56 protein-coding genes (2 of these 56 cut by a window edge) are annotated in these 55,556 nt (G+C 68.7%); 39 read left to right on the top strand and 17 right to left on the bottom strand.

Translation table 11 applies throughout. The features are described 5' to 3' along the window. The 4 genes from ubiA to L6Q67_RS06945 all read right to left on the bottom strand — a co-directional run. Positions 1–706: the 5' portion of a 4-hydroxybenzoate octaprenyltransferase gene (gene ubiA / locus L6Q67_RS06960; protein ID WP_296567311.1), read on the bottom strand. Its footprint begins 176 nt before the window's first position; the window shows 706 of its 882 coding nt (coding positions 1–706); the start codon lies at positions 704–706; its stop codon lies off the left edge, out of view. Beyond that, positions 703–1,257 (bottom strand): chorismate lyase, encoded by a 555-nt coding sequence (locus tag L6Q67_RS06955; protein ID WP_296567306.1) that lies wholly within the window; start codon positions 1,255–1,257, stop codon positions 703–705. The genes ubiA and L6Q67_RS06955 overlap by 4 nt, the downstream gene beginning before the upstream one ends. 150 nt (positions 1,258–1,407) lie before the next feature. Next, complete coding sequence (locus L6Q67_RS06950) at positions 1,408–1,611, bottom strand: hypothetical protein (protein ID WP_296567303.1); 204 nt, start codon at positions 1,609–1,611, stop codon at positions 1,408–1,410. A gap of 48 nt (positions 1,612–1,659) precedes the next feature. Further along, positions 1,660–1,863, bottom strand: coding sequence for a CsbD family protein (locus tag L6Q67_RS06945; RefSeq protein WP_296567301.1), 204 nt, complete (start codon positions 1,861–1,863; stop codon positions 1,660–1,662). Between the two features lie 438 nt (positions 1,864–2,301). Here L6Q67_RS06945 and L6Q67_RS06940 point away from each other — a divergent pair, with 438 nt between their 5' ends. The 4 genes from L6Q67_RS06940 to L6Q67_RS06925 all read left to right on the top strand — a co-directional run bounded on the left by L6Q67_RS06940 (position 2,302) and on the right by L6Q67_RS06925 (position 6,510). Beyond that, positions 2,302–3,225, top strand: a complete 924-nt coding sequence (locus L6Q67_RS06940; RefSeq protein ID WP_296567299.1) for a YihY/virulence factor BrkB family protein — start codon at positions 2,302–2,304, stop codon at positions 3,223–3,225. Further along, positions 3,222–4,631, top strand: coding sequence for a dihydrolipoyl dehydrogenase (locus L6Q67_RS06935; RefSeq protein ID WP_296567297.1), 1,410 nt, complete (start codon positions 3,222–3,224; stop codon positions 4,629–4,631). Before L6Q67_RS06940 ends, L6Q67_RS06935 begins: the two co-directional genes overlap by 4 nt. 208 nt (positions 4,632–4,839) lie before the next feature. After that, a complete protein-coding gene (locus tag L6Q67_RS06930; protein ID WP_296567295.1) occupies positions 4,840–5,007 on the top strand; it encodes a DUF1328 domain-containing protein in 168 nt (55 codons plus the stop codon). A gap of 78 nt (positions 5,008–5,085) precedes the next feature. After that, on the top strand, positions 5,086–6,510 hold the full coding sequence (locus L6Q67_RS06925; protein ID WP_296567292.1) for a CHASE3 domain-containing protein: 1,425 nt from the start codon (positions 5,086–5,088) through the stop codon (positions 6,508–6,510). On the opposite strand, the gene L6Q67_RS06920 is transcribed toward L6Q67_RS06925, so the two are convergent. Further along, positions 6,484–7,119: a response regulator transcription factor gene (locus L6Q67_RS06920; protein WP_296567290.1), complete on the bottom strand. Its 636-nt coding sequence runs from the start codon at positions 7,117–7,119 to the stop codon at positions 6,484–6,486. The genes L6Q67_RS06925 and L6Q67_RS06920 overlap by 27 nt on opposite strands. A gap of 158 nt (positions 7,120–7,277) precedes the next feature. Here L6Q67_RS06920 and L6Q67_RS06915 point away from each other — a divergent pair, with 158 nt between their 5' ends. Beyond that, positions 7,278–8,510, top strand: a complete 1,233-nt coding sequence (locus L6Q67_RS06915; RefSeq protein WP_296567287.1) for a DUF2252 family protein — start codon at positions 7,278–7,280, stop codon at positions 8,508–8,510. 10 nt (positions 8,511–8,520) lie between these two features. Here the strand turns inward: L6Q67_RS06915 and L6Q67_RS06910 are convergent, their stop codons facing one another. Together L6Q67_RS06910 and L6Q67_RS06905 are read right to left on the bottom strand one after the other, a co-directional pair. Beyond that, complete coding sequence (locus tag L6Q67_RS06910) at positions 8,521–9,321, bottom strand: metallophosphoesterase (protein ID WP_296567285.1); 801 nt, start codon at positions 9,319–9,321, stop codon at positions 8,521–8,523. Then, positions 9,318–10,286 (bottom strand): diacylglycerol kinase family protein, encoded by a 969-nt coding sequence (locus L6Q67_RS06905; protein ID WP_296567283.1) that lies wholly within the window; start codon positions 10,284–10,286, stop codon positions 9,318–9,320. The genes L6Q67_RS06910 and L6Q67_RS06905 overlap by 4 nt, the downstream gene beginning before the upstream one ends. A gap of 242 nt (positions 10,287–10,528) precedes the next feature. Between L6Q67_RS06905 and L6Q67_RS06900 the strand changes: the two genes are divergently transcribed. Beyond that, a complete protein-coding gene (locus L6Q67_RS06900; protein ID WP_296567280.1) occupies positions 10,529–10,954 on the top strand; it encodes a response regulator transcription factor in 426 nt (141 codons plus the stop codon). A 65-nt stretch (positions 10,955–11,019) separates the two neighbouring features. Here the strand turns inward: L6Q67_RS06900 and L6Q67_RS06895 are convergent, their stop codons facing one another. From L6Q67_RS06895 to L6Q67_RS06885, 3 genes are all read right to left on the bottom strand, one after another. Then, the gene (locus tag L6Q67_RS06895; protein WP_296567277.1) at positions 11,020–11,331 is read right to left on the bottom strand and encodes a BON domain-containing protein; all 312 of its coding nucleotides are present in this window, start codon (positions 11,329–11,331) and stop codon (positions 11,020–11,022) included. A 182-nt stretch (positions 11,332–11,513) separates the two neighbouring features. Then, positions 11,514–13,601, bottom strand: coding sequence for an ATP-dependent DNA helicase RecG (recG, locus tag L6Q67_RS06890; RefSeq protein ID WP_296567273.1), 2,088 nt, complete (start codon positions 13,599–13,601; stop codon positions 11,514–11,516). Between the two features lie 12 nt (positions 13,602–13,613). After that, positions 13,614–13,994: a RidA family protein gene (locus L6Q67_RS06885; RefSeq protein ID WP_296567271.1), complete on the bottom strand. Its 381-nt coding sequence runs from the start codon at positions 13,992–13,994 to the stop codon at positions 13,614–13,616. A gap of 129 nt (positions 13,995–14,123) precedes the next feature. Here L6Q67_RS06885 and L6Q67_RS06880 point away from each other — a divergent pair, with 129 nt between their 5' ends. The 19 genes from L6Q67_RS06880 to L6Q67_RS06790 all read left to right on the top strand — a co-directional run bounded on the left by L6Q67_RS06880 (position 14,124) and on the right by L6Q67_RS06790 (position 33,813). After that, positions 14,124–15,509 carry an FAD-linked oxidase C-terminal domain-containing protein gene (locus L6Q67_RS06880; RefSeq protein ID WP_296567268.1) on the top strand — a complete coding sequence of 462 codons (1,386 nt, stop codon included), beginning with the start codon at positions 14,124–14,126 and terminating at the stop codon, positions 15,507–15,509. Positions 15,510–15,608: 99 nt separating this feature from the next. Next, a complete protein-coding gene (locus L6Q67_RS06875; protein ID WP_296567265.1) occupies positions 15,609–16,835 on the top strand; it encodes a methyl-accepting chemotaxis protein in 1,227 nt (408 codons plus the stop codon). A gap of 140 nt (positions 16,836–16,975) precedes the next feature. After that, entirely contained in the window at positions 16,976–17,458 is a 483-nt protein-coding gene (locus L6Q67_RS06870; protein ID WP_296567262.1) for a DUF3015 domain-containing protein, read from the top strand. Between the two features lie 88 nt (positions 17,459–17,546). Continuing rightward, entirely contained in the window at positions 17,547–19,457 is a 1,911-nt protein-coding gene (locus tag L6Q67_RS06865; RefSeq protein ID WP_296567260.1) for a DUF4105 domain-containing protein, read from the top strand. Between the two features lie 153 nt (positions 19,458–19,610). Beyond that, positions 19,611–19,862: an acyl carrier protein gene (locus L6Q67_RS06860; RefSeq protein WP_296567257.1), complete on the top strand. Its 252-nt coding sequence runs from the start codon at positions 19,611–19,613 to the stop codon at positions 19,860–19,862. Positions 19,863–19,865: 3 nt separating this feature from the next. Next, positions 19,866–21,119, top strand: a complete 1,254-nt coding sequence (locus L6Q67_RS06855) for a beta-ketoacyl synthase (RefSeq protein WP_296567255.1) — start codon at positions 19,866–19,868, stop codon at positions 21,117–21,119. Positions 21,120–21,173: 54 nt separating this feature from the next. Beyond that, the gene (locus L6Q67_RS06850) at positions 21,174–21,467 is read left to right on the top strand and encodes a phosphopantetheine-binding protein (RefSeq protein ID WP_296567252.1); all 294 of its coding nucleotides are present in this window, start codon (positions 21,174–21,176) and stop codon (positions 21,465–21,467) included. Further along, positions 21,464–22,150: a hypothetical protein gene (locus L6Q67_RS06845; RefSeq protein ID WP_296567251.1), complete on the top strand. Its 687-nt coding sequence runs from the start codon at positions 21,464–21,466 to the stop codon at positions 22,148–22,150. The genes L6Q67_RS06850 and L6Q67_RS06845 overlap by 4 nt, the downstream gene beginning before the upstream one ends. Further along, a complete protein-coding gene (locus L6Q67_RS06840) occupies positions 22,150–23,793 on the top strand; it encodes an AMP-binding protein (RefSeq protein WP_296567244.1) in 1,644 nt (547 codons plus the stop codon). The genes L6Q67_RS06845 and L6Q67_RS06840 overlap by 1 nt, the downstream gene beginning before the upstream one ends. Beyond that, a complete protein-coding gene (locus tag L6Q67_RS06835) occupies positions 23,790–24,737 on the top strand; it encodes an acyl-CoA synthetase (RefSeq protein WP_296567241.1) in 948 nt (315 codons plus the stop codon). The genes L6Q67_RS06840 and L6Q67_RS06835 overlap by 4 nt, the downstream gene beginning before the upstream one ends. Beyond that, positions 24,734–25,306, top strand: a complete 573-nt coding sequence (locus L6Q67_RS06830; RefSeq protein ID WP_296567240.1) for a LolA-related protein — start codon at positions 24,734–24,736, stop codon at positions 25,304–25,306. The genes L6Q67_RS06835 and L6Q67_RS06830 overlap by 4 nt, the downstream gene beginning before the upstream one ends. After that, positions 25,303–27,633, top strand: a complete 2,331-nt coding sequence (locus tag L6Q67_RS06825; protein ID WP_296567237.1) for an MMPL family transporter — start codon at positions 25,303–25,305, stop codon at positions 27,631–27,633. The genes L6Q67_RS06830 and L6Q67_RS06825 overlap by 4 nt, the downstream gene beginning before the upstream one ends. Positions 27,634–27,717: 84 nt before the next feature. Then, on the top strand, positions 27,718–28,500 hold the full coding sequence (locus L6Q67_RS06820; protein WP_296567234.1) for a polysaccharide deacetylase family protein: 783 nt from the start codon (positions 27,718–27,720) through the stop codon (positions 28,498–28,500). Further along, positions 28,497–29,213 (top strand): methyltransferase, encoded by a 717-nt coding sequence (locus L6Q67_RS06815; RefSeq protein WP_296567231.1) that lies wholly within the window; start codon positions 28,497–28,499, stop codon positions 29,211–29,213. The genes L6Q67_RS06820 and L6Q67_RS06815 overlap by 4 nt, the downstream gene beginning before the upstream one ends. Before the next feature lie 79 nt (positions 29,214–29,292). Then, positions 29,293–30,486: a beta-ketoacyl-[acyl-carrier-protein] synthase family protein gene (locus L6Q67_RS06810; protein ID WP_296567229.1), complete on the top strand. Its 1,194-nt coding sequence runs from the start codon at positions 29,293–29,295 to the stop codon at positions 30,484–30,486. Continuing rightward, positions 30,483–31,289 carry a beta-ketoacyl synthase chain length factor gene (locus tag L6Q67_RS06805; RefSeq protein WP_296567226.1) on the top strand — a complete coding sequence of 269 codons (807 nt, stop codon included), beginning with the start codon at positions 30,483–30,485 and terminating at the stop codon, positions 31,287–31,289. The genes L6Q67_RS06810 and L6Q67_RS06805 overlap by 4 nt, the downstream gene beginning before the upstream one ends. Beyond that, the gene (locus tag L6Q67_RS06800) at positions 31,283–31,720 is read left to right on the top strand and encodes a 3-hydroxylacyl-ACP dehydratase (RefSeq protein WP_296567223.1); all 438 of its coding nucleotides are present in this window, start codon (positions 31,283–31,285) and stop codon (positions 31,718–31,720) included. Before L6Q67_RS06805 ends, L6Q67_RS06800 begins: the two co-directional genes overlap by 7 nt. Continuing rightward, positions 31,717–32,436, top strand: coding sequence for a 3-oxoacyl-ACP reductase FabG (fabG, locus tag L6Q67_RS06795; RefSeq protein ID WP_296567220.1), 720 nt, complete (start codon positions 31,717–31,719; stop codon positions 32,434–32,436). Before L6Q67_RS06800 ends, fabG begins: the two co-directional genes overlap by 4 nt. Positions 32,437–32,526: 90 nt before the next feature. Beyond that, positions 32,527–33,813, top strand: coding sequence for a cation:proton antiporter (locus L6Q67_RS06790; RefSeq protein WP_296567217.1), 1,287 nt, complete (start codon positions 32,527–32,529; stop codon positions 33,811–33,813). Between the two features lie 18 nt (positions 33,814–33,831). On the opposite strand, the gene L6Q67_RS06785 is transcribed toward L6Q67_RS06790, so the two are convergent. Genes L6Q67_RS06785 through L6Q67_RS06760 form a run of 6 tightly spaced genes read right to left on the bottom strand, consistent with a single transcriptional unit; the run spans position 33,832 to position 39,383 of the window. Continuing rightward, positions 33,832–34,590, bottom strand: a complete 759-nt coding sequence (locus tag L6Q67_RS06785; protein WP_296567208.1) for a glycosyltransferase family 2 protein — start codon at positions 34,588–34,590, stop codon at positions 33,832–33,834. Beyond that, positions 34,590–35,396 (bottom strand): 1-acyl-sn-glycerol-3-phosphate acyltransferase, encoded by an 807-nt coding sequence (locus L6Q67_RS06780; protein ID WP_296567207.1) that lies wholly within the window; start codon positions 35,394–35,396, stop codon positions 34,590–34,592. The genes L6Q67_RS06785 and L6Q67_RS06780 overlap by 1 nt, the downstream gene beginning before the upstream one ends. Further along, on the bottom strand, positions 35,389–36,228 hold the full coding sequence (locus L6Q67_RS06775; RefSeq protein WP_296567204.1) for a MipA/OmpV family protein: 840 nt from the start codon (positions 36,226–36,228) through the stop codon (positions 35,389–35,391). Before L6Q67_RS06775 ends, L6Q67_RS06780 begins: the two co-directional genes overlap by 8 nt. Positions 36,229–36,235: 7 nt before the next feature. Continuing rightward, the gene (locus tag L6Q67_RS06770) at positions 36,236–37,249 is read right to left on the bottom strand and encodes a hypothetical protein (protein WP_296567202.1); all 1,014 of its coding nucleotides are present in this window, start codon (positions 37,247–37,249) and stop codon (positions 36,236–36,238) included. Positions 37,250–37,254: 5 nt separating this feature from the next. Further along, positions 37,255–38,607 (bottom strand): NAD(P)/FAD-dependent oxidoreductase, encoded by a 1,353-nt coding sequence (locus tag L6Q67_RS06765; RefSeq protein ID WP_296567201.1) that lies wholly within the window; start codon positions 38,605–38,607, stop codon positions 37,255–37,257. Positions 38,608–38,645: 38 nt separating this feature from the next. Next, complete coding sequence (locus tag L6Q67_RS06760) at positions 38,646–39,383, bottom strand: phosphatase PAP2 family protein (RefSeq protein WP_296567199.1); 738 nt, start codon at positions 39,381–39,383, stop codon at positions 38,646–38,648. A gap of 271 nt (positions 39,384–39,654) precedes the next feature. Here L6Q67_RS06760 and L6Q67_RS06755 point away from each other — a divergent pair, with 271 nt between their 5' ends. The 13 genes from L6Q67_RS06755 (at position 39,655) to ccmI (ending at position 52,607) form a co-directional block, all read left to right on the top strand. Beyond that, positions 39,655–43,230: an indolepyruvate ferredoxin oxidoreductase family protein gene (locus L6Q67_RS06755; protein ID WP_296567196.1), complete on the top strand. Its 3,576-nt coding sequence runs from the start codon at positions 39,655–39,657 to the stop codon at positions 43,228–43,230. 177 nt (positions 43,231–43,407) lie between these two features. After that, the gene (locus L6Q67_RS06750; RefSeq protein ID WP_296567193.1) at positions 43,408–43,905 is read left to right on the top strand and encodes a DUF2059 domain-containing protein; all 498 of its coding nucleotides are present in this window, start codon (positions 43,408–43,410) and stop codon (positions 43,903–43,905) included. A gap of 30 nt (positions 43,906–43,935) precedes the next feature. Next, on the top strand, positions 43,936–44,712 hold the full coding sequence (locus tag L6Q67_RS06745; protein ID WP_296567745.1) for a trans-aconitate 2-methyltransferase: 777 nt from the start codon (positions 43,936–43,938) through the stop codon (positions 44,710–44,712). An 84-nt stretch (positions 44,713–44,796) separates the two neighbouring features. Continuing rightward, entirely contained in the window at positions 44,797–45,504 is a 708-nt protein-coding gene (locus tag L6Q67_RS06740) for a hypothetical protein (protein ID WP_296567192.1), read from the top strand. Positions 45,505–45,601: 97 nt separating this feature from the next. Further along, positions 45,602–46,261: a cytochrome c biogenesis heme-transporting ATPase CcmA gene (gene ccmA, locus L6Q67_RS06735; protein ID WP_296567190.1), complete on the top strand. Its 660-nt coding sequence runs from the start codon at positions 45,602–45,604 to the stop codon at positions 46,259–46,261. Next, complete coding sequence (gene ccmB, locus L6Q67_RS06730) at positions 46,258–46,923, top strand: heme exporter protein CcmB (RefSeq protein ID WP_296567187.1); 666 nt, start codon at positions 46,258–46,260, stop codon at positions 46,921–46,923. Before ccmA ends, ccmB begins: the two co-directional genes overlap by 4 nt. 31 nt (positions 46,924–46,954) lie before the next feature. After that, positions 46,955–47,704 (top strand): heme ABC transporter permease CcmC, encoded by a 750-nt coding sequence (ccmC, locus tag L6Q67_RS06725; RefSeq protein WP_296567185.1) that lies wholly within the window; start codon positions 46,955–46,957, stop codon positions 47,702–47,704. Next, a complete protein-coding gene (gene ccmD, locus L6Q67_RS06720; RefSeq protein WP_296567182.1) occupies positions 47,701–47,883 on the top strand; it encodes a heme exporter protein CcmD in 183 nt (60 codons plus the stop codon). The genes ccmC and ccmD overlap by 4 nt, the downstream gene beginning before the upstream one ends. A gap of 3 nt (positions 47,884–47,886) precedes the next feature. Next, entirely contained in the window at positions 47,887–48,327 is a 441-nt protein-coding gene (ccmE, locus tag L6Q67_RS06715; RefSeq protein ID WP_296567178.1) for a cytochrome c maturation protein CcmE, read from the top strand. 15 nt (positions 48,328–48,342) lie between these two features. Then, positions 48,343–50,298 carry a heme lyase CcmF/NrfE family subunit gene (locus L6Q67_RS06710; RefSeq protein ID WP_296567176.1) on the top strand — a complete coding sequence of 652 codons (1,956 nt, stop codon included), beginning with the start codon at positions 48,343–48,345 and terminating at the stop codon, positions 50,296–50,298. Further along, the gene (locus L6Q67_RS06705) at positions 50,292–50,885 is read left to right on the top strand and encodes a DsbE family thiol:disulfide interchange protein (RefSeq protein ID WP_296567743.1); all 594 of its coding nucleotides are present in this window, start codon (positions 50,292–50,294) and stop codon (positions 50,883–50,885) included. The genes L6Q67_RS06710 and L6Q67_RS06705 overlap by 7 nt, the downstream gene beginning before the upstream one ends. A gap of 1 nt (position 50,886) precedes the next feature. Continuing rightward, positions 50,887–51,387, top strand: a complete 501-nt coding sequence (locus L6Q67_RS06700; protein WP_296567172.1) for a cytochrome c-type biogenesis protein — start codon at positions 50,887–50,889, stop codon at positions 51,385–51,387. Beyond that, positions 51,384–52,607 (top strand): c-type cytochrome biogenesis protein CcmI, encoded by a 1,224-nt coding sequence (gene ccmI, locus L6Q67_RS06695; protein WP_296567169.1) that lies wholly within the window; start codon positions 51,384–51,386, stop codon positions 52,605–52,607. Before L6Q67_RS06700 ends, ccmI begins: the two co-directional genes overlap by 4 nt. On the opposite strand, the gene L6Q67_RS06690 is transcribed toward ccmI, so the two are convergent. Continuing rightward, on the bottom strand, positions 52,548–55,094 hold the full coding sequence (locus L6Q67_RS06690) for a diguanylate cyclase (protein WP_296567741.1): 2,547 nt from the start codon (positions 55,092–55,094) through the stop codon (positions 52,548–52,550). The two genes, ccmI and L6Q67_RS06690, sit on opposite strands and share 60 nt — an antisense overlap. Before the next feature lie 323 nt (positions 55,095–55,417). On the opposite strand from L6Q67_RS06690, the gene L6Q67_RS06685 reads away from it, so the two are divergent. Then, positions 55,418–55,556, top strand: the 5' portion of a protein-coding gene (locus L6Q67_RS06685) for a cupin domain-containing protein (RefSeq protein WP_296567166.1). Its footprint extends 179 nt past the window's final position; only the first 139 of its 318 coding nucleotides appear in the window; the start codon lies at positions 55,418–55,420; its stop codon lies beyond the right edge, outside the window.

Below are 55,556 nucleotides of genomic sequence, written 5' to 3'. Positions count from 1 at the left end.
CGGCACCGGTGCTGAGCCCCGCCCAGCCAAGCAGGACCAGGGTCAGGGCGTAGCACAGCATCACCGCGGCCACATCGAAGCGGCCAAAGGTGATGGCCGATGTCTTGATGCCGATCTTCAGGTCGTCGGGGCGGTCCACCATGGCGTACTCGGTGTCGTAGGCCACCGCCCAGAACACGTTGGCCAGCAACATCACCCAGGCCACGGCCGGCACTTCGCCCTGGAGGGCGGCGAAGGCCATGGGGATGCCGAAGCCGAAGGCGATACCCAGGTAGGCCTGGGGAATGGCCAGGAAGCGCTTGGTGAAGGGGTAGCTCCCGGCCAGGAACACGGCCGGCACGCTGAGGGCAATGGTCAGGCCATTGAGGGGCAACACCAGCAGGAAGGACAGCAGGGCCAGCCCGCCCGCCAGCAGCAGCGCCTCCCGGGTGCTCACCCGCTGCGCCGCCAGCGGGCGGTTGCGGGTACGTTCCACGTGGCCGTCGAAGTCCTTGTCGGCGTAGTCATTGATCACGCAACCCGCCGAGCGCATCAGCACCGTGCCTACCACAAAGATGGCCACCACCAACAGGGCCGGCCTTCCGGCCCCCGCCACCCAAAGCGCCCACAGGGTAGGCCACAGCAGCAGCAGGATGCCGATGGGCTTGTCCAGGCGCATCAGCTTTGTGTATTCGTCGAGGCGCTGGGAAAGGCTCAGGGTACTCATGGGGCCAGGTTCCGGATGGCAGGCAAAAAGACTTCGGTGATCAGGAGCGGCGTGCCCGCCCGGTGAAAGGCCGAGCGGCGCGCCCACAAAGGGGGCAGATCGGCATGCCCCGTAGCGCGTACAGCCTGGTGCCAGCGGGAATCCCGGGCATCCAGGCGGGCCGCCTCGAGGGGCGAACGGCGCACCCGGGGGTCATCAAATAGCACATTGGCCAACGGCCGCCCACCGAGCCCGTGGAGCAGATGCCAGTCAGCCGGAATGACCGTTGCCGGCACCAGCGACCGGGCAAAGACCACCGGCACGCCATCGGCAACGAGCAGCACTTCGCGCAACCACAACTCGCCGTGATGCGCCACGCCCAGCGCGGCCCGCTCGTCGGGCATCACCCGCCCCTTGCCCTGGCTCACCACCTGCAAAGAGAAACACCCGCAGCGCGCACGAATGCGGGCGGTGAGCGAGCTGTCATCGGTCAGCCACCCATGCATGAAACGGGGGGCCTGCCAGGCGGAAATACGGAATGGGTCACGGCCCGGAAAGTGGGCAAGAGTCATGGAGGGCTGATTCTGAAGCGGGCGGACAGCATTGTACGGTTCTCGCCGCCGCGGTAGGAAGCAGCCGGGTCACGCGCAAACAGTGCACGCAGGGCCTGCCCATCGGCATCATCCGCCGATGGGCAGGCCCCCGAAGAGGGCACGAATACCCTAGCGGCGGGTGAGCAGCGCCCCAACCACGAGGCCCACCGTGCCGATGATGGCCGCCGAGCGCCACGGATTGCTGCCGATGTAGCGCTCCGCCACATCCTTGGTATGGTGGGCGTCGCGGCGCAGGACTTTAGCCGCATCCTTTGCCGCGCTGCGCAGGTTGTCGACGACCTGGGTGGCGGTGCTGGAAACAGTGGTGTTCATGTCGATCTCCTGAATTGATCCCGAGGGGAAGGGGGGCAGGCCAACGAATCAGGCGTCGTGCTTCTTCTCCCATTCCTTCACGAACTTCTCGGCCTCGTCCTTGGTGATGCCGTAGCGTTCCTGGATCTTGCCCGCCAGCATTTCACGCTTGCCTTCGATCACGTCCAGATCGTCGTCGGTGAGCTTGCCCCACTGCTCCTTGAGCTTGCCCTTGAGTTGCTTCCAATTGCCTTCGATGATGTCGCGGTTCATGGCGTTTCTCCTATGAAGTGGCCTGCGAGAGCAAGGCCGTAGCCTCTTTCTTCACTGGGATGCAGTGGCTTCTGCATGTCTCCACTTTATCCACGACACGCCGCCGGGGCAGTCGGCAGCATCCGAATGGGATGTGAGAATGCGCTTACGCGCTTGTCAGCGACGCACTGACAATACGGCCGGCATGGAGCAGTCCTTACGCCTGTTGCACCCACCCGGCACCCGGAAGCGTCATGAACGTATTTCAGCCGTGGCGATCTCAACGGACGGTCTGACAACTGCCAGTACGGGCGCAGCACGCCCCCGCCGCCGGCGCAAGGCAGGAAAAATCCGGCTGCACATTCGGCAATATCCCGATGGCGGCACATCAACCAGCACACAATCATGTCAAGCATCAGCCTGCGCAGTCGGCACAGGTGCCTGCCCCAGGGGCCCAACATGCATCAGGACAATCAGCGGGTCTCGCTCACACCCCCCAAGGCACCCACCACGGGCGGGCTTTCGGCCTTGCCCGCCTGCCTGTGGCCCGCCGTCCGGGTGTTCTTTGAGAGGGATGCCCCCCGCCATGGCGCGGCGCTCGCGTTCTACACCGTCTTTTCACTGGCCCCCTTGCTCGTGGTGGTGACGGCCGGAATTGCGGTGCTGCTCGGGACCACATCGGCACAGAACGCGATCGCCGAGTACATCCAGCGCGTGCTCGACGTGGAAGAGGCACGGGTGATCATCGCAATGATGCGTCATGCCCTCGAACGCCTGCAGTCGAGCGGCATGGCGGCGTGGATGGCGATGGGCAGCACACTCCTCGGGGCCAGCGTCACCTTCCTGGAGCTCAAGGCCGCACTGGCGTCGATCTGGGGAAAACGCCCGGCGTCCCGCACGGGGCCCAAGGACATGATCGCCGGCCGCCTGGACGGACTGGCGCTGGCCCTCGGCATCGGCTTCCTGCTCGGCGTCACCCTGCTTGCCGAAACCGCGCTGCGCGCCGCTGTTGCATGGATCGGCCAGGACCTCCCCGGACTCGACCTCACGGCCGGGCTCGTCAATCTCTTCGTCGTGAATGCCTTCAGCACCCTCCTGTTCGCGGTCCTGCTGTCCAGGCTCGCGCCTTCCGCCGCCGGGTGGCGCGATGCCATTCCCGCCGCGCTCGTCATCACCCTCCTCTTCGCCATCGGCCGCTACCTGATTGCCGCCTATGTGACCCATGCGGGCGTCACCTCCGCCTATGGCGCGGCCGGCTCCTTCGCCGCAATCCTGGTGTGGTGCTATGCCTCGGCCCAGATCTTCCTTTACGGCGCCTGCGTCATGTACGTGCAGCAGCAGCGCACCGCACCCGAGCTCACCCCCCAGGAGGATTCACCATGAAGCGCATCGACGTGGATGTGGCAATCATCGGCGCAGGCTCGGCCGGCATGAGTGCCTACAAGGCCGCTCGCACCCACACGGACAGGCTGGTCGTGATCGAGGACGGCCCCTACGGCACCACCTGTGCGCGGGTGGGCTGCATGCCGAGCAAACTGCTGATCGCCGCGGCGGCAAGCGCCCACACCATCGACAATAGCGCCAGGTTCGGCATCGAAGTCGATGGCCGGAGGGTCGACGGCACCGCGGTCATGGAGCGGGTCCGTCGCGAACGCGACCGCTTCGTGGGTTTTGTGCTCGATACGGTGGACCGGTGGCCGGAAGGGCACAAACTCCAGGGCCGGGCACGCTTCCTGGCCCCCGGCGTGCTCTGCGTAAATGACGAAATCCACGTCAACGCCGCACGCATCATCATCGCCACGGGCGCCCAGCCAAGCGTTCCCGATGGCTGGCACGACCGGCTGGGCGAACGCCTGATCGTCAACGACGATGTCTTCAACTGGACGACGCTGCCCGACTCCGTGGCGGTGGTCGGGACCGGGGTCGTCGGGCTCGAACTGGCCCAGGCACTGCATCGCCTGGGTGTGCGGGTCCGCCTGTTCGGACGCAGCAGCAAGGCCGGCCCCTTGACCGACCCGGTGACGCAAGCCGCCGTCAAGGCCTGGCTGCAGACAACGCTTCCCTACAGCGCCAATGCAGCCGACATCACCCCCCACCGCGAGGGTGAGGCGGTCGTCGTGCAGTGGCGGGATGAGCACCAGGCCCAACGCAGCGAACGCTTCGATTACCTCCTTGCCGCGGCAGGTCGGCGGCCGGCGCTGGCCGGGCTCGACCTGGACAAGGCCGGTATCCCCCTGGATGAAAAGGGCGTCCCCCCTTTCGATCCCGAGACCTGCCGGATCGGCGACACCGCGGTGTTCATCGCCGGCGATGCGGACAACGATCGACCACTTCTCCATGAGGCCGCAGACGATGGCCGGATCGCCGGCCACAATGCCGGACGTTATCCCGATGTACGCCGGGAGACGCGCAGAACACCACTGAACATCGTGTTTACCGACCCGCAGATGGCGATAGCCGGGGCAAGCCATGCGGAACTGAACCGCAGCGGCGCATCGTTTGCCTGGGGTGAGGCCTCCTTTGCCGACCAGGGCCGCGCCCGGATGATGGGTCGCAACCAGGGCCTCATGCGCGTCTATGGCGCTCGGGAAAACGGCAGATTGCTGGGGGCAGAGCTATTTGGGCCGGACGTGGAACACCTGGCCCATCTCCTGGCCTGGTCCATCCAGCGCGGCGACTCGGCAAACATCGCGCTCGCGTCGCCCTTCTATCACCCCGTGGTCGAAGAGGGCCTGCGCACGGCATTGCAGGGTCTCGCCAGAGCGCTACGCGACGGCCCACAGGCCTGACAGCACGCCCCTCGCCCCCAGGGCCGGCACGCAACACACGGCACGTCGGACAATTCCCACACCGCATTCGGCCCGCACCGACTGGCAGCCACGCCCCGGACACATAAGGTTCGAACATGCAGTCTCAACGCACGAGCCCCGTCACCCGGCTCACGCATCGAGCCCGGCGAACGTTCGCGTCCAGTCGTCCACCATGAAGGAGAACATCATGCTCCACTACGCCGTCGTGTTTTTCATCATCGCCCTGATCGCCGCCGTCTTTGGTTTTGGCGGAATTGCTGCGGGCGCCGTCGAAATCGCCAAGATCCTGTTCTTCGTTTTCCTGCTCCTGGCGGTTGTCAGCTTCGTGCTCAACGCCCTGCGCGGCAAAACGTAAAGGGCACCAGCAGGCGGGGCCCGCAGGGGCAAGGCTCTGGCACACTATCCTTCCGGTGCCTGAACCTCGCCCGTCATCATGCCCATGGATTCCGACAAGTTCTCGATCCGTCAGCAGCTCAACCGGCTCGTGCCGCACCGGCTGTGGTCCTATGTGCTGATCGTGACAGGCTGTGTGCTCGTGTCCACGCTGCTGGTCTTCGGCCGCCTGCACTCCGACTTCGCCAGTGAGGCCATGCGCAGCACGCAGGTGTTCAAGACGCAGATCGACCGCCTCAACTCCCTGCTCGTCCTCGTGCTGGATGCCGAAACCAGCGTGCGCGGCTACCTGCTCACGGATCGGAACCCGGCGTATCTGGAGCCCTACGAGGCCAGCGAACGCAGCATCCCGGCCCTGCTCGGCGCCATCAACGGGGACTTTCCGGAAGGCAGCGCCGACCGGAGCGAATTCGAGCTGCTCACCGGGCTTATCGACGCCAAGCGCCAGGTCCTGGCGAAGGTCGTCCGTGAAGGCCGGCCTACCGCGGTCGTCCCCCCGGGGCAAAGCGGCATGGGCAAGGTCTACATGGACCAGATCCGGGTGTCGATTGCCCGCCTGCGCGAAGGCCTGGAGGCGCGCAACCAGCATCTCGTCGCCGAATCGGCCAGGCGCCTCGCCGACACCCAGCGGACCATCACCATCCTGGCCCTGGGCGCGCTGGGCCTGATCATTGCCCTGTTCGCCGTGCAGCAGCGGCAGGCCATCCTGCGCGCCCGCATCGCCGAACTGCTCGCCAACGAAAACGACGTGCTGGAGTCCACCGTCGTCCAGCGCACCCAGGAGCTGTCAGACCTCGCCAGCTACCTCACCGACGCCCGCGAAGCCGAAAAGGCGCGCCTTGCCCGCGAGATGCACGATGAACTGGGCGCGCTCCTGACCGCGGCAAAGATGGATACCAGCTGGCTGCTGCGCAGCCTGGGCAAGGACATCAGCCCCGACATCCAGGGGCGCTTCCGCCGCCTGATCGACACCATCGGCTCGGGCATCACCCTCAAGCGGCGCATCATCGACGATCTCCGTCCGCCCCTGCTTCAGGGCCTGGGGCTGGTGGAGGCCCTGCGCGCTATGACCAGCGACCTGAGCGGTGAATACACGATCACCCTCAAGCTGCCCGAAACGGACATCAACTGCCCTGAACAGCAGGCCCTGGCCCTGTTCCGGATCGCCCAGGAGGCCGTCACCAACATCCGCAAATATGCCGGGGCCCGGCAGCTCGAACTCGGGCTGGCGGCGCAGGACGGCGAGATCCACCTGTGGATTGCCGACGACGGCTGCGGCTTCGACCCGGCCAGCCCCAAGCTGAACCGGCATGGCCTGGCGGGCATGAAACATCGGGTCCAGATGTTCGGGGGGCAGTTTGCGGTGCGCTCCACCCCCGGCTCGGGCACCCGCATCGATGCCCGCATGCCCCTGGGCGACGCGCCGCCGCCTCCCGAATCAATCCACCATGAGCCCGTGGCGTAGGGCGTAGGCGGCCAGTTCGGCATTGCTCGCCACATCGATCTTTTCGAGCAGGCGCGAGCGATAGGTGCTGACCGTCTTGACGCTCAGATTGAGCACATCGGCAATCCCCGACACCGACTCCCCCCTGGCAAGCCGCAAGAACACCTGCAGCTCACGCTCGGAGAGGGTCTCGTGGGGCAGTGAGGTGCCGGCCCCCGCCAGATCATCGGCCATGAGCTCCGCGGTGCGGGCCGACACATAGCGCCGCCCCTGGGCGACCGTGCGGATGGCCTTGATCAGCTCGTCACGCTCACAGTCCTTGCACAGATAACCATTGGCCCCGTTGCGGATCATCGGCAGCGCATAGCGCTCTTCCGGAAAACCGCTGAGCACCAGCACCTTGAGGGCCTCATAGCGCTGGCGCACGGCGCGCAGCACATCGATACCGCTCTGCCCGGGCAGGGAGAGATCGAGCAGAAGCACATCACAGGGCGTGTCACGCAGCCGCTGCAGGGCTTCCTCGCCACTGGCCGCCTCGAACTCGACCCGCAGGCCGAGCTCATCCGAGAGCATCTCCCGGAACCCCGCCCGCACGATCCTGTGATCATCCACGATGGCCAGACGCAGCATGTGTGTTCTCCCGGATGCGTTCATTCCATTCTATCGGACGCCTTGCCCGGCGCCTGTCTTCGTTGTCTGACATGGCTGCAGGAATCGTCCTACACGGCAATCAGCTTCGAACGACGGCCGCCGCAGGGCCGGCAGGCCGATGATGGTCGCATCCCTTCATGATCCTTCCCACAGGCCCCTCCACCATACCAACGCTCAGCCCCCCAACCCGACCGCGTGATCGTGCAGCACGCCTTACGCGTCGCCGGCTGCGCAAGATGGCGCGCTCGGCCCACGCCTATGTGCGCGGCAACACCGAGCGCTTCTACACATGGCTGGAAGCCGACCACCCCCCGTCGCTTCCCGACGGGCCGGACATCTGGATCTGTGGTGACTGCCACGTGGGCAATCTGGGCCCGGTGGTGGATGGTGACGGACGGGTCGGCGTGCTCATCCGGGACCTTGATCAGGCCGTGATCGGCAACCCGGCCCACGATCTGATCCGCCTCGGCCTGTCCCTCGCCAGTGCGTGCCGCAGCGCCAACCTTCCCGGCGCCACCAGCGTGCGCGTGGTGGATCTGCTCCTCGATGGCTACGCCCGGGCCTTCCGGCCCCGCCCCACCCCGGCACAGCCGCCGGGGTCGATCGAAGCCCTGCTCAAGCACGCCATCGGACGCACCTGGAAGCAGCTGGTCCGCGACCACCTCTCCCACACCCGGCCACACATCCCCCGTGGCAAGCGCTTCTGGCCCCTGTCCCGGAGCGAGCAGCGCGCCATCAGCGAGGCATTGCCCGCATCAGGCCTGGGCGCGCTCGCAGAACGGCTCGGCATCGCCACGGCCGAAGAGACCGTGACCGTGGCCGACGCCGCCTATTGGGTCAAGGGATGCAGCAGCCTCGGCCGTCCACGCTACGCCGTGCTCCTGAGCATCAGCGCCCCGTCAGGCCGCTCACGGCTGGCGATGCTGGACATCAAGGATGCTCCTGCGGCCGCAGCGCCACGCAGCAAGACCGCCACCATGCCGCGCGACAACGCCGAACGGGTGGTGGCTGCCGCCCGGGCCCTGTCGCCCGCCCTAGGCGACCGGATGCTCGCCCTGCGCGTGCTGGGCCGACCGATGGTGCTGCGCGAGCTCGCCCCGGAAGATCTCAAGATCGAGCCCGATCACCTCCCGCCCGACGCCATGGACGCGATTGCCGCCTACCTGGGAAGAGTGCTCGGGGACGCCCATGCCCGGCAGATGTCCCCGGACGAACGCAAGCAATGGCTCCGCGGGCTGCGAAAATCCCGGAGCCCCGTGGTGGACGCCCCCTCGTGGCTATGGCAGGCCATCGTCGATGCCCTGGCCAGCCACGAACGCGGCTACCTGCAACACTGCCGGCGCCACATTGCCGTCATCGCATCCCCATGAGGGCAACGGCTCACCGCAGCTCAAAACAGGCACCCGGCCGGAACGCCTGCTGTGAGGCATCGAAGTTCCACAGCTCGAGCACCCGCCGCTCGACACCCTGAAGCCGGTCGATACGCAGCACATTCACCGAATTCGGCCACCCATGGCGGGTGCGCCCGGACACCGCCGTGCCAGCCACCGCCACCCAGCACTGCCGCGCCGGCGCGCCATAGCGCACCGACAGGGGCCGGCACAGGGGCACATGGACATGCCCCGACATCACCAGATCGGCACCGGCCTCGGCCCAGGCCGTCACGGCCTCAGCCGCACCACGCACGATGTCGCCCGCATCCACCGCGTCACCCACATCCACGGGGTGGTGGACCACCACGATGCGCATCGCCCCAGGCCCCACAGTGCGGAGGCGCTGCGCAACGGCATCGATCTGCCCGGGCGCCAGGGCGCCGTGCTTGTGCCGCCAGGAGCGGACACTGTTCACGCCGGTAACGAACAGGTCGGCAAGCCGGCAGGACGGCTCGAGCTCCGGGCCACAACCCGCCACATAGGCCGCAAAGGGGCGGCGCCAGCGCGTGAGCAGGTCAAACAGCGGAATATCGTGGTTGCCCGGCACCATCAGCCGCGGCACGGACGGCAAACGCGCAACAAATGCGCCGACCGCCGCAAACTCGGACGGTCGGGCGCGCTGGGTCAGGTCACCGGAGAGCACGACCAGATCCGGGCGGATCTCGGCGGCTAAGGCCAGCAGGGCGAGCACCACCCCGGGTCGCTCGGTGCCGAAATGGGTATCCGATATCTGCAGGACGATGCTCAAGGGCGCGGCTCCGCCGCCGGGCCGGCCGGCGCAAGCAGCCACAGGGGCCGGGGCGACACGTCAAAGACCAGCGGGCTGCGCATGCGATGCTGCTCCCCGTCCATCGCGACCTTCACCGTCCGGCGCCGCCACCAGCCCCCCGGCGCGACGCTCAGACGCCGGAACACCCTGCGCTCGATTTCATCGGCGTCGGCCAGCCTGCCCATCGCCCCCTGCAGCGCAAGCCTCACGAGGCCCAGACGCCCCACCGGACGCAGCACCAGCCCCAGCAACCGCCCTTCATCCACGACCGATGCCTCGGGCAAACCCATGTGCTCGAACTGGAGCCGGTTGTTTCCGACAAACACGGTGGAAGCCAGCATGACCTGCTCCTGCTCCCCCATCTGCAGGTGGAGGCGGTGCAGCCGGTGGCGACCACACAAGGTGAGCAGCGCCGCCCCCCACGCGGCCGGGCGGCTGCGCCCCCATTGCTGCTTGAATGCTTCCCGGTCCTCCAGCAACTGGGGGTAGAGGCCGAAACTGGCATTCACCAGAAAGATCCGTCCATTGATCTGACCGACCTGCACCGCACGCAGCCGGCCATGCAACACCGCCTGGATGGCCGCCTCGGGTTCCTCGGGGAAGCCGTGGCTGCGGCCGAAGTAATTGAAGGTACCCCCCGGCACGGCCGAGAACACCGCCCCCGCCCGGATAGCCGCCGCAGCCACGGCACTGAGGGTGCCGTCCCCTCCCACGCCCACCAGCACACCCCGCCGCTCCCGCGCCTGACGCGCCGCCTGCTCCGCGATGACGCTGATCTCCTCGGCATGGGAAACCAGCCGGATGCTGCTCTGACATCCCGCCTGGCTCAGGGCATCACGGATGAGCTGGGCAATCGCTTCGCCCTCCTGGCGCCCCGACGCCGCGTTGATCACCACCACCCAGGGCGGACGCGCATCCAGGAGGGGCACTTCCGGGGGCGCCATGATTCACGGACACCCGGCCGTGGACGGATTGCGAAGAAAGGCATGCATGTCACTGCTCCTCCGAATGACGGCCGCCAGGGCACGGCGGCCACGGACACCATCATGGGCGTCACACCCCGGCCCGCGGTGTGGGCCAAAGCCCCCAGAAACTGTAGGAAATGGCCGACAGACAGGGCTAGGCGCAAGCATTAATCTGAAAGCAGATGTCACGCAGACCGTCTCCCGGATGCCCGCCCCGACCCATGCACGCTCCGTCATTGCGCACCATGCCCCCAGCCCTGTCACCGACCACAACGGTCATCGTCGAAGACAACCCGGCACTCCTGGAGTTGCTCAAAGGAATGCTGGAAGGCATCGACGGCATCACCGTGGTGGGCACGGCGGCCGGCGAAACGGAGGCGATCTCACTGATCCGAAGCCTCCGCCCCCAACTGGCCATCGTCGATCTTGAACTGCGCACGGGTACGGGCCTGAAGGTGTTGAGTGCGATCCAGGGTATGTCGGGTGGCCTCGGTACGACGCGCGCGGTGGTCTTCTCGAACCACGCCCACCCGGTTGTCCGCGCCCGCTGCCTGGCGCTCGGGGCTGCGGCCTTTTTCGACAAATCCTTCCAGATGGATGAAATGCTCGAGTTCGTGCAGGGCCTGTCGGGCAGCCCCGCTGCCTGACCGGGCACACGGGCAGCAAAAAGGGGTGGCGAACCACCCCTTTTTCTCGTGCCCGACAAACGGGCTTACGGGCGCAGCACGATGTCGTTGCGGACCGAGGTCACGCCCGGGGTGCCGCGCGCCAGCTCTTCGGCCTTGCTCCTTTCCGCACCACTCTTGGCAAACCCCGACAGCTGGACGACGCCCTTGAGCGTTTCGACGCTGATCGCCATGGCGCTCACGGTGGAGTCCTCGGCAAACTTCGTCTTGACGCGGGTCGTGATGGTGGTGTCGTCCACGTACTGACCGACAGTGGATTGCTCGCGGGTCACCGCACATCCGGCGGCGGTAAAGGCCAGCAGACCGGCAAGCGCGAGCGTGGCAGCGCTGTTTTTCATGTTCGGACTCCTTGAAGTGTTGTTGTGGCCAGGGAAACCCGGTTTCCCGATGCGTACAGCTGCTTCGAGGATAGGGCCTGCCCACGAAAACCGGTGTCCGACGAGGCGGATTGGCATGTAGGAGGATTCTGTCGGCGCGGGCAGGAGCCTCGGGAATGCCGGCAGGAGAATGCCCGCAGGAATCAGGCCTTGAGCAGCGACGCCCGCCCGCCAAACCAGCGCGCCGTCACCACGTCGGCCACCCGGGGCGCATCGCGCAGGATCTCCTCGGCCAGATCGCGGGCGATGTCCACCAGCACCGCGTCTTCCTCCAGGTCGGCGTAGCGCAGCAGGGGCACGCCGCTCTGGCGGGCCCCGATGAACTCGCCCGGGCCGCGGATGCGCAGGTCTTCCCGGGCGATGACGAAACCGTCGGTGTGCTCATAGATGGCCTTCAGGCGCTCCCGCCCGGTCTGGGACAGGGGCTGGGCGAAGAGCAGGATGCACACGGACTCATGCTCGCCGCGGCCGACCCGCCCGCGCAGCTGATGAAGCTGGGCCAGGCCGAAACGCTCGGCGTGCTCGATGACCATCAGGCTGGCATTGGGCACGTCCACGCCCACCTCGATCACCGTGGTGGCCACCAGCACCTGCACCTCGTTGGCGATGAAGGCCGCCATGGTGGCCGACTTTTCGTCATTCTTGAGCCGGCCATGCACCAGGCCGATCCTCAGCTCGGGCAGGGCCGCCGAGAGCATCTCGAAGCTCTCCTCGGCGGTCTTCAGCTGCAGGGCCTCGGACTCCTCGATCAGGGGGCACACCCAGTAGGCCTGACGCCCCTTCAGGCAGGCGTCACGGACGCGCTGGATCACCTCGTCGCGGCGCTCGTCCTTGATCAGCTTGGTGACGATGGGGGTGCGCCCGGGGGGCAGCTCGTCGAGCACCGACACATCCAGGTCGGCGTAATAGCTCATGGCCAGGGTGCGCGGGATGGGCGTGGCCGACATCATCAGCATGTGCGGCGATTCGCCGGCCCGCCCCTTCTCGCGCAGGGCCAGGCGCTGGCGCACGCCAAAGCGGTGCTGTTCATCCACCACCGCCAGGGCCAGCAGGGGCAGGGCCACCGGGTCTTCGATCAGGGCGTGGGTGCCCACCGCCAGCAGCATCTCACCCGCGGCGAGGCGCGCCAGGGTGGCCTCGCGCTCTTTCTTGCGGCGGCTGCCCGACAGCCAGGCCACCTCGATGCCCAGGGGCGCCAACCAGACGGCGAGCTTGCGGTAGTGCTGCTCGGCGAGGATCTCGGTGGGCGCCATCAGCACGGCCTGGCGGCCGTTTTCGGCGGCCTGCAGCATGGCCAACGCGGCCACGCAGGTCTTGCCGCTGCCCACGTCCCCCTGCAGCAGGCGCTGCATCGGGTGGGGCGAGGCCAGGTCCCGGGCGATCTCGGCAAAGGCGCGGCTCTGGGCCCCGGTCAGCGCGAACGGCAGCTGCTCCAGCAGGCTGCGGGTCAGGGTGTCGTGCAGGGGCAGGGCCGGGGCATTCTTGGCGCGGCGGGCGGCGTAGGCCCGGCGCAGGGAAATCTGCTGGGCGAGGAGTTCATCCAGCTTGATGCGCTGCCAGGCCGGATGGCCCCGGTCTTCCATGTCCAGGGCGGAAACCGACGGCGGCGGCGCATGCAGCAGGCGCAAGGCCTCCGGCAACGCGGGCAGATGCAGGCGCTGACGCAAGGTGTCCGGCAGGTCGTCGTGCACCGGGTTGTGGCGCAGGGCCCCGCCGATGAGTTTGCGCAGGGCCGACTGGGCCATGCCGGCGGTGGTCGGGTAGATGGGGGTGAGGCTTTCCGGCAGCGGCTCCCCCGCGGCCACCGGGCGCACCCGCGGGTGGATCATCTCGGCCCCGAAGAAGCCGTCGCGCAGCTCACCAAAGATGCGCAGGCGCGCACCTTCGGCCATCTGCTTCTGCTGGTTGGGGTAGAAATGCACGAAGCGCAGCATCACCTCGCCGCTGGCATCAGTGGCCCGCACCACCAGCTGGCGGCGGCCGCCGTGGGTGATCTCGCAGGACTGAACCTCCACCTCGCACTGCACCGGCACGCCGGGGCGGGCGTCGGCCAGCAGGGTCAGGCGGGTTTCGTCCTCATAGCGCAGGGGCAGATGCAGGATCAGATCGGCCGGCGCAAAGATGTCCAGTTTGGCCAGGCGCTCGGCGAGCTGCGGCCCGACACCCGGCCAGCCGCGCTGCGCGGGCTTGCGCGGCGCAGCCGGGGCGGCGGCAGCAGACTCGACCGGCACGGGCCCGGACGCTCAGCCGATGACCAGGATGGCGTCGGCTTCGACGACGGCACCGCGGGGCAGCTCCTTCACGCCAACCGCGGCCCGGGCCGGGTAGGGCTCGGAGAAGTAGCGGGCCATGACTTCATTGACCTTGGCAAAGTTGGCCAGGTCGGTGAGGTAGATGTTGAGCTTGACCGCGTCGGCCAGCGTGCCGCCGGCCGCTTCGGCCACCGCCTTGAGGTTCTCGAAGACCCGCACGGTCTGTGCTTCGAAGCCCTCCAACAGCTGCATGCTGACCGGGTCGAGGCCGATCTGGCCGGACAGGTAAACCGTGTTGCCGGCCTTGACGGCCTGGGAGTAGGTGCCGATGGCGGCGGGGGCGCTGGGGGTAGCGATGATCTGTTTGCTCATGAAGGGGCTCCGGGTGAAGAGATGCCGGCAATCCGGCGGAATTCGCTCGCGCCGGAGTTTACCCTGCTCCTGCCCGGCGCACGCCGGTGGCAAGATTCGGGTTTGGCCCGTTTGAACCGGAAAGACACCATGCCCGCCCTGCCCGCTCCCCTTGTCCAGCAGCTCACCGAACGCTTCGGCAAGCGCTTCTCCACCGCCGAAGCCGTGCGTGCCCACCACGGTCACGACGAATCCCACTTCCCCGACGCCCTGCCCGACGGCGTGGTGTGGCCCCACAGCACCGCCGAGGTGGTCGAGGTGGTGAATCTGTGCCGGGAACACCGGGTGCCGCTGATTCCCTTCGGCGTGGGCAGCTCCCTCGAAGGCCACATCCTGGCCACCCGGGGCGGGATAAGCCTGGACATGTCCGAGATGAACCAGGTGCTGGCCATCCACAACGAGGACATGGACGCCGTGGTGCAGCCCGGTGTGACCCGCAAGGCGCTCAACGCGGCCCTGCATGGCAGCGGCCTGTTCTTTCCCATCGATCCGGGCGCCGACGCCTCCCTCGGCGGCATGACCGCAACCCGCGCCTCCGGCACCAACGCCGTGCGCTACGGCACCATGCGCGAGAACGTGCTGGCCCTGGAGGTGGTGCTCGCCGACGGCCGGGTCATCCGCACCGGCGGCCGCGCCCGCAAATCGGCCGCCGGCTACGACCTGACCCGCCTGTTCGTCGGTTCGGAGGGCACCCTGGGCGTGATCACGGAAGTCACCCTGCGCCTGCACCCCCTGCCCGAGGCCATCTCCAGCGCCACCTGCTCCTTCCCCGACGTGGCCAGCGCCGTGCAGACCGTGATCCAGACCATCCAGCTGGGGGTGCCGGTGGCGCGCATCGAGCTCCTCGACGCCCTCACCGTGCACGCCGTGAACCGCTACAGCAAGACCAGCCTGCGTGAATCGCCGATGCTGTTCTTCGAATTCCACGGCTCCCCCAACGGCGTCGAGGAGCAGGCCCGCACGGTCCAGGAAATCGCTGCCGACAACGGCGGCGAGGGCTTTGAATGGGCCACCCGACCGGAAGACCGCAGCCGCCTGTGGCAGGCCCGGCACGACGTGCTCTACGCCAGCCTGGCCCTCAAGCCGGGCAGCCGGGGCATCTCCACCGACGTCTGCGTCCCCATCTCGCGCCTCGCCGACGCCATCGCCGGTGCCCAGGCGGCCATCGCCGACAGCGGCCTGACCGCGCCGGTGGTGGGCCACGTGGGGGACGGCAACTTCCATGTGGTGATCCTCACCACCCCGGACGACCCGGCCCAGGTGCACGCCGCCGAAGAACTCGGCCGGCGCATCGTGGAATGCGCCCTGGCCCTGGACGGCACCTGCAGCGGCGAACACGGCATCGGTATCGGTAAACGGGACTTCCTGCTCGCCGAACACGGGGAAGGAGTGGCTGTGATGGCCGCCCTGAAGGCCGCCCTCGACCCCCTGAACCTGATGAACCCGGGAAAGGTGCTTGCCGCACAAGTTTGTTAGTCACTGTTAATTGGTGATTTTTGTCATACGGAGTCATCAAGTCGCCCAACGCTACGCCGATAAGGATTTGAATTTGACTTATTTGTAACAATTCCAGCCATGCACGCCACGACCATTCGCGCCGACGATGTCGCCACCCTGTCCGGCATCGGCCTGTCCCTTGCGGGCATCGCCGCCACCGCCTTCGGCGGCCCTGCATGGCTGGCCTACACCCTGGGCATCGGCACCATCCTGTCCCTGCTGGCAGCCACCGCCATCAGCCATCGCGCCCGGGCCCGGGCCCGGCGCAACCAGCAGCTGCAGCGCGAACGGATCAACGGCAGCGTGCACGAATACGACGCCCTGTGCGAACGCATCGCCGGCAGCAGCGAACACCAGTACCAGCGTCTGCAGGAATCCCTGGGCCAGATCCAGGAAGTCTTCTCCAACGCCCTGGCCGACCTCAACCGCAGCCTGACCGGCAGCAACGCCCAGCAGTCCGACTCCCTCCGCCACCTGGCCGACGAGCTCCTGGCCCTGGCCAGCGCCCAGGACAGCTCGGCCCGCAACAGCGGCCTGACCCGCTTCGCCGCAGAGACCCGCGACACCATCGACGCCTTCGTCAGCACCGTGCAGCAGCTCAAGACCAGCGGCACCGACATCGCCGAACGCTTTGCGACCATGCGCGGCAAGGTCGACGCGGTGAGCCGCCTGATGACCGAAGTGAACCAGATCAACAGCCAGACCGAGCTGCTGGCCCTCAACGCCGCCATCGAGGCCGCCCGGGCCGGTGAAGCAGGGCGGGGCTTTGCCGTGGTGGCCGACGAAGTCCGCAAGCTGGCCCAGCGCACCGAGAAGTTCAGTGAGCAGATCGACGCGCTGCTGGCCGAAATCCACACCGCCATCAACGACGTGGGCAGTGCCGTGGATGTGACCGCGTCCACCGACGTGAGCAAGGCCGAAGCCTCCCAGGCCAACGTCACCGCCATGGGCCGCGAGGTGCAGGAACTCACCGCCCTTGCCGCAGAGCAGTCCCGGCGCATCAACGAAGTGTCGGCGGCCATCCACCGCCTGGTGATGCAGGGTGTCCTGTCGATGCAGTTCGAGGACATCGTCAGCCAGCTCCTGGGCAAACTGCGCCAGCACACCGACTTCATGAGCCAGTACGCCCACGGTTTCTTCGATGTGCACCGGGACGTGGAGGAGCGTGATGGCCTGGCCCGCATCCAGCGCCGCAACGCCATCCTGGCCCAGCTGCTGCAGGCCTCCACCCGCTCGGCGGAGGAAATCCGCTTCGACTCGGTGCGTCAGACGGACGTCAACGCAGGCGCCGTGGATCTCTTCTGAGGCGCCATAAGCGGTGATTTGCGGGGAAACAACAGTCCCCCACGCCGGCCCTCTCGCCCCCGACAGGGAATGCGCTACCATCCTCACGGCATCGTCCTGACGGTGCGTAAACCAACAAACACAGAGTGAGGGTAAGCGCCATGAAAAAACTGCTGTTTCCGCTGGTCGTATTCCTGCCCGTGACGGCCTTCGCCGCCGCCAACAACATTGGCTCCTGTGGCCTCGGCTCCAAGGTCTTCGAAGGTCAGCGCGGCCTTGCCCCCCAGGTTCTTGCCGCCACCACCAACGGCCTCTTCGGCAACCAGACCTTCGGCATCACCTCCGGCACCCTCGGCTGCTCCCAGGACGGCGTCGTCACTTCCGCCTGGAAGACCGCCATGTTCATCGACGGCAACAAGTCGCAGCTGGCCCGCGACGCCGCCTCCGGCCAGGGCGAAACTCTGGACGCCCTGGCTGCCCTGCTGAAGATCGACGCCCAGGACAAGGCCGCCTTCGTCAGCCTGACCAAGGCACGCCACGCCGAGATCTTCGCCTCCGTCGAGTCCGCCGAAGCCATCGCCACCCAGCTGAAGGCCGCGCTGCAGTCCGACGCCCGCCTGGCCAAGTACGCCGACGCGGTGTAAGCCTCCGCGGCTGCGGGTCGCCCCCGGCCCGCGCCACACCAAGCCCTGTGCCTGCACAGGGCTTTTTCACGTCGGCGCCCACCCACTGATGAAGATCCTGATCGCCCTCGGCACCGCCCTGAGCCTGAACCTGAGCCTGAACCTGAGCCTGGCCGCCGCCCCCGCCCGGGCCGACTCCCTGGTCGATGCCCGTGCCGCCGCCCGCGACGCCCGTCTCGCCGAAGACCCGGCCTGGGCCGACCTGCTCCAGTACGAGCTCTATCCCGTCACCGGCCACCTACGCAGCCTGGCTGACGACCCGGGCTTCTTCAATGCCCCGGACGGCGCCCGCAACCCGGCCGCGGAACTCGACGCCACCCTGACCCGCCTGTTCGAGCCCGCTCGCCCCGAAGCCCCCGACGATCACCCCCAGTGCCGCTTTCCGGCCCGCCACCACTGGCTGCGCCAGCGCCTCGCCCTCAGTGCTGCCCAGTTGCCCGAACAGCCCTGCCCGCGCCTCGAAAAGTGGGCTGAGGAGATCACACCCGGCGGCGTCACCCTGGTCTTTCCGTCCGCCTATGTGAACAGCCCGGCCTCCATGTTCGGCCACACCCTGCTGCGCATCGACCCCCCCGGCCAGACCGAAGCCACGCGCCTGCTCGCCTACACCATCAACTACGCCGCCAAGGCCGACCCCACCGACGGTTTCACCTTTGCCCTCAAGGGCCTCACCGGGCGCTATCCCGGCACCCTGTCCAGCTCGCCCTACTACGTCAAGGTGCGCGAGTACGGCGATATGGAAAGCCGCGACGTATGGGAATACCGCCTCAACCTCAGCCCGGACGAAACCCGCCAGCTCCTGCGCCACGCCTGGGAGATCGGCGCCACCCGCTTCGACTACTGGTTCTTCGACGAGAACTGCTCCTACATGATCCTGCGCCTCCTCGACGTGGCCCGGCCCGGCCTGCGGGTGGCGCAGCCGTTCTACTGGACGGCCATCCCCGTGGACACCGTGAAGGGCGTGGTGGCCCGGGCGGGGCTGGTCACCGACGTCAGCTTCCGGGCCTCCACGGGCACCGAACTGGCGCACCGGGCCACTCGACTCGACCCGGCCAGCCTCGACGCCGCCATCGCCGTCGCCGAGGGCCGGCGCACCCCGCAAAGCCTGGGGAGCACCCCGCAAGCCATCGAACAGCTCGAGTTTGCCGACCGCCTGGTGTCCTTCCGCGGCCATGCCGGCAAGCTCGACCAGGACGAAGCCCTGGCCCGCCTCAAGACCATCCAGACCACCCGCAGCCAGCTGCCCGCCATCGACACCGGCACGGTGCCGGTGCCGGCCCGCCCCGAGAGCGGCCACGCCTCGGGGCGCGTCGGCCTCGCCGCCGGCCGGCTGGGCGGCGCCAACGCCCTTTTCCTCGATCTCCGTCCGGCCTATCACGACCTCACGGACCCCGAAACCGGCTACGCCCGGGGGGCCCAGATCCGCTTCCTCGACCTCGGCTTCAGCCAGCGCGAAGGGCAGGGCTGGCGGCTCGACCGCTTCCTGCCGGTGGACATCGTCTCCGTGGCCCCGCGCCTGAGCTGGACCCAGCCCCTGTCCTGGAAGGTCCGCTTTGGCTGGGAACGCACCCTGGGTGCCGGCCGTGCCAGCGGGCCCACCCTCGCAGGCGGCCCCGGCGCGGCCTGGGAATGGAAGGGCCTGCTCGGCTACGTCTTTCTCGAGAACCAGCTCCTCGGCCACGGCCAGGTGGAGAAAAACTGGGCCATCGGCAGCGGCCCCCTGGCCGGCCTGCTGTGGGACGCGGGCGCCGACACACGCCTGCAGCTCGAGGCCGGCCGCCAGTGGTTCAACGATCAGCGCCTCGACCGCAGCGTAGCCCGGGCCCACCTGCGCACCCGCCTCAGCCCCCGCGACAACCTCGTCGCCGGCTACGAATGGACCCGCATCGGGCTGCCCGGCAACGATCACACAGAGCGCTCCGAGCGCCGCCTGAGCATCGGCTGGCAGCACTACTTCTAGCCAAAAATGCCCTATGAATCAGCGGCAAGGAATCCCGCCTGCGGCGCAAGGGCGGCTTGAGTCCGGAACATCCATGTTAAAATCGGGGGTAAAACCACATCCCCGGCACGCTTGACCCGGGATGTCCATTTCATTCCGAAGCCACTATCTGCCATGGACACTCTGACCGTCATCCGTGAATTCCTCGTCGATCGTCTTGAAATCGACCCCGCGAGAATCCAACCGGAAGCGACCCTGGAAGAACTCCAGATCGACTCCCTGATGCTGGTCGAACTGATCTTCGAATGCGAGGAAAAGTACAACGTGGTGTTCGAGCGGGATGTGCGCTCGCCGAAGAACATCGGCGAACTCGTCAGCATCGTCGACGAGTTCGTCGTCGAAGCCCAAAAAGCCAAGCAGGCCTGAAGCATGGCAAGCCCCCACCGCGTAGCCGTGACGGGCCTTGGCGTGGTTGCCCCTTCGGGCATCGACGCGCGGCAGATGTTCGGCCGTCTGGTGGACGGTGAATCCTTCATCCGGCTGCACACCATCGACCAGCCCCCCCGCCCGGTCACCCAGCCCGCCATTCACTGCGCCGATTTCAGCCCTGAGGCCCACATCGGCAAAGCCCTGGCCAGCACCACCGACCGTTCCGTCCAGATGGCCCTGACGGCCTGCTTTGAAGCCTGGCTGGACGCCGGCCTGAGCCGCGACAAGGAAGGCCGGCACGACTACGGGGTGTCCTGGGGGTCGGCCCTCGGCAGCACGAGCACCTGGGAGCGGGGTTACCGGGAAATGTGGCAGAACGGGCGCGACCGCCTGCCGCCCCTGGCCGTGGTGCTCGGCATGAGCAACGCCGCCGCCTCCCATATCTCGATCCAGCTCGGGCTGGGCAATTCCAGCCTCACCTACGTGGCCGCCTGTGCCTCCGCCGCGGCAGCCATCGGTGAAGGTTACAAGCGCATCCGCAATGGCGAGGCCCGCCTGATGGTGACCGGCGGCTCCGATGTGCCCCTGGCCTACGCCGTCATGAAAGCCTGGGACGCCCTGCGCGTGGTCGCCCAGGGCGACGCCGACACCGCCCCCGCCAGCTGCCGCCCCTTCCACCCCGGCCGCAGCGGGCTGGTCCTCGGCGAAGGCGCGGCCACCCTGATCCTCGAGGAGTGGGAGCATGCCCGGGCGCGCGGCGCCACCATCCTCGCCGAAGTCGTGGGCTACGGCACCTGCAGCGATCACTCCCACCTCGTCCGCCCCGACCGGGACGGCCAGATCCGCGCCATGCGCCTCGCCCTGGATGACGCCGGCCTCACCCCCGACGATGTCGATTACGTCAACGCCCACGGCACCGCCACCGTCGAAGGCGACGCCATCGAGGTGGACAGCCTGCGCGCCCTGTTCGGCGACCGGGCGGCCCAGGTTCCCGTCAGCGCCACCAAATCCATGCACGGCCACCTGATGGGTGCCGCCGGTGCCATCGAGGCCGTGACCACGGTACTGGCCCTGGCCGAAGATGCGCTGCCCCCCACCGCCCACCTGGACGCCATCGACCCCGCCTGCGAAGGCGTGCGCCACATCACCGGCAGCGCACTGCGGGGGACGGACGCACGGGTTGCCCTGTCCAACTCCTTCGCCTTTGGCGGATGCAATGCCGTGCTGGCCTTCCGCAAGGCCGCTCCGGCCTGAGCATCGGCCCGGCATCTTCTTCACGATTTTCCGTTTGCAAGCGCACTCCACACCATGAGCACCACGCCTCAAGAGAACACGCCGGGCGCCACGCCCGCCTTTGTTGCCGAAATCGCCGGCATCATCGTCTCCGCCCTCAATCTCGAGATGTCCCCGTCCGAGATCGATCCCGACGACTCCCTGTTCGGCGAAGGCCTCGGGCTGGACTCCATCGACATCCTCGAAGTCGCCCTCGTCATCTCCAAGCAGTACGGCATCCAGCTGCGCGCCGACGACGAGGACAACACGCACATCTTCCGCTCCCTGCGTAGCCTCGCGGACTACGTCGCCGCCTCCAGGGCCGCATGACGGGACAGCCCGGCCCCCTCGTGACCGGCCTGCTGGCGGGAAGCGCGGTTCTTGCCTACGACGCACTGGCCCACTACGTCAGCAGCGACCCGGATGCAGCCACCTGGGTGGCCCTGCTCACCGCTCTGCCTGCGGCCGCCCTGCTCATCAATCTGCTGTACCGGCGTCTTGGCCTGACGGCCGCGCTGCTGGGCGGCCTCGCCAGCGTCGGCGGCGCCCTGCTGCTGTGGCCCCTGGTGCGGGACAACCTGACCCACCTCTACCTGCTCCAGTATCTGGGCACCAACCTGGCCCTGGCCAGCTACTTCGGTCACAGCCTGACGGGTGGCCGTACCCCGGCGTGCACCACCTTCGCCATGGTCCTGCACCCGTCGCCGAGCCCCACGGTCATCCGCTACACACGCCAGGTCACCGTCGCCTGGACCGTGTTCTTCCTCGCCAGTGCCGGCACCTCGATGCTCCTCTACCTGTTCGCATCGACCGCCCTGTGGTCGGCCTTCACCAACCTGTTCTATCTGCCCTCCCTGGCGCTCATGTTCATCGTTGAAGGGCTGGTGCGACGCAAGCGCCTGCCGCCGGAAGAACGCCACGGGATCATCGCCTCGGTGAAGGCCTACATGACCGCCAGCCGAACGCCCCCGCCACCGCTCACCGACCCCGACCTGCCCCCCCGGATCTCCTGATGAGGCAAGCCTCCTGTCCGCTGACCGACCTCCCCGCCCCCGACAGCATCATCGCCTGGCAGCCCGCCGGCCCGGTCACGCGCAACCAGTTTCTCGCTGACGTACACCAGCTCGCCGAACGCCTGCCCGACGGGCGGCATGTGCTCAACATCTGCCACAACCGCTACCACTTCCTGGTCGGTCTGGCGGCCGCCATCGTCCGTGGCAAGATCAGCCTGCTGCCCTCCAGCCTGACGCCGAACACCGTCGCCCGCCTGCGACACGACACCCCGGACGTGTTCTGCCTGCACGACGCAAGCCTCGAGGACATCGATCTGCCGGGTGTGCCCTTCCCGGCCGGGCACGCCCCCGCCGAGGACATCCTGGCGGTGCCGGAGATCCCCGCGGAGCAGATCGTCGCCCACGTGTTCACCTCTGGCTCCACCGGCGCGGCCCTGATCCATCGCAAGACCTGGGGCGGCCTGGTGATCAACGCCCTGTCCGAGTCCGAGCGCCTCGGCGCCCGCGGCTGCGCCCTGGTCGGCACGGTGCCGCCGCAGCACATGTACGGCTTCGAATCCACCGTGCTCATCTGCCTGCACGGTGGCGCAGCATGCTGGTCCGGGCGCCCCTTCTACCCGGCGGACATCGGTGCGGCCCTCGACGCCGTTCCGGCCCCCCGCGCCCTCGTCACCACCCCCTTCCATCTGCGCACCCTGCTGGAGGCCGGCCTGGCGCTGCCGCCGGTGGACTTCCTGCTGTCGGCTACCGCCCCCCTCTCCGAGGATCTCGCCGCCCGCGCCGAGGCCGCCTGCAGCGCCCCCCTGCTGGAGATCTACGGCTGCACCGAGACCGGCCAGCTGGCCAGCCGCCGCTCCACCCAGACCCGCGCCTGGCAGCTCCTCGGTGAAGTGACCCTCTGCGCCACCGAAAGCGGCCATGCGGCCCGGGGTGGGCATGTCGAAGGCACGGTAGCGATCAGCGACGTGATCGAGCTCGTGGACGAGCGCCACTTCCTGCTCCACGGCCGCAATGCCGACCAGGTCAATATCGCCGGCAAACGCACCTCCCTCGGCTATCTCAACCAGCAACTCCTGGAGGTTCCCGGTGTGAGCGACGGCGTGTTCTTCATGCCCGACGCCGAGCCCGACGACCACGCCACGCGCCTGTGCGCCTGCGTGGTGGCCCCCGGGCACACCCGCCAGAGCCTGCTTGCTGCCCTGCGCAGCCGCATCGATACGGCCTTCCTGCCGCGCCCACTGGTGTTCGTCGAGCGCCTGCCCCGCAACGCCGCCAGCAAGCTGCCCCGCGCCGACCTGCTGGCCCTGCTGCCCGGCGCCGCGGCACCCGCCAGCGCGCGGGAACGCCACTGGCAGGTGCCCGCCGCGCACCCCGCGTTTCCCGGGCATTTCCCCGGCCGGCCGATCCTGCCCGGCGTGGTGCTGATCGACCAGGCCATCCAGCTGGCCGACGGGCTGCTGCCGGCAGGCAGCACCATCCGCGGCCTGGGCAACACCAAGTTCTTCGAGCCCGTGGGCCCGGGCACCCCCCTCGTCTTTGATTACGCCCCCGCCAGCGCCAGGGCCAGGGCCCTGGCCTTCGAGGTGCGCGCGGGCGATCGGATCATCGCCTCCGGCAGCCTCACCCTCGGGCAGCCGACGTGAGCCGTCCGCCCCCGCCTCCCGCGGCCGGCGCGGCCTGGGCACGCCAGGCGGAACGCAGCAGCGTTCCGGTGATGCGCTTCATGGTGTGGCTGTCCCTCACCCTGGGGCGCCAGCTCAGCCGCATGGTGTTGCACGGCATCGCGGCCTACTTCCTGCTCTTCTCCCCGAAGGCCGGGCGGGCCTCCCGGGCCTATCTGCAGCGCATTCTCGGGCGCCCGCCCACGCTGGCCGAGCGTTACCGCCACATCCTCACCTTCGCCACCAGCATCCACGACCGCATCTACTTCCTGAACGGCCGCTTCGATCTGTTCGACGTCGAGGTGCACGGCCTCGAGCACGTGGAAGCGCACATGAGCACCGGCCGCGGCACCCTCCTCTTCGGCGCCCACCTGGGCAGCTTCGAGGTCCTCCGCGCCGTCGGCCACCGGCATGCCACCCAGCGGGTGTGCATGCTCATGCACGCCGAAAACGCCCGCAAGATCAACCAGGTGCTGGCCGCGATCAACCCCGAAGCCAGCCAGGACATCCTCCCCCTTGGCCAGCTCGACTCCATGCTGCAGCTGCGCGACAGGCTCGATGGCGGGCAGCTGGTCGGTGTGCTCGCCGACCGCAACCCCGGCGAGAGCGGCGTCCGCAACCTACCATTCCTGGGCAGCCCGGCCCCCTTTCCGAACGGCCCCTTCCGCCTCGCCGCGCTCCTGCAGCGGCCCGTGCTCTTCATGAGCGGCACCTGGCAGGGCGGCAGGCGCTACCGGGTGGAGCTCTCCCCCCTCGCCGACTTCACCGGCGTGGAGCCCCGCGAGCGCGCCGCCGCCATCGCCCGGGCCCAGGAGGCCTACGCCGCACTGCTCGAAAGCCACTGCCGCCAGGCGCCCTATAACTGGTTCAATTTCTTCGATTTCTGGAGCGACCCCCGCTCCCGATCCGACCGCCCCGCCCCATGACGTTCGCTCTCCGCCTCGCCGCCTGCCTCCTGACGCTTGCCGCCATGCCGGCCTTCGCCGCCTGGGACCTGCCCCAGCTCATGACCGAACTGGCCCGCAACCAGGGCGGCCGGGCCCTGTTCACCGAGCGCAAGTACATCGCCCTGCTCGACAAGCCGGTCGTCTCGTCGGGGGAGATGCACTACCGTGCCCCGGACTACCTCGAAAAGCGCACCCTCTCGCCGCGCCTTGAGCTCATGGTGCTCGACAAGGACGAGATCAGCCTGGAACGGGGCAAGCAGAAGATCACCCTGCGCCTGCGCGAACAGCCGGAAGTCCTGGCCTTCGTGGCCAGCATCCGCGGCACCCTGTCGGGCAATCGCGCCGCGCTGGAGCAGAACTACGCCCTGCACCTATCGGGCCAGCGGGATAACTGGACCCTCAACCTCTCCCCGAGCAACCCGCGCATCGCCGAGCTGGTCACCCGCATCACCATCAGCGGCAGCCGCCAGCAGGTCCGCAGCATCGAATACCTGCAGGCCGACGGAGACCGCTCGGTCATGTCCATCGAGCCCGTGGACGCGCGATGACACGCCTTTCCGCCCGCCCCGTCCTGCTCTGGCTGCTTGGCCTGGCCCTGTGCGCCGGCGTGGCCCTGCGCGCCCACTACACCGCCGACATGTCGGCCTTCCTGCCGCGCAGCCCCACGCCCGCCCAGCAGCTGCTGGTGGACCAGCTCACCGAGGGCGTGCTGTCGCGGCTGCTGCTGGTGGGCATCGAGGGCAGCACCCCGGCGGCCCGCGCCGAACTCTCCCGCGGCCTGGCCAGGCGCCTGGAGGACGGGGGGCTGTTCCTCTCCGTCCGCAACGGCGACGCGGCCATTCTGGCCCGCGACCGGGAGCTGCTGTTCACCCACCGCTACCTTCTCAGCCCATCGGTCAGCCCCGAGCGCTTCACCCCCGAAGGGCTTCACGCGGCCATCAGCGAGAGCATCGACCTCCTCGCCTCGCCCATGGGGATGATGCTCAAGAGCCTGCTGGGCCGCGACCCCACCGGCGAGCTGGTCGAACTGATCGGCAGCCTCGACACCAGCGGCAGCCCCTCCAGCGACAAGGGCGTGTGGGTGTCCCGGGACGGGCAGCGGGCCATCCTGATGCTGCAGACCCGCGCCGCGGGCTCCGATACCGACGCCCAGGCCCTCGCCATCGCCCGGATCCGCAGCGACTTCGCGGACCTCGCCAGCGAGGCAAAGCTGAGCGACGCCCGCATGCTGGTGTCCGGCGCCGCGGTCTTTGCGGTCAATTCCCGTGCCGCCATCGAATCCGAGGCGGTGCGGCTGAGCACCCTGGGCACCACCGCGGTGATCCTGCTGCTGCTGCTCATCTACCGCTCCTTCACCGCCGTCTTTCTCGGCCTGCTGCCGGTGGCCAGCGGCGCCCTCGCCGGCATCGCCGCCGTGGCCCTGGGCTTCGGCACCGTGCACGGGCTCACCATCGGCTTCGGCACAACCCTGATCGGCGAGGCCGTCGATTACTCCATCTATTACTTCGTGCAGTCCGACGACGACGAGGACGGTGGCTGGATGAAACGCTTCTGGCCGACCATCCGGCTCGGCGTGCTCACCTCCATCTTCGGCTTCGCATCCCTGCTGTTTTCCGGTTTTCCCGGCCTCGCCCAGCTCGGCCTGTATTCCATCGCCGGGCTCGTCACCGCGGCCATGGTGACGCGCTTCGTGCTGCCGCACCTGCGCCCCGCCAGGCTGCACATCCATGACATCGCCCCCATCGGCCGGGCCCTGGCAGGCTTCTGGGCCTGGCTGTCCCGGCTGCGCCTGGTGGTACCCGTCCTGGGGCTGGCCGCCGCCGTCATCCTGTTTGCCAACAAGGACCACGTGTGGAGCAGCAGCCTGTCGGGCCTCAGCCCCGTCTCCGCCGCAGACCAGGCCCTCGACCAGAGCCTGCGCGCCGACCTCGGGGCCCCCAATCTGCGCTACCTGGTGGTTCTCAAGGCCGCCAGCCGTGAAGCCGCCCTGGAGCGTGCCGAGGCCGTCGGAGAGCGCCTCAGGGGGCTGGTGGCGGAGGGGGTGCTCGCCGGCTTCGAGAGCCCCGCACGCTTCCTGCCCAGCACCGCGACCCAGCAAGCCCGGCGCAATGCCCTGCCGGAACGGGACGTCCTCGCCCGCAACCTGCAAACCGCCCTGGCCGACCTGCCCCTCCGCGCAGACCGCCTGAGCGCCTTCCTGGATGATGTGGACACCGCCCGCAGCCAGCCCCTCCTCACCCCCGAAGCCCTGCGCGGCTCCACCCTGGCCCTGGCCGTCGACTCCCTGCTGCTCGAACGCCCGCAGGGCTGGACCGTGCTGATCCCCCTGCGCACCCCGGACGGCGACGCCCCCTTCCAGCGCGCGCGGCTGGAGGCCGCCCTGGACGGCAGCGATGCCCTCTTCGTCGACATCTTCGGCGAATCCAACAACCTCTACCGGACCTACCTGGACGAAGCCATCCTGCTGTCCCTGGCCGGCATTCTCGCCATCATCGTGCTGATGGGCGTGGTGCTGCGGGAGCCCATGCGCCTGGTGCGGGTGATGGTCCCGGTGGTCACCGCCGAGCTGATCGTCATGGCCGGCCTCGTCGCCACCGGCCACATGCTGACCCTGCTGCACCTGGTGGGCATGCTGCTGATCGTCGCCGTGGGCACCAACTACGCCCTGTTCTTCAATCAGGCCGACCGCAACCCGGGCGACGACCCCCGCACGCTGGCCTCCCTGCTCCTCGCCAACCTGGCGACGGTGATCGGCTTCGGCATCCTGGCCCTCTCGCCCGTGCCGGTGCTGCAGGCAATCGGCATCACCGTCGGCCCTGGCGCGGTGCTCACCCTGGTCCTCTCCGCCATGCTGGCGCACCGGATCGACCGCTGAGATGAAACGGCCCCCACGCTCACTGTGTTCGCTGCCCCCGCCTCATGCAGCGTGGGTCGCGCCACGCACGGTGGAGCCACTGAGATGAGCCACTGGCGGCCCAGCCCGACGCTGCAGGCAAGCGCCCTCGTGCATGCGGGCGCCCTGGCCGGCCTGCTGCTCGAACCCACCAGCTGGCCCGCCGCGGCCGGCGCCCTGGCCGCCAATCACGTCGTCCTCAGCGCCGCCGGCCTGCTGCCCCGCAGCGCGCTGCTGGGCCCCAACCTGACCCGTCTGCCCGCCGCTGCGGCAGCCCGCGGCGAGGTGGTCATCAGCATCGATGACGGCCCCGACCCGGAGATCACCCCCCGGGTACTCGACCAGCTCGACGCCGCCGGCGCCCGGGCCAGCTTCTTCTGCATCGGCCAGCTCGCCACCGCCCACCCGGGCCTGGTGCGGGACATCATCAACCGTGGCCACCGCATCGAAAACCACAGCGAGCACCACTGGAAGCGCTTCTCGACCCTCGGCCCCGGCGCCATGGCGCGGGAAGTGGCGGCGGCCCAGGCCAGCCTCGCGGCCCTGACCGGCAGGCAGCCCCGTTACTTCCGCGCCCCCGCCGGCCTGCGCAATCCCTTCCTCGACCCGGTGCTGGCGCGCCTCGACCTGCAGCTGGCCAGCTGGACCCGTCGCGCCTACGACACCCGCAACGGCGACCCCGCCAGCGTGCTCGCGCGGCTCAGCAGGGGGCTCGCGGGCGGCGACATCCTGCTCCTCCATGACGGCAACGCGGCCCGCACACCCGCCGGGCAGGCGGTGATCCTGGAGGTGCTGCCCGCCCTCCTCGAGCGCATCCGTGCGGCCGGCCTGACCCCGGTGTGCCTGTGAGCGACGGCCTCCAGGACAGGCTGGTCGGCCTGGCCAGCGCACCGTATCGCCCCGCCGGCCCCTGGGCCTGGCACTTCGCCCGGGGCAAGCTCGGCGGCGACCCCCTCTTTGCGGCCCTGCTGCGTCCGGGCCTGCTCCCGCCCAACGGCCGCTACCTGGATCTGGGCTGCGGGCAGGGCCTGCTGGCCAGCTGGCTGCATGCCGCGGCCACCCTGCATGACGGTCCGGACTGGCCGGCGGAGCAGGCCGCCCCGCCGCAAGTCAGTGCCTATCACGGGCTCGACATGCAGGCCACCGCCATCGGGCATGCCCGGCAGGCCCTGGCCGGCTGCCCGTTTCCCGTCCGCCTGGAGGTCGGCGACCTGCGCGACTACGTGCTGCCCGAGGCCGACGTGATCACCCTCTTCGACGTGCTCCACTACCTCCCCGCGACGGCCCAGGCGCAGCTGCTGCGACGCATCCGCAGCCGCCTCCCCGCCGACGGCCGGCTGCTGCTGCGGGTCGGCGACGGGGCCGCCGGCCTGCCCCATCACCTGTCCCGCATCGTCGACAGCCTCGTGGTCCGGGCCCAGGGCGGTGGCTGGCCGCGCCTGCACTGTCGCCCGCTGGCCGCCTGGCAGGCCCTGCTCGGCGAGGTGGGTTTTCACACCACCCCCTGCCCGATGGCCGGAGCCGGCTTCGCCAACGTTCTGCTCCACGCCCGGCCGGTCTGACGCCAGCGTCATGACACGGGATGGATCGGTCTGCGGGCCCCTCTGGTAGACTCCCGTCACCGCCCGAAAAGACTGCACCGTGACACCACTCCACCTTGCCCATCACACCGTAAGCTGCTGTGCAGGCGATGGCCTGGCAGCGCTGCGCGCAGCCCTCCGCAACGGCACCAGCGGCCTGCGCCCCCACCGCATCGAGGGGCTGGGCATCGACACCTGGATCGGCGAAGTCCCGGGGCTCGACGATGCCGCACTGCCCGCCTCCATGGCCGGCTTCGACTGCCGCAACAACCGGCTCGCCCGGCGCGGTCTGGCCGCCGACGGTTTCGAGGACGCCATCCGCAGCCGCATCGCCCGCCACGGCGCCCGGCGCGTGGGAATCGTCCTGGGCACCAGCACCTCGGGCATCCTCAGCACCGAGCTGGCCTACCGCCAGCGCCCCCCCGAAGATGGCCCCCTGCCCGCCGGGCTGAACTACCCCGGCAGCCACAGCACCTATTCCCTGGCCGACTTCGTGCGCAGCTGGCTGGCCATCGAAGGCCCCGCCTGCGTCGTATCCACGGCCTGCTCCTCGTCCGCCAAGGCCTACGCGGCGGCGGCGCGGCTGATCCACGCCGGCCTGATCGACGCCGCGCTGGTGGGGGGCGTCGACAGCCTGTGCTTCACCACCCTGCACGGCTTTGCCTCCCTCGAGCTCACCTCGCCCGAGCCCTGCCGCCCCTACGACGCCGCCCGCTCCGGCATCTCCATCGGCGAGGCCGCTGCCTTCGGCCTGCTGGAACGCGCCTCCGACAGCCTCGACGCCGACGCGCTGCTGCTGCTGGGCTACGGCGAATCCAGCGACGCCTACCATATGTCCTCCCCCCATCCGGAAGGCCTCGGCGCCCGGCTGGCCATGGAGGGCGCCCTGGCCCTGGCCGGCCTGAGCCCTGCCGACATCGACTACATCAACCTCCACGGTACCGCTACCCACAACAACGACGCCGCCGAGGGTTGCGCCGTGGCCGGCCTGTTCGGCAACCGGGTGGCGGCCAGTTCCACCAAGGGCATCACCGGGCACACCCTGGGCGCCGCGGGGGCGCTGGAGATCAGCGTCAGTGCCGTGGCCCTGACCGACGGCCTGGTGCCGGGCAGTGTGCATACCCGCAGCCCGGACCCGGGCATCCCCATCGACTACGTTCTGACATCACGCAACGCCCCCCTGCGCCACGTCATGAGCAACTCCTTCGGTTTCGGTGGCAGCAACTGCAGCGTGATCATCGGGAGGGCCGGATGAGCGCCGACATGTCCCTCAGCGCCTGGATCGACGGCGTCGGCCTGCTGGCCCCCGGCCTGCCCGACTGGGCCCACGGCCAGGCCGTGCTGGCCGGCCGCGAAGCCCACGTGCCGGCCCCGAGCGTGCTGCCGGCGCCCCTGGTGCTGCCGCCCAACGAACGCCGCCGCGCCAGCCGCGTGGTGCGCGTGGCCCTGGCCAGCGGCCTAGCGGCCCTGGAGCAGGCCGGCGTGGATCCGTCCGGCGTGGCGGCGGTCTTCGCCGCCTCGACCGCCGACGGCCACAACTGCCATGCCCTCTGTGAAACCCTGGCCTCCAGCGATCAACGGGTGTCGCCGACGCGCTTCCACAACTCCCTGCACAACACTCCGGCCGGCTACTGGAGCATCGCCACGGGCGCCATGGCGGCCAGCCAGTCCCTGGCCGCCTACGACGCCAGCTTTGCGGCCGGCCTGCTCGAGGCCCTGGTGCAGATCCACGCCACTGCCGCCCCCTGCGTGCTGATCGCCTACGACGCGGAGTACCCGGAGCCCATCGCCAGCCTGCGCCCCATCCCCGACGCCGCCGGCATCGGCCTGGCCCTCAGCCCCCAGGCCGGGCCCCGCAGCGTGGCGCGCCTGGACATCCGCCTCGGCGACGGCCCAGCCTCCATGCTGGACACGCCCTCCCTGGAAGCCCTGCGCACCACCATCCCGGCCCTGCGCGGCCTGCCCCTGCTGCAGGCCCTGGCCTCGGGCCAAGGCGGCGAGCTCGTCGTCGAGTACCTCGCCCCCCTCAGCCTCCACGTCAGCCTGACCCCATGCTAGACCGCCACGCCATCGCCGCCCGCATTCCGCACCACGGCGACATGAGCCTGCTCGACACCGTGATCGAGTGGGACGCCACCCACATCCGCTGCACCGCCGTCAGCCATCGCCAGGCCGACAATCCGCTGCGCAGCGCCGGGCAGCTGGGCGTGGCCGCGGGCATCGAATACGCCGCCCAGGCCATGGCCGTGCATGGCGGCCTGCTCGCCGCGGATGCAGCGCCCCCGCGCCAGGGCTACCTGGCCAGCGTCCGCCAGGTGCAGTTTCACGTTCCCCGCCTGGACGACCTGCCCGGCGAGCTGCACATCGCCGCCGAACGCCTGTCCGGCGATGCCACCCAGGTGCTCTACCGTTTCACCCTCAGCAGCGACGGCACGCCGGTGCTGGACGGCCGCGCGGCGGTGATCCTCGACGCCGGAGCCCTGTCATGAGGCGCGCCCTCGTCACCGGCGCCAGCGGCGGCATCGGGGCGGCCATCGCCCGGCGGCTGGGTGCCGACGGCCACCATGTGCTGATCCACGCCAATCGCAACCCCGAGCGCGCCGCCGTCGTCCTCGAGGAGATCCACGCCGCGGGCGGTTCGGCGGAGGTCGTGTGCTTCGACCTCACCGATGCGGCGGCCACCACCGCCGCAATCAACACCATGCTCGAAGCCGGCCCGATCTCCATCCTGGTGAACAATGCCGGCCTCCACGCCGACGCGGTGTTTCCCGGCATGAGCCCGGAAAAGTGGCAACAGGTGATGGATGTGAACCTCAACGGCTTCTACAACGTCACCCAGCCCCTGACCATGCCGATGATCCGCAATCGCTGGGGGCGCATCGTCACCATCACCTCGGTGGCCGGCCTGGTGGGCAACCGGGGGCAGGTCAATTACGCCGCGGCCAAGGGCGCCCTCCATGCAGCCACCAAGTCCCTCGCCCTCGAGCTGGCCAGCCGGGGCATCACCGTCAATGCGGTGGCCCCCGGTATCATCGCCACGGGAATGATCGAAGGCAGCTTCGATCAGGCCAGCATCGAACGCCTGGTGCCCATGAAACGGGCCGGCAGACCCGAAGAGGTGGCCGATCTCGTGGCTTTCCTGGTTTCCGACCAGGCCACCTACATCACCGGGCAGATCATCTCGGTCAATGGCGGTATGGTCTGAGATGGCGCACGCCGCCATCGGGCCACCACGCAATCCCGCCCATCCCAGGCATTCCGGGCCCGGCATGGCACACAAGAACAGGAAACCTGCATGAGCACCACCCCCCAGCTGGCCGGCCAGGTGTCGGTCCACAAGGCGGAGGCCGTCCTCTTCTTCGCCCTGCTGCAACTCAGCGTGATCGTGCTGGCGGGCCGCATCGGCAGCATCGCCGCCCGCCGGGTGGGGCAATCGTCCGCGGTCGGCGAGATCATCATCGGGATCCTGCTGGGGCCCTCGCTGTTCGGGCTGCTGTTCCCCGACATCTTCGACCACGTCTTCCGCTCCGGCCCGCCGGAGCCCATGCAGGTTCTCTCCCAGATCGGCCTGATCCTGCTGATGTTCCAGATCGGCATCGAGTTCGACTTCTCCCACCTGTCGGAACGCCAGCATCGCAAGACGGTGCGCCGTGTGGCCTTCGCCGGGCTGGTGGCGCCCTTCATCCTCGGTCTGGGCTTCGGGTGGCTGGCGGCTCCGGTGCTGTCGCCCCAGGCCAACCGGCTCGCCTCCGGGCTGTTCATCGCCACGGCCTTTTCGATCACCGCCCTCCCCATCCTCGGGCGGATCATGATCGAGTTCGAGCTCACCCGCCGCCCCATCGGCGTCATCGCCATCAGCGCCGCCGCCGTCAATGACGTGGTGGGGTGGTTGCTGCTGGCCCTGGTGACCACGCTGACCCTGTCCCATTTCGATCCGGCCGATTTCAGCCTGAAGGTCGCGCTGGTGGGGGTGTTCATGCTGGCGGCCTGGTTCGTCATCCGGCCCCTGATGAAATGGACGATACGGCGCACCCGCCACCACGGCCACCTCTCGCCCCACCTCATGGGGCTGCTGCTGGCAGCGATCTTCCTGTGCGCGATGGTCACCTACAAGCTGGGCATCTTCGCCATCTTCGGGGGCTTCGTGATGGGAGTGCTGGTGCACGACGAGCCGGAGCTGGTGGAAGCCTGGAAGGAACGCATCGGCCACTTCGTGACCGTGTTCTTTCTGCCCATCTTCTTCACCTACACGGGGCTGCGCACCAACATCGGCGGGCTGGACAGCCTGGTGCTGTGGGGCTGGTGCCTGCTCACCATTGCCCTGGCCACCCTGGGCAAGTTCGGCGGCACCTATGTGGCGGCCCGCAGCTGCGGGCTCGACCATGCGGCATCCAGCGTGCTGGGCATCATGATGAACACCCGGGCCCTGATGGAGCTGATCGTCATCAACGTCGGCTACGACCTGGGCGTGATCTCCCAGGACATGTTCACGATGCTGGTGCTGATGGCCATTGTCAGCACCGTGGTCACCACCCCGGGGCTGCGCCGCTGGCTGCCCCGCATGGGCCCGGCCATCCGCTGACCCGGCCCGGCGGGGCGCTCACCCCTCGCGCAGGCGGCGCACGACGAGGCGCGGCAGGCGCAGCAGAAAGCCGATGAACAGCCGGGTATGCATCCAGGTGAGCAGGCGGTTGTCGCGCAAATAACGGAAGTGCGACACCCCGCCCTCGTCGCTGCGGAAGTAGCGCACCGGGGCGGGCAGGTTGATCGGGCGCACCCCTGCCCAGGCCAGGCGCACCACCGCCTCGGGGTCGAAATCGAAGCGCCGCATCCAGCGCTGCCTGGCCATGATCCGCTCCAGCGGTGCGATGGGATAGACGCGAAAACCGAACAGCGAATCGCCGATCCCCATCCACAGGGTTTCCAGGTTGGCCCACCAGTTGGAGATCTCCCGCCCCTTCACCCGCAGCTGGGGTGCGGCCGAATCGAACACCGGCTTGCCCAGCACCATGCACCCCGGATTGCGCGTGGAAACCTGCATGAATTCGGGAATGCAGTGGGCCGGGTGCTGGCCGTCGGAATCCATCGTCAGCACGTGGGTGAAACCCGCCGCTGCCGCCGCCCGCAGCCCCTCCAGCACCGCCGCGCCCTTGCCCCGGTTCTCGGGCAATTCGATGATGCGCAGGCCGGGGTCGGCGGCCGCCATGGCGCGCAGGCGCGCCGTGCTGCCGTCGGTGCTGCCGTCGATCACCACCCACACCGGATTCCACTGGGCACGCGCCTCCCGGACGGTGGCGTCGACCTTCGGGCCGGGGTTGTAGCTGGGGATCATGACCAGGTGGGATGAGGAGGCTTGCATCACGATGCCGTGCTTTCTTCGGTGCTGCGGGGTGAGCCTGCGCTGGCAGCCGGGGGCTGGGCCAGGGTGCTGCGGTAGTAGTCGCCCAGTTCGGCGGTAAAGGCCAGCACCCGCGCCGGCGGGTCGAAACGCCGCCCCAGCCGGACGCTGAAGCGCAGGGGCAGCTCGGGCTTGCGGAACAGGGGCCAGGCCTTGCCCAGGTAAGGCGAGCTGAAATCGATGATCAGGGCCTGCACGGGGGTCTGCGCATGCCGGGCAATGAGGCCCGCCGCATTGGTGCAGCCATCAAAAGGGAAATTAGACGTCCGCGAGCCCTCCGGAAAGATCACCAGGTGGGCGCCGGCCTGCAGCTCCCGGGTCGCCCGCCGGACCATCCGCACGGGTTTGTCGTTATGAATGTAACGGGCCAGGCGCGCCGCAGCCCCCAGGAGGACGTTGTCCATCAGCGCCGCCTTCATGATGCACACGGCGTTCGGCAGACGTGACGCGATGAGCACCACGTCCAGCAGCGAGGGGTGATTGGCCACGAGCACCAGGGACGGCTGGCGGCGGAGGGCATCCAGCGCCTTCAGGTCGAAGCTGCAGGCGCAGAAGAGGCTCAGGAAGTGCAGGTACAGGCGAAAGCCGATCATGATGGCCAGCCGCCCGACAAAGGTCCCCAGGGGGCGCGGCAGCACGCCGAGGAGCAGCGCAAACGGCAGCCACACCATGCAGATCAGCGCCAGCGCCCCCAGCCCGAGCACCATGGCGACATATTCGTAGGCGGTCCACAGCAGCTTGCCACAACGGGCCAGCGGGCTAGTCATCGACATTCACCCGCTCGCTCGACTCACCGAAAATCCACGCTACCGCCACACCCGCGGCCAGATAGTGATCACGGGCCACCAGCGGGCTGTCGTCGAAGGCAGCATGCTGCAGCATGTCGTAGCGGACGAAGGCCCCCACCCAGTGACGCGGATAGCGCCGCGACAGCGAGGCCAGCACCTGGGTGCCACTGTAGCCACCGCTGGCCGTGTAGGCCGGGCGGTCCGGCCTGGCCTCGGCGGGGCTCACCTGGTAGTAGTAGGCGTGCTGGCGGCGAGTTGCAAAAATGGGGCCGCTGCGCAGGCCGAGACGCCAGCCTGCCAGGCCGGGCGGGTCGACCAGATCCAGGTTGAGCGCGGGCGAAAAAACCCAGCCAGCATGCTGCGGGTTGCTGCTCAGGGTAAAGGCGCTGCGCACCGGGAGAATGAGCTTGAGCTGGCTGGCCCGGTCCGGGCTGCGCCACAGGGTGAGATCGAGCTGCGGACCGATCTCGACGGTGGCGTCCAGTTCGGCCATCCCCGCACGTGCGCTGCTGCTGTCCTTGCTCACCGGCGGCGAGGCTCCGAGACTGACGCCCAGGTCTACACGGTCGGAATCGAAGAGCACGCCGCGCACACCCTGACGGTCGGCGCGCAGATAACGCCCGTGGTAGATGAAATACGGTACCGGCAGGACCAGCTCGCGGGATTCCGCCGCGCCGCGCCAGGACGGCAGGTGCATCACGCCCAGGCCGGCACCGGCCTCCCACAGGGGCTTGTCGGCCGCGGCCGCAGCACCACTGGCCAGCAGTGCCGCACACCCCAGCACGACGCAGGCAGATGAAAACACGCTCATGAAAAACTCAACTCAATAGGTGGCAGGCCTGGGCCTCGACTTCGACCAGCAGATCGGCACGGCAGACGTCGGCCTGGAGGTAGACCAGCTGCGCCTCTGCCCCCAGGGCCCGGGTCAGCTCGGCCTGCACCGGGGCCAGATGCTCGGGGTGGCGCACATAGACCCGTGCGCTGAGCTCGGGCAGGTGATAGGCCGGGCCGGCGCTGCAGCGGCTGGCCTCGGCCAGCACGGCGTCCAGGTTGGTGACGATCTCCCGGGTCTGGGCCACCGGATCTCCGGGGTGCACGCTCTGGTGCCCGACGATGCTGGCCGTCCCCGACACGAACAGCCACTCCGTATCGGCATGCCGCCCGAGCGCCGCCCGCGAGAAGGTCGGGCTGCACGGGCCGTAGTCTGCCGGGTAGCGGAAGGCACTGAGCTGACGCGGATTCTCGATGGAGCGGGTGGGCGCCCGCCCGGCCAGGAAAGCCACGCTCAGCGGCCCGCCCTGCACCCCCAGCGCGCTGGCCGCCGGGATGCTGTCCATCACCAGACGCCCTGCCGCCTCGAAGGCCAGATGGCGCCCGATGTTGAACTGCCGGTAACGCTCGAGGCCGTCGGTCTCCTCGTTGATGCGGGGAAGGTAGTTCCAGATGCGCCACAGGTGGGAGTAGCCCTCCTCGGCGAGGAGCCTGAACACGGCGTCATAGGCCTGCCGGCCGGCCCGCTGCAGCACCGGGCCGCTGTCGCCGCCCAGCGCGGCGGCGGCGTCCTCTGCAACCTCGATGACGCCGAACAGCAGCTCGCCATCGTGCCGGTAACGCACACCGTGGCGGGTACCGGCCTCGGCCGGTCCGGCCCCGAACCAGGCCTCGACGGGCTCACCGAGCAGACAGGGGGCATGGAGCTGCTGGCACGGCAGCCCCTGGGGGACGTGTGTCGGCTCGGCCAGACCTATCCAGGACAGGCCGAGGAGGGTCGGATCCAGCTGCCCGCCGGCAAGCACGGTACCGGAAAGAAAGCGGTGCAGATCATGCTGCATCCCCGTCACTGGCCGGCCCCCAGGCCGGCTTCATCCACCGGCCGGATGTTGATCCGGCGGTTGCGCCAGCCACGGAGGGACTGGCGCAGATTGCCCAGGAAGGACAGGTAGTAGATGACCTTGAAGATGCGCAGCGGACGCCAGATCGGGGTGCTGCCGTAGATGTCGCCGGCGAGCACCGAGAGCAGCGCCTCCTGGACCCGGAAGATGTTGCGTGGCGCCATGAACATGTCGCGCATGGTGGGATTGGTGATGCGGTAGATGAACCAGGAAAAAACCTCCGGCCCATGCCGCATGGCCCGGTCGAACTCCGCCAGCGCCGCGGCGGCCCCGGCCGGGCGGGACAGGCAGGTGTCGATCGCCTTGGCCCCGGCAAAGCCGCTGTTCATGGCCAGCATCACCCCGGACGAGAACACCGGGTCGATGAAGGCGAAGGCATCGCCGAGCATCAGGTAGTTGGAACCGTGGTTGCGTTCCGACACGTAGGAGAAGTTGCCGGTGGCCTCCGCCTCGGTCACCATCTGCGCGTCCTTGAGGCGTTCCGCCAGGGCCGGGCAGCTGGCGATGGTGTCGAGCAGGAACTGCGTCAGGCTCCGCCCGGCGCGGGTCTTCATGTAATAGGGCCACACGGTGGCACCCACGCTGGTCAGCCCGTCGGAGAGGGGGATGAACCAGAACCAGCCGTGGTCGAACCAGAAGATGGTGATGTTGCCTTCCGCCTGGCCCTGATGGCGGCGGGCACCGACAAAGTGGGCGTACATGGCCGAGCTGTTGTGGCGCGGATTGCGGTGCTTGATCTGGAAACGGTTGGCCAGGAAGGTGTCGCGACCCGACGCATCGACCACGAAGCGCGCCTGCCAGCGCTGCTCCCGCCCGTCATCGTGGGTGGCCTTCACCACCGCGCCCTGCGTGTCCGACTGAAAATCCACCGCCCCCACCTTGCAGCCCTCGATGACCTCGACCCCTTCGCGGGCGGCATTGCGGATCAGGACATGGTCGAAATCGGCGCGCTTGACCTGGTAGGCCATGGGCAGCGATTTGTTGAAGGCGTCCGCGAAGCGGAACTCCTGGCCCTGCTCATGCCAGGGGGAGACGAACTCCGCCCCCCATTTTTCCATGCCGATGGCCTTGACCTCGTCGGCCACACCCAGGGCCTCCAGCAGCGGCATGTTGGCGGGCAGCAGGGATTCGCCAATGTGGAAACGCGGGTGATGGGCCTTCTCGAGCAGGACCACCTTGTAACCCTTGCGGGCCAGCAGCGGCGCGACGGTGCTGCCCGCCGGACCACCGCCGATCACCAGTACATCGCAGGTGCTCATCGCAGGCCGCGGGTCTTCCTTGAGTGCAGGCTCAACCATTTCGTTTCCTCGCATCCAGCGCCAGGACGGCGGCGCGGTTATACCGTAATCCCGCCCCTCCCGCCACCGCTGCGGCTGCGCCACAGGCCGGGTGAGAGGGCCGCCGCCGCCGCGGCGAGGGCACTGCCGGCAAGCACGTCCAGCAGGACATGCTGCTTCGTCGCCAGCGTCGAAAAGACAATCAGGCCGCTCCACAGCCAGTTACCCCAGTGCCAGGCCAGGCCACACTGCATCTCACGCAGCTCGCGGTCCAGCCAGAGCCCCGAATAGAGCGCCGCCGCCACGTGCAGGGACGGACAGGCATTGCCCCCCGGGTCGATCCCCTTGAGCAGCGCATAGCCCGGATACAGCCCCCAGTCCACCGCGGCCGGCGGCACCGCCGTGGGCCAGAAGACATAACAGAGCAAACCCGCCCCGCACAGGCAGGCCATGTGCAAGCCGAGGCTGAACAGACGCTTGAAGCCCGGTGCCAGCGCCGCCGGGAGGGAGACGTAAACCCACAGGGAGGCATACACCACCAGGGCCCAGGGCTGAAAGCCCACCTGTCGATCCACCCAGGTCAGGGGCATTTCGAACACCGGCCTCAGCGGATGATGGAGCAGCTCCAGGTAGGCCAGGAAGAACACATACATGAAGAGGCTGGTGCCGAGCCCCTTGAACCACCACCAATGCCGCAGGCGCGCGCCGATCCGGGCGAGCGGCCGCGGCGGAGCGTCGGCTGCTCCGGGGACGGCAAGGGTCGCCGACTCGGTGAGCGGCAGCGGGTGTGGTTCCAAGGATCGCGCTCCGGGCAGTGTCGGCAGGCTGTTGATCGCGTCGTGAATCGACAATTTTCAGCGCCCTATATTACGCGATCACGGGGACCGACAAGCACACCAGCCATCCGGCATACATCAGGCTTCCCGGAACCGGCAGACCGTCAGGGTATCCAAGTATTGAGCTGTCGCCCCCCGGCAACCAGACTCGCCTTGCAACACCTCCGCGGCGGGGCCCACAAGGCTCCTCCCGCGAATGGATCAAAAACACGATTTTTGCGAGGAATCCATCATGGCCGAGCAGGACCCCGTCCGCGCCCTGGGCGCCCCCACGTCGGGCAGCACGCTTCTCGACGACAAGTACGCCACGCCCTCCGGGCGCGTCTATCTCACCGGCTACCAGGCCCTGGTACGCCTGCTGCTGATCCAGCGTGACCGCGACCGGGCCGCCGGGCTCGACACCGCCGGCTTCGTTTCGGGCTATCGGGGCTCGCCCCTGGGCGGCCTCGACCAGACCCTGTGGAAGGCCAAGGCCCACCTGGCCAGCCACGACATCGTCTTCCAGCCGGGCATCAACGAAGACATGGCCGCCACCGCCGTGTGGGGCAGCCAGCAGGTGTCCCTGTCGCCCCAGGCCCGGGTGCGGGGGGTGTTCGGCATGTGGTACGGCAAGGGGCCAGGGGTGGATCGCTGCGGCGACGTCTTCCGCCACGCCAACGCCGCCGGCAGTTCGCAGTACGGCGGCGTGCTGGTGATCGCCGGTGACGACCACGCGGCCAAGTCATCCACCCTGCCCCACCAGACCGACCACTTCTTCAAGTCGATGATGATGCCGGTGCTGGCCCCGGCTGGGGTCCAGGAGTATCTGGATTTCGGTGTGCACGGCTGGGCCCTGTCCCGCTATTCCGGCTGCTGGGTGGCCTTCAAGGCCCTCGCCGACACGGTGGAGACCTCGGCCTCGGTGGACGTGGACCCGATGCGCGTCACCACCCGCATCCCCGACGATTTCGCCCTGCCTCCCGACGGCCTCAACATCCGCTGGCCCGACCCGCCCCTGGTGCAGGAAAAGCGCCTGCTCCACGCCAAGCTCTACGCCGCCCTGGCTTACTGCCGGGCCAACGGCCTGAACCGCGTCATCATCGACTCGCCCCAGCCGCGCCTGGGCATCATCACCAGCGGCAAGAGCTACCTGGACGTGCGTCAGGCCTTCGACGACCTGGGCATCGACGAGGCCCTGGCCGCCGAGATCGGCATCCGCCTGTACAAGGTGGGCATGGTCTGGCCCCTCGAGGCCGAGGGCGTGCGCCACTTTGCCGAGGGCCTGGACGAGATCCTGGTGATCGAGGAGAAGCGCCAGCTCATCGAATACCAGCTCAAGGAAGAGCTCTACAACTGGCGCGAGGACGTGCGCCCCCGCGTCGTCGGCAAGTTCGACGAGAAGGGCGAGTGGTCGCTGCTCACCACCCTCCGCCCAGACGGCAAGGTCACCGTGGACCACGGCGAATGGCTGCTGCCGGCGGCCGGCGAGCTGACCCCGGCCATGATCGCCCGGGTCATCGCCGCCCGCATCGGGCGCTTCTTCACCTCCGAGCGCATCGAGGCCCGGCTGGCCTTCCTGCAGGCCAAGGAGGCCACCCTCGGCCGCCGCGTGTTCGCCATCGACCGGGTGCCCACCTTCTGCCCCGGCTGCCCCCACAACACCTCCACGGTGGTGCCCGAGGGCAGCCGCGCCATGGCCGGCATCGGCTGCCACTACATGGCCACCTTCATGCCCGACCGCAAGACCGGCACCTTCACCCACATGGGCGGCGAGGGCGTGCCCTGGGTCGGCCAGGCGCCCTTCCTCAAGGAGGCGCACATCTTTGCCAACCTGGGGGATGGCACCTACTTCCACTCGGGCCTGCTGGCCATCCGTCAGGCGGTGGCGGCCTTCAACCGGCCCGGCGTGACCAGCGGCATCACCTACAAGATCCTCTATAACGACGCCGTCGCCATGACCGGCGGGCAGCCGGTTGACGGTGAGCTGAGCGTGCCCAAGCTGCTGCGCCAGCTGCAGGGCGAAGGGGTGAACACCATCGTGCTGGTGACCGACGGCACCGACCGCCCGTGGCACGTGGCCGACATCCCCCACGGCGTTCCCATCCGCCACCGGGACGAGCTGGAGGTGATCCAGCGGGAGCTGCGCAGCACCGCCGGCGTGTCGGCCCTGGTCTTCGACCAGACCTGTGCCGCCGAGAAGCGGCGCCGCCGGAAACGCGGCACCTACCCCGACCCGCAGACCCGCGTCTTCATCAACGAGGCGGTGTGCGAGGGCTGTGGCGACTGCGGCCGGGAATCCAACTGCATGGCCATCCTGCCGGTGGAGACCGAGTTCGGGCGCAAGCGCCAGATCGACCAGTCGGCCTGCAACAAGGACTTCTCGTGCATGAACGGCTTCTGCCCCAGCTTCGTCACCGTTGAAGGGGGCAAGGTGCGCAAGGGCCGGGGCCTGCAGGGCGACGACAGCCGCTTCGCAGCGCTGCCCGCCCCCAGGCTGCCCTCCACCCGCGAGCCCTGGGGCATCCTGGTCACCGGCGTCGGCGGCACCGGGGTGGTCACCATCGGCGCCCTGATCGGCATGGCCGCCCACCTGGACGGCAAGGGCGTCACCGTGCTCGACATGACCGGCCTGGCCCAGAAGGGCGGCTCGGTGTTCAGCCACGTGCGCATTGCCGACCGCCCCGAAGACCTGCACGCCGTGCGCATCGCCGCTGGCGAGGCCAACGCGGTGATCGGCGGCGACGTGGTGGTCACCGCCAGCGTGGACGCCCTGGCCAAGATGGCCACCGGCCGCACCCGGGGCGTGGTCAATTGCGCCGAGACGCCCACCTCGGAATTCACCCGCAACCCGGACTGGCAGTTCCCCCTGGAAAAGATGCAGGCCGCCATCGTCGAGGCCGTGGGCAAGGAGGGCTGCGACTTTCTCGACGCCCAGCACCTGGCCACCCGCCTGCTGGGTGATGCCATCGCCACCAACCTGTTCCTGCTCGGCTACGCCTGGCAGAAGGGTTGGGTGCCCATCAGCGAGGCCAGCCTGCACAAAGCCATCGAGCTCAACGGCGCGGCGGTGGACATGAACCGGCGCGCCTTCCTGTGGGGCCGTCGGGCAGCCGTAGACCTGCACGCGGTGGAGCGGGAGGTGAGCCCCGCGCCGGTGATCCCCATCCGCCCCGAAACCCTGGACGAGCGCATCGCCCGCCGGGCCGCCATCCTCACCGACTACCAGGACGCGGCCTACGCTCGGCGCTACACCGACCTGCTGGCCCGCGTGCGCAGCGCCGAAGCCCCGCTGGGGAGCACCCAGCTGAGCGAAGCCGTGGCCCGCAACTACTTCAAGCTGCTGGCCTACAAGGATGAGTACGAGGTCGCCCGCCTGTACGCCGACCCGGCCTTCCGCGACGCCCTGAAGCGCCAGTTCGAAGGGGATTTCCAGCTCCACTTCCACCTCGCCCCCACCTTCCTGGCCCGCCCCGACCCGGCCTCCGGGCGCATCCGCAAGCTCGTCTTCGGCCCCTGGATGCTCAACGCCTTCAAGTGGCTGGCCCGCCTGCGGCGCCTGCGTGGCACGCCCTTCGACGTCTTCGGCTACCACCCGGAGCGCCGCGCCGAGCGGGCCCTTATCCTGGCGTACGAGCAGGACATCGCCCAGCTCCTGGGGGCCCTGGATGCCAGCCGCCTGCCCCTGGCCACGGAGATTGCCAGCCTGCCGGAGGGCATCCGCGGCTATGGCCATATCAAGGCGGCGGCGATCCGGCAAGTGGCAGGGCAACGCGAGGCCCTGCTGGCGCGCTGGTCGGGCAAGGCAGCCAAGGCCAGCCAGGCCGCCTGAAGGGTACGGGATGCCGCTTCCTGGCAAGAGCGCCGGGGCGGCATCCGTCCATTTCGTCACACTCGAAACGCAATCTCACCAGCCCACGCCCCGCCAGCCCGGGAACGGGCTTTGCAGCGCCCCGAAATGGCTTCATCATCCGGGCACATCAACGCCACCCGGTCACGAAAGCCTTCCATGAAACACCTGTCCCTGCTGCTCACCACCCTGCTCCTCGGCACCTCCGCCTTTGCCGCCCCGCCCAGCAACGAGTCCATCTCCCAGCTCCTCGTCGCCACCCGCATGGAGCGCTCGGTCAGCGTGGCCCAGCAGAGCCTGGATCAGGCCGTGCGCAACTCCATCACCCAGGGCCTGCAGGGCAAGACCCTCACCCCCCAGGGCCAGAAGGTGATCGACACCTTCACTGCCGATGCCAGCACCATCATCCGCAAGGAGATCAACTGGGCCGACCTCAAGAGCGCCTACGTGAAGCTCTACGCCGAGACCTTCACCCAGGAGGAAGTGGACGGCCTGCTCGCCTTCTACCGCAGCCCCGCCGGCGTGGCCCTGCTCGAGAAGATGCCCCTGGTGACCCAGAAGTCGGCCGCCATCACCCAGCAACGCATCGGTCCCCTGGTGGAGAAGCTCAAGGCCTCCATGGCCAAAACCGTCCAGGACGCCAAGGCGGCCAAGTAAGCACGCAGCACCGGGCCCCACGAAATGAAGCTGCCCCCCGCCCTCAAGGCCCTGCTGGCCCAGCTCATCGGCACGGCCGCGGCGCTGGCCGTGGCCCGTAGCGGCCTGCTGCCGGGCGGGCTGTGGCCGGTGGCGGCAATCCAGGCGCTGGCGGCGGCGGTGGCAGCCACGGCCCTCGGCAGCGCCCCCTGGTGGCGCTGGATCCACCTGGGCTTCGCCCCTCTGGTGCTGGCCGCCCTGCAACTGCACATCGCCCCGGGGTGGTATCTGGCGGCCTTCATCGGTTTCGCCCTGGTCTTCTGGAGCAGCTTCCGCACCCAGGTGCCCCTGTTCCTGTCCAACCCGAGCACCGCCGCCGCCGTCGCCGAACTGCTCCCCCGCCAGCGCCCCGCTCGCCTCCTCGACCTGGGCAGCGGCACCGGCTCCCTGCTCCGCCCCCTGGCCCGGCTGCGGCCCGATTGCCGCCTCGAAGGCATCGAATCGGCCCCCGCGCCTTACGCCCTGTCGGTCCTGCTGTCGCGCCGGCAGCCCACCATCGCCCTGGCGCGGGGCGATTTCTTCGAGATCCCTTGGACCGACTACGACCTTGTCTACGCTTTCCTGTCGCCGGTCCCCATGGCCCAGGTGTGGCAGAAGGCGAGCACCGAGCTGCGCCCGGGCGCCCTGCTGGTGAGCAACAGCTTCCCCGTGGACGGCATCGAACCAGAACAGGTCATCGATGTGGACGACCGCCGCCACACCCGCCTCTACTGCTACCGCCCCGCCGGGCCGGCTTATCAGCAAAAATCCGGAATTACAGGCAGATAGCCCCTCAATTTCGCCTCTCCTGCGGCCGTTAATGCCCGAATAATGGCGCCATCGCGCCTGGCGTTCAGCGAGAGGATTCCCACCATGTCCCGGATCATCTGCATCATCGGCAACAAGGGCGGCACCGGCAAGACCACCCTGTCCCACATGCTCTGCCAAGGCCTCGGCCTGCTCGGCCAGCGCTCCGCCTGCGTGCTCACCGACACCTCCCGGGAGCCCCTCAGCCCCGACGGCCGCCGCTACGTGACCGCTGACGCCCGCACCCCCGAGGCCCTGCACAAGGTGGTCGGCAAGCTGCGCACCATGGACGGCTGGCTGGGTGTCATCGATGGCGGCGGCAACCGCAGCGAGATGGACCGCATGCTCAACGGCCTGGCCGACATCGTGCTGCTGCCCTTCCGCGACTCCCACGAAGACCTGCGCACCGTGCTGCGCGACCTGGACGCCTTCCCCCACGCCTACGCCCTGCCCTCCCAGTGGCCCACCAACGCCTGGGCGCGGGACGCCGCCGACCGCAGCGTGGCCCAGATCCTCGGCGCCCACCGCGACCGCCTGCTCCACCCGGTGGCCAGCCTGTCCGCCTCCAAGCTGCTGCTCCAGAAGAGCATCCCCGACGGCCTGCCGTCCAACGTCGGCAACGCCTGCCGGGCGCTGGCGAGGCAGGTGCTGGAGGTGCTGGAGATCGGCGACAACGCCCCCCGGGAGCCCCAGACCACCGAGCAGGCAGAGCGCTCGGCCAGCCCGCCGCCCACCGTACTCCCCGAAGGCTACGCCAGCACGGCCCATCATTAAGAAACGCCAGCCATCCCTTTCCTTGACCTAGGCGGTTTACCCACCGGGGTGGGTCGGGCAGAATGCGCCGACCTTTGACTTCCCAGTGTGCCCCCTGATGCTCCGAGCCCACGGTCTCGCCTGCGACCGCGGCGATCGCCGCCTGTTTTCTGCCGTGGACCTGTGCGTGTCCCCCGGCGAATGGCTGCAGGTCGAGGGTGCCAACGGGGCCGGCAAGACCAGCCTGCTGCGCATGCTCGCTGGCCTGTCACCGGCGGCCGACGGGCACATCGAGTGGGACGGCCGGCCGATGGGCGAGGCCCGTGACGACTACCACGCCCGCCTGCTCTACCTGGGCCACGCCGCGGCCATCAAGGAAGACCTCTCCGCCCTCGAAAACCTGCAGACCGCCGCCGCCATCGCCGGGCGCCCCCTGGACGAGGCCACCGCCCTCGCCGCCCTGCGCCGCATTGGCCTGAAGGGGCGCGAAGACCTGCCCGCCCGGGTCCTGTCCCAGGGCCAGAAGCGCCGGGTGGCCCTGGCCCGCCTGCTGTGCAGCCAGGCACGCCTGTGGATCCTCGACGAACCCTTCGTGGCCCTGGATGTGGCCGCCGTCACCCAGCTGTGTGGCATCCTCGACGAGCACCTGGCCAGGGGCGGCATGCTGATCTTCACCAGCCACCAGGCGGTGCAGCTGGCGGGCAGCGGCGCCACCCTCAAGCTGAGCGCCTCCACACACCCGCGGGCGGGTGCCGAGCCCCGGGAGGTGGCCGCATGAACGCCTTCATCGCCATCGTCCGCCGCGACCTGCTGCTGGCCGCCCGGCGCAAGAGCGAGGTGTTCACCGCCCTGTTCTTCTTCATGATCGTGGTCAGCCTGTTTCCCCTGGGCATCGGCCCCGAGACCGCCATGCTGCGGCGCATCGCCCCCGGCGTGCTGTGGGTCGCCGCGCTGCTGGCCGCCATGCTGTCCCTCAACCGGCTGTTTGCCGCCGACCACCAGGACGGAACTCTCGAGCAGATGAGCCTGTCTCCCACTCCGCTGGCGGTGCTGGTGAGCGGCAAGGTACTGGCCCACTGGCTGACCTCAGGCCTGCCCCTGGTGCTGCTCGCCCCCGTCATCGGGCTGCAGTTCGACCTGTCGGCCCGGGCCCTGGGGGTGCTGATGATCAGCCTGCTGCTGGGCACGCCGGTGCTGTCCCTGATCGGCGCCATCGGCGCGGCGCTGACCCTGGGCGTGCGCGGCGGTGGCGTGCTGCTGTCCCTGCTGGTGTTGCCCCTGTATATTCCGGCGCTCATTTTCGGCGCCGGGGCCGTCGAGGCTGACGTGGCCGGCCTGGGCGCCGGTGGTCATCTGTCCCTGCTCGGCGCCCTGCTGGCCCTGGGCGTGTTCTTTGCTCCCTGGGCCGCCACGGCAGCCCTGCGCATCGCCCTCGAGTAGGGCGGTCCGATCCAATCAACCGGATTCATCCATGAGTCAGCGTCTCGTCAACTGGTTCAAGTTCGCCTCGCCGGCCAGCTTCTACCCCCTGGCCGGAAAGATGTGGCCGTGGTTCGCGGCCCTGGGCACCGTCCTTGCGGCCGTGGGCCTGTGGATCAGCTTCTTCGTCGCCCCCACCGACTTCCAGCAGGGCGAGGGCTACCGGATCATCTTCATCCACGTGCCAGCCTCGTGGATGTCCATGTTCATCTACTGCGTAATGGCCTTCTGGGCCGCCATCGGCATCACCTTCAACACCCGCCTGTCGGGCATGATGAGCTCGGCCCTGGCCCCCACCGGGGCGCTGTTCGCGTTTCTGTCCCTGTGGACCGGCGCCCTGTGGGGCAAGCCCATGTGGGGCGCCTGGTGGGTGTGGGACGCGCGCCTCACCTCCGAGCTGATCCTGTTCTTTCTCTACATCGGCTACATCGCCCTCACCGCCGCTATCGACGACCCGCGCCGGGCCGACAAGGCTGGCGCCATCGTCGCCCTGGTGGGCGTGGTGAATGTGCCCATCATCTATTTCTCGGTGAAGTGGTGGAACACCCTGCACCAGGGCGCCTCCGTCTCGATGACCAAGGCGCCGACCATGGCCGCCACCATGCTGTGGGGCATGCTGATCATGGCCCTGGCCTTCTGGATGTACAGCATCGCCATCGCCCTGTACCGGGTGCGGGCCATCATCCTTGAACGGGAGCGCCACACCACCTGGGTGGCCGAACTGCCGGAGATGCAGCGATGAACTGGGGCAGCGCCAGCGAATTCTTTGCGATGGGAGGCTACGGCCTCTATGTGTGGGGCAGCTTCGGCGTCACGGCCGCGGCGCTCCTGATCGAGGTGGGGCTGGTGCGCCACCGACTTGCCGCAGTGCGGCGCGGCCTGCGCCGGGAACTTGCCGCCGACCGGGACACTCAGGACTGAATCATGAAGCCACGTCAGAAACGCCTCGCCATCATCCTTGGCGGACTCGCCGCCCTCGGCATCGCCGCCGCGCTGATCCTCAATGCCTTCCAGAGCAACCTGGTGTTCTTCTTCACTCCCACCCAGGTGGCCAACGGAGAAGCCCCCAAGGAGCGCGCCTTCCGCATCGGCGGGCTGGTCAAGGAAGGCAGCCTGCAACGCAGCGACATCGTCGCCCGTTTCATCGTCACCGACACGGCCAAGGAAATCCCGGTGGCTTACGAAGGCATCCTGCCCGACCTCTTCAGCGAGGGTAAGGGCGTGGTGGCCCAGGGCGTGCTGGGCGCCGACGGCAAATTCACCGCCACCGAGGTGCTCGCCAAGCACGACGAAAACTACATGCCGCCGGAAGCCCAGGCGGCCGTAGACAAGGCCCACGAAGCCACCCGTACCCTCAAGCAATAAGCCCGGAGGCGCTCCATGATCCCGGAAATCGGCAGTTTTGCCCTCGTCCTCGCTCTGCTGGTGGCCCTCGTCCAGGGCACCTTGCCCCTGATCGGCGCCCAGCGCGGGGTGCCCGCCTGGATCGCCCTGGCCCGCCCGGCCTCGTCGATGCTGTTCCTGCTCATCGCCGTGGCCTTCGGCTGCCTCACCGCGAGCTTCATCAACAACGACTTCTCGGTTGTGTATGTCGCCCAGCACTCCAACTCGCGTCTGCCCCTCGAGTACCGCATCTCCGGCGTGTGGGGCGGCCATGAGGGCTCGCTGCTGCTGTGGGTGCTGATGCTGTCCCTGTGGTCCCTGGCGGTGGCGGCCTTCTCCCGCAGCCTGCCCGACGACATGGTGGCCCGGGTGCAGGGTGTGCTGGGGCTGGTGGCCGCCGGCTTCATCCTGTTCATCCTGCTCACCTCCAGCCCCTTCGAGCGCCTGCTCCCGGGCGCCGAAGACGGCCGTGACCTGAACCCCCTGCTGCAGGATCCGGGGCTGATCTTCCACCCCCCCATGCTCTACATGGGCTACGTGGGCTTCTCGGTGGCTTTCGCCTTCGCCATTGCCGCCCTGCTGTCGGGCCGGCTGGACGCGGCCTGGGCCCGCTGGTCGCGCCCCTGGACCACCGCTGCCTGGATCTTCCTGACCCTGGGCATCGGCCTGGGCTCCATCTGGGCCTACTATGAGCTGGGCTGGGGTGGCTGGTGGTTCTGGGATCCGGTCGAGAACGCCTCCTTCCTGCCCTGGCTGGTGGGCACGGCGCTGATCCACTCCCTGGCGGTCACCGAAAAGCGCGGCAGCTTCAAGAACTGGACGGTACTGCTGGCCATCGGTGCCTTCTCCCTGTCCCTGCTGGGCACCTTCCTGGTCCGCTCCGGGGTGCTGAGCTCGGTGCATGCCTTCGCCTCCGACCCCAAGCGCGGCATCTTCATCCTGCTCTTCCTGGCCGTGGTGGTGGGCTCGTCCCTGACCCTGTTCGCCTGGCGCGCACCCAAGGTCAGCCTGGGTGGTGCCTTCGCCCTGGTATCCCGGGAAACCCTGCTGCTGATCAACAACGTGCTGCTGCTGTCCGCCGCCGGCGCGGTGCTGCTGGGCACCCTCTACCCGCTGGTGATCGACGCCCTCAACCTGGGCAAGCTGTCCGTCGGCCCCCCTTACTTCAATGCCGTGTTCACCCCGCTGATGGTGCCCCTGCTGTTCCTGATGGCAGTCGGCCCGGTGGCACGCTGGAAACAGGCCAGCCTGGCCGAGATCGCCCGCCCCCTGCGCTGGGCCTTCGGCATCGCCGTGGCGGCCGGCATCAGCATTCCCTTCTTTTATGGCGGCTGGTCGGGCAGCGTGGCTCTGGGCATGGGGCTGGCGATCTGGATCGTCGGCGCCTCGGTGCTGCAGATCATCACCCGCGCCCGCAGCAGCCTGCCGCCGCGCGCCTTCTGGGGCATGCACCTGGCCCACATGGGCGTCGCCGTGACCGTTGTCGGCATCGTCATGGTCACCCAGTACGAGTCCGAACGGGACGTGCGCATGGCCCCTGGCGACACGGTGAAGACCGGTGAATACCAGATCCGCTTCCTGGGTGTGGAGGGCATCAGCGGCCCCAACTACAACGCCGCCCGGGGCAACCTGGAACTGCTCAAGGATGGTCAGCTGGTGATGTCGCTGCACCCGGAAAAGCGCAAGTACCTGTCGTCGGCCATGCCCATGACCGAAGCCTTCATCGACCCGGGCCTGACCCGCGACGTTTACGTCTCCCTCGGCGACCCGCTGGAAGGTGGCGACGGGGCCTGGAGCGTGCGCGTGTACTACAAGCCCTTCGTCAGCTGGATCTGGGGCGGCGCCGTACTGATGGCCCTGGGCGGGCTGCTTGCCGCCAGCGACCGGCGTTATCGCCTCAAATCCACCGCAGCACGGGCCGACAAGCTGGCCGCCCAGGGAGCCGCATCTTGAAACGTTTCCTGATTCCCCTCGGCCTCTTCCTGACCCTGGTCGTGTTCCTGGCCATCGGCCTCAACCGCGATCCCCATGAAGTCCCCTCGCCTCTGGTGGGCAAGCCGGCGCCCGCCTTCAGCCTCGAGAAGCTCGCCGAACCCGGCAAGACCTTCTCGCCGGCCGACATGCAGGGCCAGGTCTGGCTGCTCAACGTGTGGGCATCCTGGTGCGTGTCGTGCCGGGCTGAACACCCGCTGCTGGTGGCCTTTTCCAAACAGGGCGGGCTGCCCATCGTCGGCCTCAACTACAAGGAAGTGCGCGGCGACGGCGGCATCGATGCGAAGAAGCTGTCCCCCGCCGACGAAACCAGCCTGACGCGGCAGCGCGCCGGCGCCTGGCTGAGCCAGCATGGTGATCCCTACACCCTGTCGGTCCTCGACATGGACGGCCGGGTCGGCATCGACTACGGCGTGTATGGCGTGCCGGAAACCTACCTCATCGACAAGAAGGGCGTGATCCGCTTCAAGCAGATCGGCCCCATCACCCCCGAGGCCCTGGAGAAGAAGATCCTCCCCCTGGCCCGCCAGCTGGCTGCGGAGTCCTGACATGAAGGCATTCCGCGTCACCCTCGCCACCTGCGCCGCCGCCCTGCTGCTGGGGCCCCTGAGCCCCACCGCCCAGGCCGGCGAAGCCACGCCGATGGCCGAGAATCCGGCCGTCGAAGCCCGTCTGATCGCCATTTCCGAAGAGCTGCGCTGCCTGGTGTGCCAGAACGAAAGCCTGGCGGGCTCCCGCGCCGAGCTGGCTGAAGACCTGCGCCGGGAAGTCCGCAAGCTGATCCAGGACGGCAAGACCGACCCTGAAATCAAGGATTACCTGGTGGCCCGCTACGGCGACTTCGTGCTCTACCGGCCGCCGGTCAAACCCACCACTTGGCTGCTGTGGTTCGGCCCCTTCGGCCTGATGGCCGGCGCCGTCATCGGCCTGATCCTCTACCTGCGCCGACGCGCCACCCGGGTTGAGCCCGCCCGCCTCTCCGCCGCCGACAGGGCCTCTGCCGAAGCCCTCCTCGCCGACACGCCCCCCCGCCCGAAAGACCCCGCATGACCGCCTTCTGGATCGCCGCCGGGCTGCTCACCGCCCTCGCCCTTGCCGTACTGTGCTGGCCGCTGCTGCGCCGCCGGGAGACCTCCAGCGCCTCCCGACGCGCCATCAATGCCGCCATTTTTCGCGACCAGATGAGCGATCTGGAACGCGACCTGGCTGCCGGCACCCTGTCCCAGGCCGACTACACCACCGCCCGGGACGAACTGGAGCGCCGTGTCCTCGAAGACGTGGCGGACGACGGCAGCCCCACGCCCGCAACTGCCAAACGGCTGCCCCGCACGGCGATCGGGCTGGGCCTCAGCCTGCCGGCCGCCGCCGTGGCCCTGTACATGGTGCTGGGCAACCCTGCCGCACTCGACCCCGCCGCCCAACAGGGCGGCATGCCGAGCCAGGCGGAAGTCGAACAGATGGTCGCCACCCTGGCCGCCAAACTCGAAAAGAACCCCGAAAACCAGCAAGGCTGGGCCATGCTCGGCCGTAGCTACAAGGTCATGGGCCGCCTCGAGGAGGCCGGCAAGGCTTTCGACAAGGCCGGCGCGATCATGGAATCCGAGCCCGAACTGATGCTCGAAGTGGCCGAGCTGTCGGCCGAGCTGAACCAGGGCAAGGTGGAAGGCCGCGGCGCGGAACTGCTGAAAAAAGTGCTTCAGAGCCAGCCCGACAACCCCCAGGCCCTGGTGCTGGCCGGTACCGATGCCTATTTCCGCCAGGATTATCCCGCCGCGCTGCGCCATTGGGAGAAAGTGCTGGCCCAGGTCGCACCCGACTCCGAAGACGCGCGCAATCTGGGCGCCGGCATCGAGAAAGTGCGCAGCATGATGGGGCAGGGTGCCCCAGCCACCGCTCCGGCCGCCAAGCCAGCCGCCACCGGCAAGGCCGCCGCGGTAAGCGGGCGGGTCAGCCTGGCGCCGGCCCTCAAGGACAAGGCCTCCCCGGATGATGTGGTCTTCATCTTCGCCCGGCCGGCCAACGGGCCGCGCATGCCCCTGGCGGTGCTGCGCATCCGGGTGGCCGACCTGCCCAAGGACTTCACCCTGGACGACAGCATGGCCATGAGCCCCGATACCAAACTGTCCTCGGCCAGCGAGCTGCGCATCGAGGCGCGCATCTCCAAGGGCGGCGATGCCATCGCCAAGCCGGGCGATCTGAGCGGTGAGCTTTCACCCGTCAAGCCCGGCGCCACCGGCCTTAAGGTCGTCATCGACAAGATCCTGCCCTAAGGCTGCCCCGACGCCAGCCGCAGGGGCCACGGTCGGGGCAGCGCCCTCATCCGCCTCGACCTGACGCCCGAAGAAGCAGATGGCGTTGCGCCCTGCCGCCTTGGCCCGGTACATGGCGATATCCGCCTGCTTGAGGAGTTCGTCGCGGGTCTCCCCGTGCCCGTTGAAGAGGCATACGCCGATGCTGGCAGTGCAGCGGTAACCCACCCCCGCGCCGCCGGACGGCAGCACCAGCAGATAAGGCTGGGCGAGGGCCAGCCGCAGCTTCTCCGCCACCCGGCAAGCATGGGCCGCCGCGGCGTCACGCCCCACATCCAGGTTTTCCAGCACCACGACAAACTCGTCGCCGCCCAGCCGCGCCACTGTATCCGTCTCACGGACGGACGCGCTCAGGCGCCGGGCCACCTCGGTGAGCAAGGCATCGCCCATCACATGGCCGTGCTGGTCGTTGAGACCCTTGAAGCCATCCAGATCGATGAACATCAGCGCCCCGGCGCTGTTGTTGCGGGCGCTGGCCGCCAGGGCCTGATCGAAACGGTCATGGAAGAGCCGACGGTTGGGCAGGCGGGTCAGGGAGTCATAGAAGGCCAGCTGCTGGATCTGCTCCTCGGCCCGCTTGTGCTCGGTGATGTCCGAAAACGCCGCCACATAATGAGTGATCCGTCCGGCGCGGTCGCGCACCGCCGAGATGGTGACCCACTCCACAAAGATCTCCCCCGATTTCCGGCGATTCCAGATCTCACCCTGCCAGAAGCCATCCCGCTCGAGGCCCTCCCGGAGCCGCCGGTAGAAAGCCGCATCGTGACGGCCGGAGTGGAGCAGGCGCGGCGTCTGCCCGATGGCCTCACGGGGGGTGTAGCCGGTCATTGCGGTGAAGGCCTGATTCACCCGCACGATGCGCTCGGCGGCATCGGTGATGAAGATGCCCTCCTGGGTCTCGAAGGTCGCCGCCGCGATGCGCAGCTCGCTCTCCGCGTCCTTGGCCTCGGTGATGTCCATGGCGAAGCCCTGCCAGGTCAGGCTGCCGTCGGCAGCGGCTTCGGGGACGGCGTCCATGTGCATCCAGCGCAGGCCGCGCCGGGGATGAGAGATGCGGCACTCCAGGTGCCACGGCTCGAGGGTGGCGGCAGAAGCCTGCAGCGAGGCCGCAAAGCCGGCCCGGTCATCCTCGTGCAGCGCATCCGCGAGACCGCCGGCATCGCTCGCCAGGGCTTCGGGAGCGAGCCCCCACACCTCCCGGGCCGCGTCGCTGACAAAGGGCAGGCTGTGATGCCCGTTGGCCCCCACCCGGTACTGGAAGACCACCCCGGGGATCTGCGACACGATGACCCGCAGGCGCTGGTTGAAGCCATGCTCGGCCGCCCGCGCCTCCCCCTCGATGATCGTCTGCAGCAGGCCGTTGAAGGCCCCGGCCAGGGCTCCGATCTCATCGTCACGGCGCACCGGCAGGGACTGACGGGGAATGACCCCGTCGCGCATGGCGCCCAGCAGGTCCGCCGCCTCACCGAGGGGCCTGAGCTCCCGCCGCAGCCACCACGCCCCAATGCCCGCGGCCAGCACGCTGAGGACCAGGGATGAGGCCAGCAGGCGCCAGCGCAGGGCATAGAAGGGGGCAAAGGCCTCGTCGGCGGGCAGCACCGACTGCATCAGCCAACCCGTCGAGCGCACCTTGCGGCTGGACGACAGCTCCACCACACCCCGCGAACTGCGTGCCAGCCCGGAGCCCTCATAGCCATCGATATAGCGGTCGTACACCGGGTTGATGCCCACCGGCGGCCCTGGCTGCATGACCCGGGACTTGTCGGTACCGGCAATGAAGATGCGCTGCACCGGATCGGTGATCAGATAGCCACCCTGACGGCCGAAGCGGTTGGCCCCGATCTCGTCGAGAAAATTGGGCTGCGCCAGGTTCGTCAGCCCGATCAGGCTGCCGACCACGCGCCCGCCGGCATCCCGGATCGGAACGATCATCGGCACCACGGGCTGATGGGTGGTCTTGCCGACCTGGGCGGCGCCCACGCCGGCACGGCCACTTTCCAGGGTCCGGGTGACGGCCGGCACATCGGCGTAATTCACGCCCTGACGGCCGAGCGCATCCGGCAGGCTGAGCACCGCCGTGCCGTGCCGGTCGGTCACCATCACCCCCCAGTTGAAAAGGGTCAGCAGCACCGTCTGGCTGCGGATCGACGCATCGAGACGCTCGGGCTGCGCCAGAAGCGGCGCCTCGATGCTGCCGGCCAGTACCTCCAGGGCTTTGACTCTCTCGGCCACGGAGCGGTCGATGTCGTCGGCAAGCAGGGACACCACCGAATACTGCTGGGCCGACAGGGTGCCCAGCATTTCCTGCTCGAGGAAATACAGCAGCGCCAGCGTAGTCAGCCACAGCACCACCATCACCCCCGCCAGCACGCCGGCCGCCACACGCAGGCGCAAGGACGTGGACAAGGGCTTGAGTGCAGCACGCACGCGAGACTTCAGCGTCACCATGCTCAATCCCACCTCCTGCCCTCAGGGTAAGCCCTTGCATTGCGCCACGGGCCGTGGCCTCACCCATTTCGGGCACATGATTGCCCGGCGAACGATAGGAACGGACTATCCGGAACATGCCCACTTTCAATTGGCCGCCACGCTCCGCGCAACGTATGATCATTGAGCGTTTTGGTGCCTCCAGGGCTTCCGGAACGTGCTTGAGCGGCGCGCCGGGGCACAACAAAGACCCCCAGAAACCCCACAGAGACTTCATCCCGGCGCAGCCTTTTTTCAGCATCGCTCCCAGAGCCGCCCCAGGCAGCCCGATCTGCCCAAGCCCCTTGCCCCACCGTAACCTCTTATCCCCGCTACCGCCCGCCGGCCCGGAAGAGCACTTCGAGCCCCTGCTGAGCCGGCCCGGCTTGCGCATCGAACGCATCGTCTCCCACCGCCACGCCAGCCCACCGGGTTTCTGGTACG

It is taken from the genome of Zoogloea sp., from assembly GCF_023150065.1.
Classification (GTDB): Bacteria; Pseudomonadota; Gammaproteobacteria; order Burkholderiales; family Rhodocyclaceae; genus Zoogloea.
This window is presented reverse-complemented; position numbering and strand designations above follow the sequence as displayed.

Excerpts from the sequence above, each read along its gene's own strand:
- L6Q67_RS06955 (WP_296567306.1), bottom strand. The coding sequence starts at position 1,257 with ATGACTCTTGCCCACTTTCCGGGCCGTGACCCATTCCGTATTTCCGCC.
- L6Q67_RS06950 (WP_296567303.1), bottom strand. The coding sequence starts at position 1,611 with ATGAACACCACTGTTTCCAGCACCGCCACCCAGGTCGTCGACAACCTG.
- L6Q67_RS06945 (WP_296567301.1), bottom strand. The coding sequence starts at position 1,863 with ATGAACCGCGACATCATCGAAGGCAATTGGAAGCAACTCAAGGGCAAG.
- L6Q67_RS06940 (WP_296567299.1), top strand. The coding sequence starts at position 2,302 with ATGCATCAGGACAATCAGCGGGTCTCGCTCACACCCCCCAAGGCACCC.
- L6Q67_RS06935 (WP_296567297.1), top strand. The coding sequence starts at position 3,222 with ATGAAGCGCATCGACGTGGATGTGGCAATCATCGGCGCAGGCTCGGCC.
- L6Q67_RS06930 (WP_296567295.1), top strand. The coding sequence starts at position 4,840 with ATGCTCCACTACGCCGTCGTGTTTTTCATCATCGCCCTGATCGCCGCC.
- L6Q67_RS06925 (WP_296567292.1), top strand. The coding sequence starts at position 5,086 with ATGCCCATGGATTCCGACAAGTTCTCGATCCGTCAGCAGCTCAACCGG.
- L6Q67_RS06920 (WP_296567290.1), bottom strand. The coding sequence starts at position 7,119 with ATGCTGCGTCTGGCCATCGTGGATGATCACAGGATCGTGCGGGCGGGG.
- L6Q67_RS06915 (WP_296567287.1), top strand. The coding sequence starts at position 7,278 with ATGATCCTTCCCACAGGCCCCTCCACCATACCAACGCTCAGCCCCCCA.
- L6Q67_RS06905 (WP_296567283.1), bottom strand. The coding sequence starts at position 10,286 with ATGGCGCCCCCGGAAGTGCCCCTCCTGGATGCGCGTCCGCCCTGGGTG.
- L6Q67_RS06900 (WP_296567280.1), top strand. The coding sequence starts at position 10,529 with ATGCACGCTCCGTCATTGCGCACCATGCCCCCAGCCCTGTCACCGACC.
- L6Q67_RS06895 (WP_296567277.1), bottom strand. The coding sequence starts at position 11,331 with ATGAAAAACAGCGCTGCCACGCTCGCGCTTGCCGGTCTGCTGGCCTTT.
- L6Q67_RS06885 (WP_296567271.1), bottom strand. The coding sequence starts at position 13,994 with ATGAGCAAACAGATCATCGCTACCCCCAGCGCCCCCGCCGCCATCGGC.
- L6Q67_RS06880 (WP_296567268.1), top strand. The coding sequence starts at position 14,124 with ATGCCCGCCCTGCCCGCTCCCCTTGTCCAGCAGCTCACCGAACGCTTC.
- L6Q67_RS06875 (WP_296567265.1), top strand. The coding sequence starts at position 15,609 with ATGCACGCCACGACCATTCGCGCCGACGATGTCGCCACCCTGTCCGGC.
- L6Q67_RS06870 (WP_296567262.1), top strand. The coding sequence starts at position 16,976 with ATGAAAAAACTGCTGTTTCCGCTGGTCGTATTCCTGCCCGTGACGGCC.
- L6Q67_RS06865 (WP_296567260.1), top strand. The coding sequence starts at position 17,547 with ATGAAGATCCTGATCGCCCTCGGCACCGCCCTGAGCCTGAACCTGAGC.
- L6Q67_RS06860 (WP_296567257.1), top strand. The coding sequence starts at position 19,611 with ATGGACACTCTGACCGTCATCCGTGAATTCCTCGTCGATCGTCTTGAA.
- L6Q67_RS06855 (WP_296567255.1), top strand. The coding sequence starts at position 19,866 with ATGGCAAGCCCCCACCGCGTAGCCGTGACGGGCCTTGGCGTGGTTGCC.
- L6Q67_RS06850 (WP_296567252.1), top strand. The coding sequence starts at position 21,174 with ATGAGCACCACGCCTCAAGAGAACACGCCGGGCGCCACGCCCGCCTTT.
- L6Q67_RS06845 (WP_296567251.1), top strand. The coding sequence starts at position 21,464 with ATGACGGGACAGCCCGGCCCCCTCGTGACCGGCCTGCTGGCGGGAAGC.
- L6Q67_RS06840 (WP_296567244.1), top strand. The coding sequence starts at position 22,150 with ATGAGGCAAGCCTCCTGTCCGCTGACCGACCTCCCCGCCCCCGACAGC.
- L6Q67_RS06830 (WP_296567240.1), top strand. The coding sequence starts at position 24,734 with ATGACGTTCGCTCTCCGCCTCGCCGCCTGCCTCCTGACGCTTGCCGCC.
- L6Q67_RS06825 (WP_296567237.1), top strand. The coding sequence starts at position 25,303 with ATGACACGCCTTTCCGCCCGCCCCGTCCTGCTCTGGCTGCTTGGCCTG.
- L6Q67_RS06820 (WP_296567234.1), top strand. The coding sequence starts at position 27,718 with ATGAGCCACTGGCGGCCCAGCCCGACGCTGCAGGCAAGCGCCCTCGTG.
- L6Q67_RS06805 (WP_296567226.1), top strand. The coding sequence starts at position 30,483 with ATGAGCGCCGACATGTCCCTCAGCGCCTGGATCGACGGCGTCGGCCTG.
- L6Q67_RS06800 (WP_296567223.1), top strand. The coding sequence starts at position 31,283 with ATGCTAGACCGCCACGCCATCGCCGCCCGCATTCCGCACCACGGCGAC.
- fabG (WP_296567220.1), top strand. The coding sequence starts at position 31,717 with ATGAGGCGCGCCCTCGTCACCGGCGCCAGCGGCGGCATCGGGGCGGCC.
- L6Q67_RS06790 (WP_296567217.1), top strand. The coding sequence starts at position 32,527 with ATGAGCACCACCCCCCAGCTGGCCGGCCAGGTGTCGGTCCACAAGGCG.
- L6Q67_RS06785 (WP_296567208.1), bottom strand. The coding sequence starts at position 34,590 with ATGCAAGCCTCCTCATCCCACCTGGTCATGATCCCCAGCTACAACCCC.
- L6Q67_RS06780 (WP_296567207.1), bottom strand. The coding sequence starts at position 35,396 with ATGACTAGCCCGCTGGCCCGTTGTGGCAAGCTGCTGTGGACCGCCTAC.
- L6Q67_RS06775 (WP_296567204.1), bottom strand. The coding sequence starts at position 36,228 with ATGAGCGTGTTTTCATCTGCCTGCGTCGTGCTGGGGTGTGCGGCACTG.
- L6Q67_RS06770 (WP_296567202.1), bottom strand. The coding sequence starts at position 37,249 with ATGCAGCATGATCTGCACCGCTTTCTTTCCGGTACCGTGCTTGCCGGC.
- L6Q67_RS06765 (WP_296567201.1), bottom strand. The coding sequence starts at position 38,607 with ATGGTTGAGCCTGCACTCAAGGAAGACCCGCGGCCTGCGATGAGCACC.
- L6Q67_RS06755 (WP_296567196.1), top strand. The coding sequence starts at position 39,655 with ATGGCCGAGCAGGACCCCGTCCGCGCCCTGGGCGCCCCCACGTCGGGC.
- L6Q67_RS06750 (WP_296567193.1), top strand. The coding sequence starts at position 43,408 with ATGAAACACCTGTCCCTGCTGCTCACCACCCTGCTCCTCGGCACCTCC.
- L6Q67_RS06740 (WP_296567192.1), top strand. The coding sequence starts at position 44,797 with ATGTCCCGGATCATCTGCATCATCGGCAACAAGGGCGGCACCGGCAAG.
- ccmA (WP_296567190.1), top strand. The coding sequence starts at position 45,602 with ATGCTCCGAGCCCACGGTCTCGCCTGCGACCGCGGCGATCGCCGCCTG.
- ccmB (WP_296567187.1), top strand. The coding sequence starts at position 46,258 with ATGAACGCCTTCATCGCCATCGTCCGCCGCGACCTGCTGCTGGCCGCC.
- ccmC (WP_296567185.1), top strand. The coding sequence starts at position 46,955 with ATGAGTCAGCGTCTCGTCAACTGGTTCAAGTTCGCCTCGCCGGCCAGC.
- ccmD (WP_296567182.1), top strand. The coding sequence starts at position 47,701 with ATGAACTGGGGCAGCGCCAGCGAATTCTTTGCGATGGGAGGCTACGGC.
- ccmE (WP_296567178.1), top strand. The coding sequence starts at position 47,887 with ATGAAGCCACGTCAGAAACGCCTCGCCATCATCCTTGGCGGACTCGCC.
- L6Q67_RS06710 (WP_296567176.1), top strand. The coding sequence starts at position 48,343 with ATGATCCCGGAAATCGGCAGTTTTGCCCTCGTCCTCGCTCTGCTGGTG.
- L6Q67_RS06700 (WP_296567172.1), top strand. The coding sequence starts at position 50,887 with ATGAAGGCATTCCGCGTCACCCTCGCCACCTGCGCCGCCGCCCTGCTG.
- ccmI (WP_296567169.1), top strand. The coding sequence starts at position 51,384 with ATGACCGCCTTCTGGATCGCCGCCGGGCTGCTCACCGCCCTCGCCCTT.
- L6Q67_RS06690 (WP_296567741.1), bottom strand. The coding sequence starts at position 55,094 with ATGGTGACGCTGAAGTCTCGCGTGCGTGCTGCACTCAAGCCCTTGTCC.